The organism is Lysobacter arseniciresistens ZS79 (assembly GCF_000768335.1).
Classification (GTDB): domain Bacteria; phylum Pseudomonadota; class Gammaproteobacteria; order Xanthomonadales; family Xanthomonadaceae; genus Novilysobacter; species Novilysobacter arseniciresistens.
On the sequence record NZ_AVPT01000009.1, the window covers coordinates 55,471 to 104,355 of the forward strand.

The 48,885-nt window shown below is 70.9% G+C and carries 51 protein-coding genes (1 of these 51 only partly in view); 28 read left to right on the top strand and 23 right to left on the bottom strand.

Going from position 1 to position 48,885, the window contains the following annotated elements:
* The 3 genes from yidC to rpmH form a co-directional block, all read right to left on the bottom strand.
* Positions 1-374, bottom strand: partial view of a membrane protein insertase YidC gene (gene yidC / locus N799_RS06645; protein ID WP_036209730.1) — the 5' portion only. It extends 1,336 nt beyond the left edge of the window; only the first 374 of its 1,710 coding nucleotides appear in the window; the start codon lies at positions 372-374; the stop codon falls past the left edge of the window.
* A gap of 15 nt (positions 375-389) precedes the next feature.
* A complete protein-coding gene (rnpA, locus tag N799_RS06650) occupies positions 390-878 on the bottom strand; it encodes a ribonuclease P protein component (RefSeq protein WP_036209880.1) in 489 nt (162 codons plus the stop codon).
* 79 nt (positions 879-957) lie between these two features.
* The gene (gene rpmH / locus N799_RS06655; protein WP_031374044.1) at positions 958-1,098 is read right to left on the bottom strand and encodes a 50S ribosomal protein L34; all 141 of its coding nucleotides are present in this window, start codon (positions 1,096-1,098) and stop codon (positions 958-960) included.
* A 199-nt stretch (positions 1,099-1,297) separates the two neighbouring features.
* On the opposite strand from rpmH, the gene dnaA reads away from it, so the two are divergent.
* From dnaA to N799_RS06705, 10 genes are all read left to right on the top strand, one after another.
* Positions 1,298-2,635 carry a chromosomal replication initiator protein DnaA gene (gene dnaA, locus N799_RS06660; protein ID WP_036209733.1) on the top strand — a complete coding sequence of 446 codons (1,338 nt, stop codon included), beginning with the start codon at positions 1,298-1,300 and terminating at the stop codon, positions 2,633-2,635.
* 242 nt (positions 2,636-2,877) lie between these two features.
* Entirely contained in the window at positions 2,878-3,978 is a 1,101-nt protein-coding gene (gene dnaN, locus N799_RS06665) for a DNA polymerase III subunit beta (RefSeq protein WP_036209737.1), read from the top strand.
* Between the two features lie 94 nt (positions 3,979-4,072).
* Positions 4,073-5,188 carry a DNA replication/repair protein RecF gene (recF, locus tag N799_RS06670; RefSeq protein WP_036209739.1) on the top strand — a complete coding sequence of 372 codons (1,116 nt, stop codon included), beginning with the start codon at positions 4,073-4,075 and terminating at the stop codon, positions 5,186-5,188.
* Between the two features lie 135 nt (positions 5,189-5,323).
* A complete protein-coding gene (gene gyrB, locus N799_RS06675; protein ID WP_036209742.1) occupies positions 5,324-7,789 on the top strand; it encodes a DNA topoisomerase (ATP-hydrolyzing) subunit B in 2,466 nt (821 codons plus the stop codon).
* A 92-nt stretch (positions 7,790-7,881) separates the two neighbouring features.
* Entirely contained in the window at positions 7,882-8,691 is an 810-nt protein-coding gene (locus N799_RS06680; RefSeq protein WP_036209749.1) for a M48 family metallopeptidase, read from the top strand.
* A 118-nt stretch (positions 8,692-8,809) separates the two neighbouring features.
* A complete protein-coding gene (locus N799_RS06685; protein ID WP_036209752.1) occupies positions 8,810-10,027 on the top strand; it encodes a tetratricopeptide repeat protein in 1,218 nt (405 codons plus the stop codon).
* A 148-nt stretch (positions 10,028-10,175) separates the two neighbouring features.
* Complete coding sequence (locus N799_RS06690) at positions 10,176-10,844, top strand: energy transducer TonB (protein WP_036209755.1); 669 nt, start codon at positions 10,176-10,178, stop codon at positions 10,842-10,844.
* Between the two features lie 91 nt (positions 10,845-10,935).
* The gene (locus N799_RS06695; protein ID WP_036209758.1) at positions 10,936-11,688 is read left to right on the top strand and encodes a MotA/TolQ/ExbB proton channel family protein; all 753 of its coding nucleotides are present in this window, start codon (positions 10,936-10,938) and stop codon (positions 11,686-11,688) included.
* Between the two features lie 33 nt (positions 11,689-11,721).
* Complete coding sequence (locus N799_RS06700) at positions 11,722-12,147, top strand: ExbD/TolR family protein (RefSeq protein ID WP_036209761.1); 426 nt, start codon at positions 11,722-11,724, stop codon at positions 12,145-12,147.
* A 15-nt stretch (positions 12,148-12,162) separates the two neighbouring features.
* Positions 12,163-12,573 carry an ExbD/TolR family protein gene (locus N799_RS06705; RefSeq protein WP_036209764.1) on the top strand — a complete coding sequence of 137 codons (411 nt, stop codon included), beginning with the start codon at positions 12,163-12,165 and terminating at the stop codon, positions 12,571-12,573.
* A gap of 119 nt (positions 12,574-12,692) precedes the next feature.
* On the opposite strand, the gene N799_RS06710 is transcribed toward N799_RS06705, so the two are convergent.
* The 3 genes from N799_RS06710 to cls all read right to left on the bottom strand — a co-directional run bounded on the left by N799_RS06710 (position 12,693) and on the right by cls (position 15,342).
* Entirely contained in the window at positions 12,693-13,457 is a 765-nt protein-coding gene (locus N799_RS06710) for a pyridoxine 5'-phosphate synthase (protein WP_036209766.1), read from the bottom strand.
* A 78-nt stretch (positions 13,458-13,535) separates the two neighbouring features.
* Positions 13,536-13,811, bottom strand: a complete 276-nt coding sequence (locus tag N799_RS06715; RefSeq protein WP_036209768.1) for a hypothetical protein — start codon at positions 13,809-13,811, stop codon at positions 13,536-13,538.
* A 94-nt stretch (positions 13,812-13,905) separates the two neighbouring features.
* Positions 13,906-15,342, bottom strand: coding sequence for a cardiolipin synthase (cls, locus tag N799_RS06720; RefSeq protein WP_052101314.1), 1,437 nt, complete (start codon positions 15,340-15,342; stop codon positions 13,906-13,908).
* Between the two features lie 67 nt (positions 15,343-15,409).
* Between cls and N799_RS06725 the strand changes: the two genes are divergently transcribed.
* Positions 15,410-16,498 (top strand): PA0069 family radical SAM protein, encoded by a 1,089-nt coding sequence (locus tag N799_RS06725; RefSeq protein ID WP_036209770.1) that lies wholly within the window; start codon positions 15,410-15,412, stop codon positions 16,496-16,498.
* A gap of 3 nt (positions 16,499-16,501) precedes the next feature.
* Here N799_RS06725 and N799_RS06730 read toward each other — a convergent pair whose 3' ends face one another.
* Positions 16,502-18,334, bottom strand: a complete 1,833-nt coding sequence (locus N799_RS06730; RefSeq protein WP_036209782.1) for an SLC13 family permease — start codon at positions 18,332-18,334, stop codon at positions 16,502-16,504.
* Between the two features lie 97 nt (positions 18,335-18,431).
* Here N799_RS06730 and N799_RS14335 point away from each other — a divergent pair, with 97 nt between their 5' ends.
* Entirely contained in the window at positions 18,432-19,595 is a 1,164-nt protein-coding gene (locus N799_RS14335) for a sensor histidine kinase (RefSeq protein WP_160279957.1), read from the top strand.
* Positions 19,595-20,023, top strand: a complete 429-nt coding sequence (locus N799_RS06740) for a response regulator (RefSeq protein ID WP_036209785.1) — start codon at positions 19,595-19,597, stop codon at positions 20,021-20,023. Before N799_RS14335 ends, N799_RS06740 begins: the two co-directional genes overlap by 1 nt.
* A 15-nt stretch (positions 20,024-20,038) precedes the next feature.
* Here N799_RS06740 and N799_RS06745 read toward each other — a convergent pair whose 3' ends face one another.
* Entirely contained in the window at positions 20,039-20,764 is a 726-nt protein-coding gene (locus tag N799_RS06745) for a 2OG-Fe(II) oxygenase (RefSeq protein WP_052101316.1), read from the bottom strand.
* A gap of 340 nt (positions 20,765-21,104) precedes the next feature.
* On the opposite strand from N799_RS06745, the gene N799_RS14340 reads away from it, so the two are divergent.
* The 9 genes from N799_RS14340 to N799_RS06790 all read left to right on the top strand — a co-directional run bounded on the left by N799_RS14340 (position 21,105) and on the right by N799_RS06790 (position 28,701).
* Entirely contained in the window at positions 21,105-21,653 is a 549-nt protein-coding gene (locus N799_RS14340; RefSeq protein WP_052101317.1) for a hypothetical protein, read from the top strand.
* Positions 21,650-22,261, top strand: a complete 612-nt coding sequence (locus N799_RS15270) for a hypothetical protein (protein ID WP_036209786.1) — start codon at positions 21,650-21,652, stop codon at positions 22,259-22,261. The genes N799_RS14340 and N799_RS15270 overlap by 4 nt, the downstream gene beginning before the upstream one ends.
* Positions 22,262-22,299: 38 nt before the next feature.
* Positions 22,300-23,073 carry a hypothetical protein gene (locus tag N799_RS06760; RefSeq protein ID WP_036209788.1) on the top strand — a complete coding sequence of 258 codons (774 nt, stop codon included), beginning with the start codon at positions 22,300-22,302 and terminating at the stop codon, positions 23,071-23,073.
* 65 nt (positions 23,074-23,138) lie between these two features.
* Positions 23,139-23,909, top strand: a complete 771-nt coding sequence (locus N799_RS06765) for a hypothetical protein (RefSeq protein WP_036209790.1) — start codon at positions 23,139-23,141, stop codon at positions 23,907-23,909.
* Between the two features lie 66 nt (positions 23,910-23,975).
* Complete coding sequence (locus N799_RS06770; protein WP_036209794.1) at positions 23,976-24,746, top strand: hypothetical protein; 771 nt, start codon at positions 23,976-23,978, stop codon at positions 24,744-24,746.
* Positions 24,747-24,812: 66 nt separating this feature from the next.
* Positions 24,813-25,634, top strand: a complete 822-nt coding sequence (locus tag N799_RS06775; RefSeq protein WP_052101319.1) for a hypothetical protein — start codon at positions 24,813-24,815, stop codon at positions 25,632-25,634.
* A gap of 107 nt (positions 25,635-25,741) precedes the next feature.
* Positions 25,742-26,452, top strand: a complete 711-nt coding sequence (locus tag N799_RS06780) for a C39 family peptidase (RefSeq protein ID WP_036209796.1) — start codon at positions 25,742-25,744, stop codon at positions 26,450-26,452.
* A gap of 32 nt (positions 26,453-26,484) precedes the next feature.
* On the top strand, positions 26,485-27,240 hold the full coding sequence (locus N799_RS06785) for a hypothetical protein (RefSeq protein WP_152597847.1): 756 nt from the start codon (positions 26,485-26,487) through the stop codon (positions 27,238-27,240).
* Between the two features lie 57 nt (positions 27,241-27,297).
* Entirely contained in the window at positions 27,298-28,701 is a 1,404-nt protein-coding gene (locus tag N799_RS06790; protein ID WP_160279958.1) for a transporter, read from the top strand.
* 81 nt (positions 28,702-28,782) lie between these two features.
* On the opposite strand, the gene N799_RS06795 is transcribed toward N799_RS06790, so the two are convergent.
* The 5 genes from N799_RS06795 to N799_RS06815 form a co-directional block, all read right to left on the bottom strand.
* Positions 28,783-30,201: a sigma-54 dependent transcriptional regulator gene (locus N799_RS06795; RefSeq protein WP_203225036.1), complete on the bottom strand. Its 1,419-nt coding sequence runs from the start codon at positions 30,199-30,201 to the stop codon at positions 28,783-28,785.
* A 114-nt stretch (positions 30,202-30,315) separates the two neighbouring features.
* The gene (locus N799_RS06800; RefSeq protein WP_036209806.1) at positions 30,316-31,389 is read right to left on the bottom strand and encodes a class 1 fructose-bisphosphatase; all 1,074 of its coding nucleotides are present in this window, start codon (positions 31,387-31,389) and stop codon (positions 30,316-30,318) included.
* A 64-nt stretch (positions 31,390-31,453) separates the two neighbouring features.
* Positions 31,454-31,780, bottom strand: a complete 327-nt coding sequence (locus N799_RS06805) for a hypothetical protein (RefSeq protein ID WP_036209810.1) — start codon at positions 31,778-31,780, stop codon at positions 31,454-31,456.
* A 129-nt stretch (positions 31,781-31,909) separates the two neighbouring features.
* Positions 31,910-32,554 (bottom strand): response regulator transcription factor, encoded by a 645-nt coding sequence (locus N799_RS06810; protein WP_036209813.1) that lies wholly within the window; start codon positions 32,552-32,554, stop codon positions 31,910-31,912.
* Complete coding sequence (locus N799_RS06815) at positions 32,551-33,657, bottom strand: sensor histidine kinase (protein ID WP_036209900.1); 1,107 nt, start codon at positions 33,655-33,657, stop codon at positions 32,551-32,553. The genes N799_RS06810 and N799_RS06815 overlap by 4 nt, the downstream gene beginning before the upstream one ends.
* Positions 33,658-33,803: 146 nt before the next feature.
* Between N799_RS06815 and N799_RS14345 the strand changes: the two genes are divergently transcribed.
* Together N799_RS14345 and N799_RS06825 are read left to right on the top strand one after the other, a co-directional pair.
* On the top strand, positions 33,804-34,937 hold the full coding sequence (locus N799_RS14345) for a DUF2141 domain-containing protein (protein WP_052101320.1): 1,134 nt from the start codon (positions 33,804-33,806) through the stop codon (positions 34,935-34,937).
* Positions 34,937-35,491, top strand: coding sequence for a DUF3592 domain-containing protein (locus tag N799_RS06825; protein ID WP_036209816.1), 555 nt, complete (start codon positions 34,937-34,939; stop codon positions 35,489-35,491). Before N799_RS14345 ends, N799_RS06825 begins: the two co-directional genes overlap by 1 nt.
* On the opposite strand, the gene phhA is transcribed toward N799_RS06825, so the two are convergent.
* A complete protein-coding gene (gene phhA, locus N799_RS06830) occupies positions 35,472-36,359 on the bottom strand; it encodes a phenylalanine 4-monooxygenase (RefSeq protein WP_036209819.1) in 888 nt (295 codons plus the stop codon). The two genes, N799_RS06825 and phhA, sit on opposite strands and share 20 nt — an antisense overlap.
* A gap of 148 nt (positions 36,360-36,507) precedes the next feature.
* Here phhA and N799_RS06835 point away from each other — a divergent pair, with 148 nt between their 5' ends.
* A complete protein-coding gene (locus N799_RS06835; protein ID WP_036209821.1) occupies positions 36,508-36,993 on the top strand; it encodes an Lrp/AsnC family transcriptional regulator in 486 nt (161 codons plus the stop codon).
* A 78-nt stretch (positions 36,994-37,071) separates the two neighbouring features.
* Here N799_RS06835 and N799_RS06840 read toward each other — a convergent pair whose 3' ends face one another.
* Both N799_RS06840 and N799_RS06845 read right to left on the bottom strand, forming a co-directional pair.
* Complete coding sequence (locus N799_RS06840; RefSeq protein ID WP_036209823.1) at positions 37,072-38,097, bottom strand: TIGR00266 family protein; 1,026 nt, start codon at positions 38,095-38,097, stop codon at positions 37,072-37,074.
* 123 nt (positions 38,098-38,220) lie between these two features.
* Positions 38,221-38,997 (bottom strand): rhomboid family intramembrane serine protease, encoded by a 777-nt coding sequence (locus tag N799_RS06845; RefSeq protein ID WP_036209824.1) that lies wholly within the window; start codon positions 38,995-38,997, stop codon positions 38,221-38,223.
* A 123-nt stretch (positions 38,998-39,120) separates the two neighbouring features.
* On the opposite strand from N799_RS06845, the gene N799_RS06850 reads away from it, so the two are divergent.
* The gene (locus N799_RS06850) at positions 39,121-40,290 is read left to right on the top strand and encodes a class I SAM-dependent rRNA methyltransferase (protein WP_036209825.1); all 1,170 of its coding nucleotides are present in this window, start codon (positions 39,121-39,123) and stop codon (positions 40,288-40,290) included.
* Between the two features lie 107 nt (positions 40,291-40,397).
* Here the strand turns inward: N799_RS06850 and N799_RS06855 are convergent, their stop codons facing one another.
* Positions 40,398-40,643: a hypothetical protein gene (locus tag N799_RS06855; protein ID WP_425476976.1), complete on the bottom strand. Its 246-nt coding sequence runs from the start codon at positions 40,641-40,643 to the stop codon at positions 40,398-40,400.
* A 111-nt stretch (positions 40,644-40,754) separates the two neighbouring features.
* Between N799_RS06855 and N799_RS06860 the strand changes: the two genes are divergently transcribed.
* Complete coding sequence (locus tag N799_RS06860; RefSeq protein WP_425476977.1) at positions 40,755-42,101, top strand: DNA recombination protein RmuC; 1,347 nt, start codon at positions 40,755-40,757, stop codon at positions 42,099-42,101.
* A gap of 20 nt (positions 42,102-42,121) precedes the next feature.
* Here N799_RS06860 and N799_RS06865 read toward each other — a convergent pair whose 3' ends face one another.
* The 6 genes from N799_RS06865 to N799_RS06890 form a co-directional block, all read right to left on the bottom strand.
* Positions 42,122-43,297: an MlaA family lipoprotein gene (locus tag N799_RS06865; RefSeq protein WP_081974766.1), complete on the bottom strand. Its 1,176-nt coding sequence runs from the start codon at positions 43,295-43,297 to the stop codon at positions 42,122-42,124.
* A 62-nt stretch (positions 43,298-43,359) separates the two neighbouring features.
* Positions 43,360-43,644 (bottom strand): STAS domain-containing protein, encoded by a 285-nt coding sequence (locus tag N799_RS06870; protein ID WP_036209827.1) that lies wholly within the window; start codon positions 43,642-43,644, stop codon positions 43,360-43,362.
* Complete coding sequence (locus N799_RS06875) at positions 43,644-44,291, bottom strand: MlaC/ttg2D family ABC transporter substrate-binding protein (RefSeq protein ID WP_036209829.1); 648 nt, start codon at positions 44,289-44,291, stop codon at positions 43,644-43,646. The genes N799_RS06870 and N799_RS06875 overlap by 1 nt, the downstream gene beginning before the upstream one ends.
* A 5-nt stretch (positions 44,292-44,296) precedes the next feature.
* A complete protein-coding gene (gene mlaD, locus N799_RS06880) occupies positions 44,297-44,845 on the bottom strand; it encodes an outer membrane lipid asymmetry maintenance protein MlaD (RefSeq protein ID WP_036209831.1) in 549 nt (182 codons plus the stop codon).
* A gap of 6 nt (positions 44,846-44,851) precedes the next feature.
* Entirely contained in the window at positions 44,852-45,601 is a 750-nt protein-coding gene (locus N799_RS06885) for an MlaE family lipid ABC transporter permease subunit (RefSeq protein ID WP_036209832.1), read from the bottom strand.
* Positions 45,601-46,389, bottom strand: coding sequence for an ABC transporter ATP-binding protein (locus N799_RS06890; protein ID WP_036209836.1), 789 nt, complete (start codon positions 46,387-46,389; stop codon positions 45,601-45,603). Before N799_RS06890 ends, N799_RS06885 begins: the two co-directional genes overlap by 1 nt.
* A gap of 163 nt (positions 46,390-46,552) precedes the next feature.
* Here N799_RS06890 and recC point away from each other — a divergent pair.
* The coding region (gene recC, locus N799_RS06895; protein ID WP_036209910.1) for an exodeoxyribonuclease V subunit gamma at positions 46,553-48,885 on the top strand (2,333 nt) is incomplete at its 3' end.

Sequence of the window (48,885 nt, forward strand, 5' to 3'; positions counted from 1 at the left end):
GCCGCGTCCTGCGCGAACAGGCGCACCGGCGCGCTGCCCTCGTCGGCGGTGCTCGGGTAGGCGAGCAGGTCGGCCTGGCGGACCTCGCCGCCATCCAGCACGACCTCGAGCACGTCGGTGCGCACGGTGACCGCGGTCTCGGCCGGCGCGGCGGAACCGGGCGCGGCCGGGTCGGCCGGCTGTCCCGCCACCGGCACCACCGGCGCGGCGTCCATCGACGGCACGCTGCCGTCGCCCGGCACCGCCGGCGTGGCAGTGGTCGTGGTGGCCGGCGCGACGACCGGCGGGGTCGCCTGCTCCTTGTCCCATGCCATCCACAGCAGGGTCGCGACCATCAGCCAGGCGAAGATCAGGAATACACGGGTCTGGTTCATGGGCAACCGGCAGGCTCAGCCGCCGCCGTTCGGCGGCGCGGGAAATGGGGGGGAAGATGCGGCCGGCGCGGCCGGCGCCGGCATTGTGACGGCCGCCGCGGATGCCGGCAACGACGCGGCCGGCAGTGCACCGGCGCGACGCAGCAGGTTGAGGAAGGCCTCGCGCAGCTGCGGGCCGTCGCATTGCGCCGCCGCGGGACGCGCGACCACCACGTAGTCGCCGTCGGCCACCTGGCCGCGATACTGGCGGAAGCAGTCGCGCAGGACGCGCTTGATCCGGTTGCGGCCAACCGCGCGGCGGTCGACCTTGCGCGAGACCGCGAGCCCGAGGCGGGCGCCGCTGGCAGCGGTGCCACCGGCGTCGGCGGCTTCGCCTTCCGGCGCCGGCCGCAGCCAATGCAGCGCGAGCACGGGCAGCGCCACGCGCCGGCCGTGCTTGAAGATGCGGTCGAAGTCGGAACGCGCGCGAACCCGCGCGGTGCGCGGGAAGCGGGTCGAGGTCATCCGGGAGTCGACGGCGGCGATGTGCGGCCGTCGCATCACTACGCGCGGCCCGGGAACCCCGGGGCCGTCGGCGCGGTGATCAGGCGCAGAGACGCTTGCGGCCCTTGGCGCGGCGGCGCGCGAGGATCTTGCGGCCGTCGGCGGTCGCCATGCGGGCACGGAAGCCGTGGTCGCGCTTGCGCTTGAGGTTGCTGGGCTGGTAGGTGCGCTTGGTGGCCATGGAAACGGCTCTGGGGTTATGCGGAACCGGCAATTTTAGCGGCCGCCGCGAAGCGCGGTCAAGCCGGCTGCGCCCTTCCCTGTTCGACGCCGCCCCCCGGTGCTAGTCTGGCCGGCCCCCTTCCGGTCCGACGCCGCGGCCCCGCGGCCGCGCGATGGGTCCGTCCATGTCTGCAAGCACCACGATCACCAACATCCCTATGGACGCCTGGCCCCGCTGCCTGGAACGCCTCGAAGCCGAGTTCCCGGCCGAAGACGTCCACACCTGGCTCAAACCCCTGCAGGCCAGCCGCCGCGACGATACCACCGTGCTGTACGCGCCCAATGCGTTCGTGGTGGAACACGTGCGCGAGCGCTACCTCGACCGCATCCGCGAGCTGCTCGGCCACTTCGCCGGCAACGACGCGGTCAGCCTCGAGGTCGGCTCGCTGCCGCGCGTGCCGGCCGCCGCCGCGCCGGCCGTCGCACCCACCGCCCGGACGGCCGCGCCGGCCCCGGCCGAGCCGTTCGACGGCCACCTCGACAGCCACTACACCTTCGACAACTTCGTCGAGGGGCGGTCCAACCAGCTCGGCCGCGCCGCCGCCTGGCAGGCCGCGCTCAAGCCCGGCGACCGCGCCCACAACCCGCTGCTGCTGTACGGCGGCACCGGGCTGGGCAAGACCCACCTGATGTTCGCCGCCGGCAACGCGATGCGCGCCGCGGACCCGTCGATCCGGGTGCTGTACCTGCGCTCGGAGCAGTTCCTCGCCGCGCTGATGAAGGCGCTGCAGGACAAGGCAAACGGCATGGCCGCGTTCAAGAAGCAGTTCCAGCAGGTCGACGCGCTACTGATCGACGACATCCAGTTCTTCGCCGGCAAGGACCGCACCCAGGAGGAGTTCTTCCACACCTTCAATGCGCTGATCGACGGCAAGCAGCAGATCATCCTGACCTGCGACCGCTTCCCGCGCGAGGTCGAGGGGCTGGAGCCGCGGCTGAAGTCGCGGCTGGGCTGGGGCCTGTCGGTGGCGATCGACCCGCCCGACTTCGAGACCCGCGCCCAGATCGTGCTGTCCAAGGCCGCCGAGCGCGGCGCGGCGATCCCCGAGGAGGTCGCCTACCTGCTGGCCAAGAAGATGCGCTCCAACGTGCGCGACCTCGAGGGCGCGCTCAACACGCTGGCGGCGCGGGCCAATTTCACCGGCCGCGCGATCACCGTCGAGTTCGCCCAGGAGACCCTGCGCGACCTGCTGCGCTCGCAGCAGCAGTCGATCTCGATCCCCAACATCCAGAAGACCGTGGCAGACTACTACGGGTTGCAGATCAAGGACTTGTTGTCGAAACGGCGGACCCGCTCGCTCGCCCGTCCGCGCCAGATGGCGATGGCGCTGACCAAGGAGCTGACCGAGCACAGCCTGCCGGAGATCGGCGACGCGTTCGCGGGCCGCGACCACACCACCGTACTGCACGCCTGCCGCCAGATCCGCAGCCTGATGGAGACCGACGGCAAGATGCGCGAGGACTGGGACAAGCTGATCCGCAAGCTCAGCGAGTGATCCACGGAGGGTGTGGGGCGGCTGGGAGCAAGTTGTGGACAACTGGCCCGGTCGGCCGCCGCGGAAAACTTGTCCACAGCTTGTACCCGGATTCCGGGGCGGTTTGTACCGCGGTTGGCGAAGCCGGAATTACCCGTGTTTTCAACAGCTTGCATGGCTTTTCCCGGATTTTCGGGCGCTCCACCACTACCACGCTTTTGATTTATTCAACTCTCTTGTATTGGGCATAGGGGAAGGACCGCATGCGTTTCAGCCTGCAACGCGAAGTGTTTCTCAAGCCGTTGGCGCAGGTCGTCAACGTGGTCGAACGCCGGCAGACCCTGCCCGTGCTGGCCAACCTGCTGGTCCAGGTCAACGGCGGCGAGCTGTCGCTGACCGGCACCGACCTGGAGGTCGAGATGGTCTCGCGCATCGCGGTCGACGACGCCGAGGACGGCGAGACCACGATCCCGGCGCGCAAGCTGTTCGACATCGTCCGTGCCCTGCCCGACGGCAGCCGGGTGTCGATCAGCCAGAGCGCCGACAAGGTGACGGTGCAGGCCGGCCGCTCGCGCTTCACCCTGGCCAGCCTGCCGGCGAACGACTTCCCGTCGATCGACGAGGTCGAGGCGACCGAGCGCGTGCGCGTGGCCGAGGCGACCCTGAAGGAGCTGATCGAACGCACCGCGTTCGCGATGGCCCAGCAGGACGTGCGCTACTACCTCAACGGCCTGCTGTTCGACCTGCGCGAGGACAGCCTGCGCTGCGTCGCCACCGACGGCCATCGGCTGGCCCTGTGCGAGGCCGAGTACGAAGGCAGCGCCCAGACCAAGCGCCAGATCATCGTGCCGCGCAAGGGCGTGACCGAACTGCAGCGCCTGCTCGAGGGCGGCGACCGCGAGCTTGAGCTGGAGATGGGTCGCGGCCACATCCGGGTCAAGCGCGACGACGTCACCTTCACCAGCAAGCTGATCGACGGCCGCTTCCCCGACTACGAGGCGGTGATCCCGATCGGCGCCGACAAGGAAGTGAAGATCGACCGCGAGGTGCTGCGGGCCTCGCTGCAGCGCGCCGCGATCCTGTCCAACGAGAAGTACCGCGGCGTCCGCATCGAGGTCTCGCCGGGGCAGCTGAAGATCAGCGCGCACAACCCCGAGCAGGAGGAGGCGCAGGAGGAGGTCGAGGCCGAGACCCGGGTCGACGACCTGGCGGTGGGTTTCAACGTCAACTACCTGCTGGACGCGTTGACCGCGCTGAAGGACGAGCAGGTGACCCTGGCCCTGCGCGACGCCAACTCCTCCGCCCTGGTGCGCGAGGCGTCCAACGACCGTTGCCGCCACGTCGTGATGCCGCTGCGCTTGTGATGTTCCACGTGGAACCGGTTGATGTACGTAACGCGCCCGGCTTGTCCGGGCGTGTTGCCGTCTGGCCTGCTGATCCCTCCCCGGAGCATCCCCCGTGCGGGTGACCCGGCTCGACCTGCGCAACGTCCGCCGGTTCGACGAGGTGTCGATCCGCCCCGCGTCCGGCCTGAACGTGCTGACCGGTGGCAACGGCGCCGGCAAGAGCAGTGTGCTCGAAGCGCTGCACCTGATGGCGTACGGGCGAAGCTTCCGCGGGCGGGTGCGCGACGGGCTGGTCCGCAGCGGCGCGCCGGCGCTGGAGGTATTCGTCGAATGGCGCGAGCCGGTGACGGGTTCGGACGGATCGGTGGTCGGTGGAACGGAACGGACGCGCCGTGCCGGGCTGCGGCACTCGGGCCAGGACTGGGACGGCCGGCTCGACGGCCAGTCGATCGCCCAGCTCGGCGACCTGCTGTCGGCGTTGGCGGTTGTGACGTTCGAACCAGGCAGCCACGCGCTGGTCGCGGGCTCGGCCGATATCCGCCGACGCTACCTCGATTGGGGCCTGTTCCACGTGGAACAGGCCTTTACCCCGGTGTGGCGGCGTTACGCGCGGGCGCTCAGGCAGCGGAACGCCCTGCTGAAATCGCGTGCCGGTGACGCGCAGCTGGATGCCTGGGACCATGAGCTCGCGCAGGCCGGCGAACTGCTGTCGGGCTATCGCGAGACGTTCCTTGCCCGGCTGGAACCGGGGTTCCGCGCCTTGACCGGCGAGCTGGCCCCCGCCCTCGGCGGCACCGCGCTGGAGTACTCGCCCGGCTGGCGCAAACACGAACTCCCGCTCGCCGACGCCCTGCTGCTGGCCCGCGACCGCGACCGGCTGGCCGGATTCACCTCGGTCGGGCCGCACCGCGCCGACTGGCGGGTCGGGTTCGCCTCCCTGCCCGGCCGTGAGGCCCTGTCGCGGGGGCAGACCAAGCTGGTCGCACTGTCGGCCCTGCTCGCGCAGGCCGATCATCTGGCGGCGGTCCGCGGTTGCTGGCCGGTGGTGGCGCTCGACGATCTCGCCTCGGAGCTGGATCGCGACCACCAGGAGCGCGTGATCGACCGCCTGCTGGCCAGCGGTGCGCAGGTCTGGGTCACCGGCACCGAACTGCCGCCGGCACTGGCGGCCGGCGACCGCGGCTTCTCCTTGTTCCACGTGGAACACGGCCGGATCGAGCCCCGCTGACCCTCGCCGAGCGCCGTCCGGACAGCTGCGCGCCGGGTTCGCCGGGGCCGCGTCGGCTATACTCGGAGGCATCCATTCAAGTGATTCTCGACACTGGCTGCCGGTCCGGGGCCACGTCGCCGGAGCCCGTTGCGCATGACCCAGATCGAGCACGAACCCCAGTCGTCCCAGGACGCCGAAGCCGCCCCCTCGCAGGCCTACGACTCCAGCAAGATCACCGTGCTGCGTGGCCTCGAAGCGGTGCGCAAGCGCCCGGGCATGTACATCGGCGACGTGCACGACGGCACCGGCCTGCACCACATGGTGTTCGAGGTGGTCGACAACTCGGTCGACGAAGCCCTCGCCGGCCACGCCGACGACATCGTGGTGACCATCCACGAGGACGGCTCGGTGTCGGTGGCCGACAACGGCCGCGGCATGCCGGTCGACATCCACAAGGAGGAAGGCGTCTCCGCGGCCGAGGTGATCCTCACCGTGCTGCACGCCGGCGGCAAGTTCGACGACAACAGCTACAAGGTTTCCGGCGGCCTGCACGGCGTCGGCGTGTCGGTGGTCAATGCGCTGTCCGAGCACCTGTGGCTCGATGTCTGGCGCGACGGCCACCACCACCGCCAGGAGTACGCGCTCGGCGAGCCGCTGTACAAGCTCGAGCAACTCGAGGCGACCGAGCGGCGCGGCACCCTGCTGCGGTTCCGGCCGTCGCCGGAGATCTTCACCGACGTCGAGTTCCACTACGACATCCTCGCCAAGCGCCTGCGCGAGCTGTCGTTCCTGAACTCCGGCGTCAGGATCACCCTGGTCGACGAGCGCGGTGACGGCAAGCGCGACGTGTTCCAGTACGAGGGCGGCATCGCCTCGTTCGTCGAGCACCTCGCCCAGCTCAAGACCCCGCTGCACCCCAACGTGATCGCGGTCAGCGGCGAGGAGTCGGGGATCACCGTCGACGTCGCGATCCAGTGGACCGACTCCTACCAGGAGACGATGTTCTGCTTCACCAACAACATCCCGCAGAAGGACGGCGGCACCCACCTGCAGGGCTTCCGCGCCGCCCTCACCCGCACCCTGTCCAATTACATCGAGCAGAACGGCATCGCCAAGCAGGCCAAGGTCAACCTGTCCGGCGACGACATGCGCGAAGGCATGATCGCGGTGCTGTCGGTCAAGGTGCCGGACCCGAGCTTTTCCAGCCAGACCAAGGAAAAACTGGTCTCATCCGAGGTGAGACCGGTTGTTGAGCATACGTTCGGTGCGCGTTTGGAGGAGTTCCTGCAGGAACACCCGCAGGAAGCCCGCGCCATCTGCGAGAAGGTGGTCGACGCCGCCCGCGCCCGCGAGGCCGCGCGCAAGGCCCGCGACCTGACCCGCCGCAAGGGCGCGCTCGACATCGCCGGCCTGCCCGGCAAGCTCGCCGACTGCCAGGAGAAGGACCCGGCGCTGAGCGAGCTGTTCATCGTCGAGGGCGACTCGGCCGGCGGCTCCGCCAAGCAGGGCCGCAACCGCAAGAACCAGGCGGTGCTGCCCCTGCGCGGCAAGATCCTCAACGTCGAGCGCGCCCGCTTCGACCGCATGCTGTCGTCCGACCAGGTCGGCACGCTGATCACCGCGCTGGGCACCGGCATCGGCCGCGACGAGTACAACCCGGACAAGCTGCGCTACCACCGCATCATCATCATGACCGACGCCGACGTCGACGGCGCGCACATCCGCACCCTGCTGCTGACGTTCTTCTACCGCCAGATGCCGGAGCTGATCGAGCGCGGCCACGTCTACATCGGCCTGCCGCCGCTGTACAAGATCAAGCAGGGCAAGAACGAGATCTACCTCAAGGACGATGCCGCGCTGGACGCCTACCTCGCCGGCAACGCGGTCGAGAACGCCTCGCTGGTCCCGGCCGAGGGCGAGCCGCCGATCACCGGCGAGGCGCTGGAGAAGCTGCTGCTGGCCTACGCCGGCGCGCGCGACACCATCACCCGCAACGCCCACCGCTACGACCCGCGGGTGCTGGAAGCACTGATCGACTTCACCCCGCTCGACGGCGAGCACCTCAGCCGGAACATCGACGAGCGCCACGAGCTCGACGCGCTGGAGAAGCGCCTCAACCGCGCCGGCATGGGCAAGCCGCGCTACGCGCTGAGCCTGCAGGCCGCCACCGCTGCGCATCCGGCCGCCCTGCTGGTGCGCCGCACCCACATGGGCGAGGAACTGCTGCAGGTGCTGCCGCTGGCCGCGTTCGAAGGCGGCGAACTGCGTGCCCTGCGCGAGGCCGCGGCGCAGCTGCATGGCCTGGTCCGCGACGGCGCGCAGATCGTCCGCGGCAACCGCGCGCAGCCGGTCGACAGCTTCGCCGAAGCCCAGGCCTGGCTGATGGACGAGGCCAAGAAGGGCCGCCAGATCCAGCGCTTCAAGGGCCTGGGCGAGATGAACCCCGAGCAGCTGTGGGAAACCACGGTCAACCCCGAGACCCGCCGCCTGCTGCAGGTGCGGATCGAGGACGCGGTCGCCGCCGACCAGATCTTCAGCTGCCTGATGGGCGACGTGGTCGAGCCGCGCCGCGAGTTCATCGAGGACAACGCGCTGCGGGTCGCGAACCTCGACGTCTGAAGCACCGGGCCGGCGACCACCGCCGCCGGACCTTGACGGCCCATTCATCGAAGCGGGGCTACAAGAACCCTCCACGGAACAGGAACCCCGCCATGAAACCGTTGCTGCCCGGCCTGGCCGTCGCCATCACCCTCGCCGTCACCGCGTGCGCCACCACCACCTCGCCCACCGGGCGTACCCAGCAGGTCGGCGCGGTTCCGCAGCAGCAGCTCAACCAGATGGGCGCGCAGGCGTTCGCCGAGTACAAGGCGAAGCTGCCGCAGAGCAACGACGCCGGCCAGACCGCCTACATGCGCTGCGTGGTGTCGGCGGTGACCCGCCAGCTGCCGTCCAACATGCAGGCCAACTGGGAAAGCGCGCTGTTCGTCAACAAGGAACCCAACGCCTTCGCCCTGCCCGGCGGCAAGGTCGGCCTGTACACCGGCATCTTCACCGTGGCACGCAACCAGGACCAGCTGGCCGGCGTGGTCGCCCACGAGATCGGCCACGTGGTGTCGCGCCACCACGACGAGCGCGTCACCCGCCAGCTCGGCGCCCAGGCCGGACTCGGCATCCTCGGCGCGCTGGTCGGCTCGCAGTACGGCTCCGGTGCCGCGCAGGCCACCCAGCAACTGGGTGGCGCCGCGGTCCAGGCCGCGTTCCTGCTGCCCAACAACCGCCAGCAGGAGTCCGAAGCCGACATCGTCGGCCAGCGGCTGATGGCACAGGCCGGGTTCGACCCGCGCGAGGCGGTGGACCTGTGGCAGAACATGATCGCCGCCGGCGGCAACCGCGGCCCCGAGTGGCTGTCGACCCACCCCGACCCGCAGAACCGCATCGCCGAACTGCGCGCGCGCGCAGCCGACCTGATGCCGGTCTACCAGCAGGCGCGCGCGGCCGGCCGGACGCCGGACTGCGGTTAGCACGGTCTGTCGGTTCAGGCAAGGCGGTTACTTCCGGCAATGTGTTTCTGCTAGGTTGGCCTCCCCCTGACTGCCCGATCGCGTCCGCCCCCGGGAGGCCGCGCACCAAGGTGAACCGATGAACAAGCCGAGCTCCCGCAACCACCTGCTGGTCGCTGCCGTGGCCGCGCTCCTGATGGCGCAGGTTGGCGCCGCCGCCGCGCAGTCACCGCTGGAGCGCAAGCGCCAGGAGCGTGCCGAAGCCCGCCAGGAACGCGCCGCGAACGCCGGCGACGAGGCGGCGCAACGTTACCCGGAGGCGACCCGCGAATCGCCCCGGCTGAAGACCACCGGCCGCACCTCCAGCAAGCTGCAGGAGATGATCGACCTGCACGCCGAGGGCAAGGCGGCCGAAGCCACCGCGATCGCCGACGCCATCCTCGCCGACGCGGACACCAACAACTACGAAAAGGCGCTGGCCGCCCAGACCGCCGCGCAGATCGCCTACGAAGGCGGTGACATGCCGCGCGCGCTGTCGCTGTTCGAGCAGGTCGTCGCCCTCGACGCGCTCGACAACGACAACCACTACGCGATGATGCTCAACCTCGCCCAGCTGCAGCAGCAGCAGAAGCGCTACGACGACGCGCTGGCGACCTACGACCGCTTCTTCGCCGAGACCGGCAGCGCCGACCCCGAAGCGAAGATGATGAAGGGCCAGGTGTTGTTTCTGATGGACCGCCACCCGGAGGCCGCCGCCCTGATGCAGGAGGCGATCGACGCCAGTGAGGCGCCCAAGCCGGAGTGGAAGGCCCTGCTCATGCAGGTGCATGCCAACAGCGGCAATGCCGGCGAAGCGGTGCGCATGGCCGAGCAGGTCGCCGCGGCCAAGCCCGACGACCGCCGTGCCCAGCTCAACCTCGCCGCCGTGTACCAGCAGGCCGGCATGCAGGACAAGGCGCTGGCGGTGCTGGAGAAGCTGCGCAGCGGCGGCCGGCTGAGCGAGGCGATCGAGTACCAGCAGCTCTACACCAGCTACATCAACATGGAAGGTAAAGAAGCTGAGGCGATCGCCGTTATCAACGAGGGCATCGCCAAGGGCATCCTGTCGGAGGACTTCAACACCAGCGTCGCACTGGCGCAGGCGTACTACTTCTCCGGCCAGATCGAGCCGGCGGTCGCGGCCTACCGCAAGGCGGCCCCGCTGGACAAGGACGGCAGCACCTACCTCAACCTCGCCAAGGTCCTCCTCAACGAGGGACGTGACGCGGAGGCGGCCGCCGCGGCCCGGAGTTCCCTCGAAAAGGGCATCCCGGACCCGTCCGACGCCAACTCGATCATCAAGGCCGCCAGCGACTAACCGGCATCACGAAAACATCAAAATCTGCTTGGAACCACCCGCAGAGTTTGGTATATCCTAGGAGGTTCCCGTGGCGTGAAAGCCACAGGGAGCCCGACCTCCCGCGGCGCCTGCCAGCGCCCGGCTTTCCTCCCCGAGCTGACGGCGCATGACGCAAGACTTGGAAACCCCCGCTAACCAACTGGACGACCGTGAAGGGTTGAACTGGGCGCGTGTCGCCGGTATCACCATGGCGATCGCCGTGCATTGTGCGGCCCTGCTGCTGCTGCTCGCGCCGATGGCGCCGCCTCCGCAGGACAAGGCCGAGGAAGAGGTGACCTTGGTGAACATCATCAAGCCGCCGCCGCCGCCGCCGCCGCCGCCGCCGCCGCCGCCGGAACCGCCCAAGCCGATCACTCCGCCCAAGGAGCTGTCGCCGCCCAAGCCGACCCCGCTGCCGCCGCCGCCCGAGCCGCCGCCGATCGTGGTGGACGACCCGAGCCCGGTCGATGTGCCGGCCCCGCCGCCGGCCCCGCCGGCGCCGCCGGCGCCCCAGAACACCCTGGGTTCGGTCGACCCGTCGTCGAAGTCGCGCAACCCGCCGAACTACCCGCCGAGCGCGCTGCGGTCGGGCATCGAGGGTACGGTGATCCTGGTCATCAGCATCGACGCCCAGGGCAACGTGCTCGACATCGAGGTCGAGAAGTCCAGCCGCAACCGCGACCTGGACCGCGCGGCGGTCGACGCGGCCCGCAAGTGGCGCTTCAACCCGCAGATCGAAAACGGTGTCGCGGTCGCGAGCCGGGTTCGCGTCCCGGTCGATTTCACCCTCAACTGATCCGGGTGGCCCGCCCGGGCCGCCCCCTCCGGTCGAGTCCAGTTGCTGTAACTCGTAGTCCCTTCTTCCACGACATCTAAAGGTAAGCGTCATGCTTCAGGAAACCACCACCGCTGCTGCTGCCGGAGGCAACAACGCCGAAGCGTTCCAGCAGATGAGCTTCTCCCACATGGTCCAGAACTTCGACACCGTCGCCTGGATCGTGTTCCTCACCCTGCTGATCTTCTCGGTCCTGTCGGTCTACTGGATCGTGGTCAACCTGATCAAGAACATGCGCCTGCGCGGCAGTTCCGACCGCGTCATCAGCACCTTCTGGGAAACCACCAACGCGCAGGACTCGATCCGCTACATGGAAGAGCAGAAGCGCAGCGAGCCGTTCTCCAAGATCGCGCTTGACGCCGCCCAGGCCGCCGCCCACCACCAGCGCCACGAGGGCTCGCGCCTGGTCGAGTCGCTGAACCGCTCCGAGTTCGTCGACCGCGCCCTGCGCCAGGCCGTCACCCGCGAGTCGATGAAGCTCGAGTCGGGCCTGACCCTGCTCGCCACCGTCGGCGCGACCGCGCCGTTCGTCGGCCTGCTCGGTACCGTGTGGGGCATCTACCACGCCCTGATCCGCATCGGCATCAGCGGCAACGCGTCGATCGACGCGGTCGCCGGCCCGGTCGGCGAGGCGCTGATCATGACCGCGATCGGCCTGTTCGTCGCGATCCCGGCGGTGCTGGCGTACAACTTCTTCACCCGCATGAACCGGGTGACCAACAGCAAGTTCGACACCTTCGCCCACGACCTGCACGACTTCTTCGCCACCGGTTCGCGCGTCGGCGAACTGTCCGCCAAGCGCTGAGCACGGTCGCAACCAGGTTAGTTGGAGTTCGATATGGCCTTCAGTTCAGGCAACGATAGCGGCGGCCCGATGGCCGAAATCAACGTCACGCCGCTGGTCGACGTGATGCTGGTGCTGCTGATCATCTTCATGATCACCGCGCCGTTGATGTCGCACAAAGTGCAGGTCGAGTTGCCGGAGGCCGACGTCGCCAACATCGAACAACTCGCCCCCGAGGTGCCGCCGATCACGCTGGCGGTCACCCAGGACGGCAAGCTGTTCTGGAACGACGAGCCGGTCACCGAGGCGCTGCTGGAAAGCCGCCTCTCGGTCGAGGCGCAGAAGACCCCGCAGCCGCAGATCAACGTCCGCGGCGACAAGACCACCAAGTACCGCATCATCAAGGACGTGGTCGAGGTTGCCCAGCAGCAGGGCATGCGCAAGGTCGGCTTCGTCGCGATCAAGGATCGCTCCAACTAACCCCGGAGACAGAACATGGCTTTCAGTTCCAACTCCAGCGGCGGCGCGATGGCCGACATCAACGTGACCCCGCTGGTCGACGTGATGCTGGTGCTGCTGATCATCTTCATGGTGACCGCGCCGATCGCGTCGTACCCGATCGAGGTCAACCTGCCGCAGCGTTCGACCCAGCCGCCGCCGCCGACCGATCCGCCGCCGCCGGTGAAGCTGCGGATCGACGCGTCGGGCCAGGTGTTCTGGAACAACTCGCCGTACCCGCTGTCCGCGATCGCGGGCATGATGCGCGAGACCGTCCAGCGCGACCCGACCAACCAGCCGCAGCTGGAGATCGACGTCAACCCGGATGCCGATTACGGCATCCTCGCCAAGGTCCTCGCACACGCGAAGACCGCCGACATGAAGAAGATCGGCTTCGTCCAGAACTGAGGCGACACGCAACACCGTTACACAGTCGCTTACTGTCGTATTGGAAACGCCGCCTCCGGGCGGCGTTTTTTTGTGCGCGGAGCCGGCGGGAGGCCGGGGAGGTGCCGGGGACGCCGGCGTCAGTGCCGCTGCAGGATCGACAGGTAGCCGCGCACGGTGCGGTCGAGGCCGTCGTACAACGCCTCGGCGATCAGCGCGTGGCCGATCGAAACTTCCAGCACGCCCGGCACCGCCGCCAGGAACGCGGCCAGGTTGGCCTGGCTGAGGTCGTGGCCGGCATTGACGCCCAGACCCGCGGCCTGCGCGCGCCGCGCGACCTCGGCGAAGCGCGCGAGCATCGGCCCGGCCGTGCCCGCCGCCATCGCCTCGGCGAACGGCCCGGTGTACAGCTCGACCCGGTCGGCGCCGGTGTTGCCTGCGTGGCCGATCTGCGCCGCGGCGTCCTCGTCGTGGGCATCGGTGAACAGGCTCACGCGGCAGCCGAGCCGCTGCAGCTGCTCGACCAGCGGTCGCAGGCGGGCGCCGTCACGGGCGAAGTCGAAGCCGTGGTCGGACGTCAGCTGGCCATCGCCGTCGGGGACCAGCGTGGCCTGCGCCGGCCGTGCCTGTTCGCACAGCGCGAGGAAGCCGGGATAGCCGGGGCGGGGCGGGGCGAACGGGTTGCCTTCGAGATTGAACTCGACGCCGCGCGCGCGGGTCAGCCCGGCCAGCGCCAGCACGTCGGCGGCCTTGATGTGGCGGGCATCCGGACGCGGATGGACGGTGATCCCGTGGGCGCCGGCATCGAGGCAGGCGGTGGCGGCACGGACCACGTCGGGTTCGGCGCCGCCGCGCGAGTTGCGCAGCACGGCGATCTTGTTGACGTTGACGCTGAGGACGGTCATCGGCAAAGCCTAGCGCGCCCGCGGCCGACCGCAAGGCCGTGACGCGTCGCCGCGGCGACGCGCGAAACCGGAAGAGCCTCAGTGGCCGGTATCGACCCCGGCTTCACCGCCGGCACGCGCTGCTGCGAGCCGGCGAGCCTCGGCCTGCTCGCGCATGCGCTGCAGTTCCTGCGGATCGACCATCATCGCCATGTTGCCGCTGGCGCCGTCGATCCGGCGGGCGAGCAGTTGCATGACCGCGGCCAGCGACAGCACCAGCGCGGCGAGCAGGCACACCACCAGCAGCGCCACCGAGGTGGTGGTGAAGGCGCCGGCGAGGGCGCCGAGGGCGAGGGCGAACAGCAACCAGGGCATCGCGCGGGCTTCCGTTGGAGGCACCGCGAGTGTAGCGAGGGCGGGGGCCGCCGCCGCTGCCGGCCGCACCGGTGAAGCGGCCGCCGGTCGGCGCCTACAGCAGCGGCGACACCAGCCGCGCCAGCGCCTCGGGCACCCGGCTGCGCCACAGCGGCCGGTCGCGGTCGTCGCGCACCCGCACGCAGCGGCCGCACTCGGCCTCGATCAGCGCGGCGAGGCGGTCGTGCAGGCCGCCATCTCGGAACAGCACCGACACCTCGAAGTTGAGCCGGAAACTGCGATGGTCGAAGTTGGCGCTGCCGACGATCGCCAGGTCGTCGTCGCACAGCAGCGCCTTGGTGTGCAGCAGGCGCGGCCCGTACTCGTAGATGCGCACGCCGGCCGACAGCAGCTCGTCGAAGTACGAGCGCGCCGCGTAGGTGACCAGCCGGCTGTCGCTCATCTTCGGCACCAGCAGGCGCACGTCGAGGCCGCCCAGCGCGGCCGAGGTCAGCGACATCATCGCCGCCTCGCCGGGGACGAAGTAGGGCGTCACCAGCCAGACCCGCTCGCGCGCGGCGTGGATCGCGCCGACGTGCAGCCGGTGGATCGTCTCCAGCGGCGAGTCCGGACCGGACACCAGCACCTGCGCCACCACCGGCCCGGGCCGCGGCGGCGGCACCGGCAGCCGCAGCGGCGGGCGGCCGGTCGCGTAGGCCCAGTCCTCGATGAAGACCAGCTGCAGCGAGCGCACCACGTCGCCTTCCAGGCACAGGTGCAGGTCGCGGTAGGCGTCTTCGCTCAGCCGCTCGTCCTGTTCGTCGGTGATGTTGATGCCGCCGGTGAAGCAGGTCTGGCCGTCGATCACCACGATCTTGCGGTGGGTGCGCAGGTTGAGCCACGGCCGCTTCCAGAACCAGCGCAGCTTCAGCGGATGGAACCAGGCGACTTCGCCACCGGCGTCGACCAGCGGTTGCAAAAAGCGTCGCGACACCCGCTTGGAGCCGACCGCGTCGAGCAGCAGCCGCACCGCGACGCCGGCCCGGGCCCGCTCGACCAGCGCGTCGCGCAGTGCGGTGCCGGTGCGGTCGGGCTCGTAGATGTAGTACTCGAGATGGACGTGCTCGCGCGCCTCGGCGATCGCGGCCAGCAGGGCGTCGTACTTGGCGGCGCCGTCGACCAGCAGGGTTGCGCGGACGGCGGTGGTCGGCGGCAGCCCGGTGCAGCCCTGGGCGAGGCGGGCGAGTTCAAGCGCCTCCGGTGTCGGGTCGCTGCCGGGCGGCGCGGGCGGCAGGTCGGCGCGGGAACGGATGCGGCGCAGGCGCTGGCGGTGGATCCGCTGCGGGCCGAACACGTAGTAGACCAGGAACCCGACATAGGGCAGCGCGGCGAGGCTGATCAGCCAGCTCAGCGTCGCCGCCGGCTCGCGCTTCTGCAGCACGATCCACAGCCCGAGCCAGACCACGTAGACCGCCCAGCCGGCGACGAGCACCCAGGCCAGGCCGTCGTACGTCACCAGCTCGCGCCACAGCTGCTGCAACCCTTCCGTCATCCAGCACCCCTGAACGATTAAGCCGGTGTCGCTTGCGATGCGACCGCGCCCGCCTAGGCTAAGCGGCATGGAAGACGCCCGCAAAGCCCGCGCGCCGTTGAAGGGCCGCGGCGCCGCCTCGCATGTCACCGGCCGCTTCGCGGTCACCCGCGCCGAGGGCGCGGATGACGGCTGGGGCTCGGTGTACGAGGACCTCGCCGGGGCGCCGCGGCTGAAGACCGAGGTCACCGAGGAACGCGCGCGCAGCGTGGTGACCCGCAACGACTCGCCCGACGTCGGTTTCAGCCAGTCGGTCAACCCGTACCGCGGCTGCGAACACGGCTGCGTGTACTGCTTCGCGCGGCCGTCGCACGCCTACCTCGACCTCTCGCCGGGGCTGGATTTCGAGACCCGGCTGTACGCCAAGACCAACGCCGCCGAGCGCCTGCGCCACGAGCTCGCCAGGCCCGGCTACGTGCCGGCGCCGATCGCGCTGGGCATCAACACCGATGCCTACCAGCCGATCGAGCGGCGCTACCGCGTCACCCGCGAGGTGCTTGAGGTGCTGGCCGAGTGCCGGCACCCGGTCAGCTTCGTCACCAAGGGCGCGATGATCGAGCGCGACCTCGACCTGCTGGCGGCGATGGCGCGCGAGCGGCTGGTGACGGTGTACTTCTCGATCACCACGCTCGACAACCGGCTGGCGTCGCGGATGGAACCGCGCGCGTCGGCGCCGCACGCCAAGCTGCGCGCGATGCGGGCGCTGGCCGACGCCGGGGTGCCGGTCGGGGTGATGGTCGCGCCGGTGGTGCCGATGATCACCGACCACGAGATCGAGCACATCCTCCAGGCTGCCCACGAACACGGCGCCCGCGCCGCCGGCTACGTGTTGCTGCGGCTGCCGCACGAGCTCAAGCAGGTCTGGCGCGAATGGCTGGAGTTGCACTACCCCGAGCGCGCCGCGCACGTGATGAGCCTGGTCCGGCAGATGCGTGGCGCCAAGGACTACGACAGCGGCTTCGGCACCCGGATGCGCGGCGAGGGGCCGTTCGCGCAGCTGATCAACCAGCGCTTCGCGAAGGCGCACCGGCGGCTGGGTTACGGCCGGCTGCCGCCGCTGGACGGCTCGAAGTTCGTCGCGCCGCGCAAGCCCTCGCCGCAGGGCGAGCTGTTCTAGCGGTCAGCCGGCGAAGGACGGCCACAGCGGGCCGTCCAGCCACAGCCAGCGCGTCATCCACGCGCAGACGAAGGCGATCACCACCGTCAGCGGCACGCCGACCCGGACGAAGTCGCCGAAGCGGTACTGCCCCGGCCCGAGGATCAGCAGGTTGCCGTGGTGGCCGATCGGGGTCAGGAACGCCACCACCGCGCCCAGCGCCGTGCACACCACGAACGGCGTCGGCGCCACCCCGAGCGACTGTGCCAGCTCGATCGCGATCGGCCCCAGCAGCACCGTGGTGGCCGAGTCGGACAGGATCTGGGTCAGCAATGCGGCCATCGTGAACAGCACCAGCAGCACCGCCAGCACCGGCCAGTCGGCGACCACGTGGCGCAGCCCGGAGGCGAGCAGCTGGGCGGTGCCGGTCTGCTCCATCGCGATGCCCAGCGGGATCACCCCGGCGATCATCACGAACACCCGCACGTCGATCTCGCGGTAGGCCTGGCCGATGTCGACGCAGCGGGTGGCGACGATCGCGACCGCGCCGAGCAGGAACGCCAGCGGCACCGGCAGCCACTCGGTCACCGCCGCGAGCACGGTCACGCCGAGGATCGCCAGCGCCAGCGGCGCGCGCTGGCGGCGCTTGGCCTCGCCGGCGAACGGCACCAGCATCAGGAAGCCGTGGTGGGTCGCCAGCTCGGCGAAGCGCGACGGCCGGCCCCACAGCACCAGCAGGTCGCCCTCGCGCAGGCGCGCGTCGGCCAGCCGCGGCGCCATGTCGGCACCGCGCCGCCACAACCCCGCGATCACCGCCTTGAACTGGTGCGAGAAATCCAGCTCGCGGATGCTGCGGCCGATGAACTCCGAGCCCGGTGCGACCACCGCCTGCACCAGCTCGCAGTCGCCGTCCTCGCCGGGCTCGCCGTCGCGGGTGGTCGCGTTGAAGCGGGTGATCGGGTACAGGTCGAGCCCGGTGTCGTCGTGCAGCGACGCCAACGCGTCGGCCGAGGCCTCCACCAGCAGCACGTCGCCGCTGATCAGCGGGCTGGTCGGGCCGAGGTCGCGGCGCAGCCGGCCGTCGCGCAGCCAGCCGATCATGCGGAACTTGTCGCCCAGCGACTTCTGCAGTTCGGCCAGCGGCCGGGTGCTCCAGCGCGAGCCCTCGGTGACCAGCAGCTCGGTGCGGTAGCGGTCCAGCCGCAGGTATTCGTCGTCGCCCGACTTGCCGGTGCGCTTGGGCAGCACCCACCGCGCCAGCAGCATGTAGACCACGCCGATCACCACCAGCGCGATGCCGATCGGGGTGATCGAGAAGATCCCGAGCCCCTCGGCGCCGGTGCGCTCGAGCATGTTGTCGGCCAGCAGGAACGCCGGCGCCGAGACCAGCGTCAGGCAGGTGCCGAGCGAGGCGGCCAGCGACATCGGCATCAGCAGGCGCGACACCGACAGCCCGCGCGCCTTGGCGAAGCGGGTCAGGATCGGCAGCATCATCGCCGTCACCATCACGTGGTGGGTGAACGACGCCATCGCCGCCACCGCCGGCATCGTCACCGCGATCGCGCGCGACTCGCTGCGGCCCGACGCACGCCCGATCCACTGGCCGATGTGCTCGGTGATGCCGGTCGCGGCGAGGCCGCCGGAGATGATGAACACCGCGGCGACGATGATCGCCGGCTCGCTGGCGAAGCCCGACAGCGCCTGGCCCTCGTCGAGGATACCGGTCACCACCAGCGCCAGCAGGATCAGCATCGCGCTGACGTCGATCCGCAGGCGCTCGCTGATGAACAGGTACAGTCCGCCCGCCAGGATCAGCAGGAACATCACCTGTTGGAGTGTGAACGGGCCCAGGTCCATGGCCGGCATTGTGCGGTACATCGCGAAATGACGCATGAGGGTCCACCGGCCCGTCACGACCCGCCCCGCTACACTGGATAAAACCCCGCCGCACGCCATGCCCGTTTCCCAGAACCACCCCACCTTCCCAGCCGGCACCGGCGACGACTGCTTTCGCCTGGCGATGGCGGCTTCGGGGATCGGCATGGCGCTGGTCGACCTCGACGGCCGCTGGCGCGAGGTGAACCCGGCGATCGAGCGCATGCTCGGCCGCGACGCCGCGGCACTGGTCGGCCAGCCGGTGCTGGACTGCATCCACCCGGAAGACCGCGCGCTGACGCAGGACGGCATCGACGGCCTCGCCAGTGGCCGGCTGCCGGTGGTCGACAACCGCAAGCGCTACCTGCGCGCCGGTGGCGAGCCGCTGTGGGTGCACACCAACGCGGCGCTGATGCGCGGCGACGACGGCGCGCCGATGTTCCTGGTCGTGCAGCTGCGCGACGTCACCGCCGAGCACCAGGCGCAGGCGGTGCTGCAGGCCGCCGCGCACGACCGCGCGGCGGCGCTGGACGCGTCGACCCGGCAATTGCAGCTGTTCGCCGACGCGGTCGCGCACGACCTGCGCGCGCCGCTGCGCTCGATCGAGAACTTCTCGCGGCTGCTGGCAACGCGTGCCGGAGACAGCCTCGACGCGACCGGACGCGACCACCTCGACCGCATCCGCGGTGCCGCCGCGCGGATGAGCAGCCTGCTGTCGGCGCTGGCCGAGCTGTCGCACGTCACCGGTGCGGAGCTCAAGCCCGGACGGGTCGACATCAGCCTGCTGGCCGAATGGGTGCTGGCCGAGCTGCAGGACGCCGACCCCGCGCGCGCGGTCGAACTGGAAGTGCAGCCGGGCCTGTACGCACACGGTGACGAGCGCCTGCTGAAGCTGCTGCTGGGGCAGCTGCTGGACAACGCGTGGAAGTTCTCGCGCGACGCCGACACGGTGCGTATTTCGGTCACCGGCCGTACCGCCGGCGACGTGCTGGAGCTCACGCTGCGCGATGCCGGGAGCGGCTTCGACATGCGATATGCTCACAAGCTGTTCGAACCTTTCCAGCGCCTGCACGGGCCGGACGAGGGCGGCGGCCACGGGCTCGGGCTGGCGATCGCCGCCCGCGTCGCCGAACGCCACGGCGGCCGCCTGCACGCCGAGTCCGAACCCGGCAAGGGCGCCACCTTCCACCTTGAACTGCCCGCCGCCCCGCCCGACGCGCCGGCCGCCGAAGAGCACAGGTGATGCACAAGGACATCCTGCTGGTCGAAGACAACCCCGACGACGTCGAGCTGACCCGGCTCGCGTTCGACGAGGCCAAGATCGCCAACCGCCTGATCGTGGTCGGCGACGGCGCCGAGGCGCTGGACTACCTGTTCGCGCGCGGCAGGCACGCCGGCCGCGACGTCGAGGACCTGCCCTCGATCGTGCTGCTAGACCTCAACCTGCCCAAGCTCGACGGCCGCGAAGTGCTGCAGGCGATCCGCGCCAACGAGGCCACCCGCACGCTGCCGGTGGTGGTGCTGACCACCAGCACCGAGCCGTTCGACGTCGAGGCCAGCTACGCGCTGGGGGTCAACAGCTACATCCAGAAGCCGGTCGACTTCGAGCAGTTCGTCTGGGCGGTCAAGCAGGTCGGGCTGTACTGGCTGGTGCTCAACCACCCGCGCTGAGTCGCGACGCCAGGCTCAACCGCCGAACAGCGTCTCCGCGCGCTGGAACAGCACCCAGCTGGTGGCGATGTACTTGTCGCTGCCCTGCGGCCGGTTGCCGCGGTGGGTGTGGGTGAACCCCGCCGGCGCGATCAGCAGCGAACCGGCGCGCGGCGCGACCTTGCGGCGCTGGTACAGGAACTCGGTCTCGCCCTGGTCGAAGCCGTCGTTGAGGTAGACCGTCCACAACAGGTGGCGGTGCAGGGTTTCCGCGCGCGGGTCGCGCGGGTACAGCTCGCAATGCCAGTACGGGTAGCCGCCGCGGCCGGCGGTGTAACGCTGCAGGTTGATCGCGCCGGGCCGCAGCACCGTCTGCACCACCGGCGCCAGCGCGGCATCGTCCATCGCCCGCAGCCGCTCCGGGGTGAGCCGGTGGCGGCCGCCGTCCGCGCCCGGGACTTCCAGCATCAGCGGCGCGATCAGCGCGTGCGGCCAGCGCCGCAGGTAGCGCAGCACACCGCGGAACACCGCCTGGTTGAGCGCCGCCTCGACGTCGCGCCACTCCGGCCGTCCGCCGAGGGTGAGGTCGAGGCTGTCCTTGAGTTCGACATGCACGCCACCGCCGACCCGCCCCGGCCCGGTGTCGCGGCTGGCGGCGAAGCGCTCGATCCAGGCGCGGCACTGCGCCGGGTCGATGGCGTCGTGGATGACCTCGATGAAATCGTCGGGATTCGCGTCGTCGTCGTGGGCTGGCAGGGTCATCGCGCGCGTACGCAACGGGAGCGGAAAGCGGACATCCTCGCACGCCGGCTGCGGGTTGCATAAAGGCAACAGTGGCCGGCGGAACGTGATTGCGCGCGCGGAGGCGGGCAGGGCGCGGGTGAGCGCCGCGTCAAGGGCGTTCCCGGAAAACCGGCCATCGTCTGCCGTGCTAGTCGCGTTGCATCGGTGCAACGTGTGGTGGCCGCCGGACATGGTCGCAATCGGGCGATAAACGAAAAAATCCCGATAATTCATTGACTTGCGAGGTTGGCACGAAACTCGCGCTGGACCCCTTGCCGCCGTGGCGCACCCCGCGCCGCGGCCCAGCCCAGGGGGTTCCATGCACGACACCGCAGCCACCGCTTCCCGCCTGTTCCGCATGTCCGCGGTGCTGGCCGGGCTGGTGCTCGCCCCCGCGGCCTGGGCCCAGCAGGCACCGACCACCGGGCAGGGCAACGAGCCCGACCCGGTGCTGGTGGTCACCCGCACGGTGCAGCCGCGGATCGCCTATCGCGGTCTGCCGCGCAGCGAAAACCCGGTCCACACCCAGGCGACCGTGTTCCCGGCCAAGGTCTTCCACCGCACCCTCGACGGCGTGCTCGGCGAGCTGGTCGGCGACGACGCGCTGAGCCAGACGGCGTCGGCCGGAGTCGCCGGGTTCACCACCGGCCCCGCCATCGCCGACGCGACCGCACCGATCGGCACCAGCGCCGTGCTCGGCAACTCGACGACCGGCATCCAGGGTGGCGTGGCCGGTGCGGTCGGTGGCATCGGCGGGGCGGGCGGCGCGATCGGTCGAGCCACCGGCGGCCTTGCCGGCACGATCACCGGCGCGCTGCTGCCGACCCTTGGCGCTGCCACCGCGGGCGACGGGACGGGCGGGCCGTGAGCATGCGCATCACTTCGCTGCTGCTGCTCGCCGCGCTCGCCATCGCCGCCGCGCCGGCGAGCGCCACCGAGCCGCCGGCCGGGCACGACCGCGCGGTCGTGAGTGACCAGGCCGCCGCCGGTGCCAGCGGCCGCATCGCGGTCAACCAGGCGGCCGGCACCGGCAACGCCCAGGCCAACCTCGCCGCGATCGCGGTCACCGCCGACGGCGGCACCGGGCTGGTCGGCCTGCGGTCGCTGCAGCGGCCGTCGGCGGGTTCGCCAGACCGCGCCGCCAGCGCGCAAGTGCGCGACGGCGCGTTCTCCGGCAGCCGCGGCCTGCTGTCGGTCAACCAGGTGGCCGGCAGCGGCAACGCGCAGACCAACCTGTTCGCGATCGGCCAGCTCGCCGTACCCGCGTTCACCGGCGTCGACGACGCCGCACTCGCCGCGATCGCCGGCGACACCAGTTCTGAGGGGGCTGTCGCCCCGTCCCGGCCGAGGGAAGCGCGGATCGCCGACAACGCGTTCCGCGGAAGCCAGGGCGTGGTCCAGGTCAACCAGACCGCGGGGGTCGGAAACGCATCGACCAACGCCATCGTGCTCCAGCTGCCTGGCGGCACGCCTTAACCGCTGCATCCGCACCACCACGACAGGAGAGAGAGATCATGAAACTTCGCCACACGCTTATCGCAGCCAGCCTGCTGGCCTTCGCCGCCCCGGCCTTCGCCGCCGGCGACGACGCCGACATCTACAGCAACTGGGACATGTACAACAGCATCTACGTCATGGGCGACGTGTTCGTCTCCGGCGAGATCGACGTGTCCAGCGAGTCGGCCGCGCTGGTCGACCAGGACCAGGCCACGGTGGCCAACTGGTCGGTCGGTGACGGCGACAACTTCGCCTCCGCCAGCGGCGACGCCCTGAGCGGCGCGCTGGGCAACATCGGCGCCAACATCGCCGCCGGCGTGGGCAACGCCCAGGCCAACGACGCCGCGCTGGCGTCGGTCGACGGCGAGGCCGTGTTCGCCTCGGCGATGCTGTTCAACAACCAGACCACCGGCGCCAACCTCGGTACCGACGCCTTCGGCGCCGACGCGGGCCTGTTCTACGACGCCAGCGTCTCCGACAACGTGCTGGCCAGCGCCGCCGGCAACATCGGCCTGAACGTCGCCGCCGGCGTCGGCAATGCGCAGACCAACGCACTGGCCGCCTCGGTCAACAGCTCGGGCAACCTCGCCAGCGCTTCGGCCGACAGCGACCAGCTGACCCTGCTCAACGGCGTCCTCGCCGGCTTCGACCTCGACAACGACGCCTCGCTGAGCGGCATGGCGCTGTCGTCGGCGGTCGGCAACATCGGCGTCAACATCGCCGCCGGCGTCGGCAACGCGCAGCACAACGGCCTGTCGATCGCGGTCGCCTCCTGCGGCACCTGCGACTGACCGTCCCCCACGGGGGCGGCCACCCGCCCCCGCTTCCCCTGCATCCACACACAAGGAAAACCGCAATGAAGATCCAGACCACCGTCCTCGCCACTGCCCTGCTGGCCTTCGCCGCCCCGGCCTTCGCGACCGGCGACGACGCCGACATCTACAGCGACTGGGACATGTACAACAGCATCTACGTCATCGGCGACGTGTTCGCGTCCGGCAGCATCGACGTGTCGAGCGAGTCGGCCGCGCTGGTCGACCAGGACCAGTCCACCGACGCGAACTGGTCGCTGGGTGACGGCGACAACGACGCCTCCGCCAGCGGCGACGCCCTGAGCGGTGCGCTGGGCAACATCGGCGCCAACATCGCCGCCGGCGTGGGCAACGCCCAGGCCAACGACGCCGCGCTGGCGTCGGTCGACGGCGAGGCCGTGTTCGCCTCGGCGATGCTCTTCAACAGCCAGAGGACCGTCGGCAACTTCAGCGGCGAGCTGATCCCGGACGACGGCATCGCCTACGACGCATCGGTCAGCGACAACGTGCTGGCCGGCGCCGCCGGCAACATCGGCCTGAACGTCGCCGCCGGCGTCGGCAATGCCCAGAGCAACGCGCTGGCCGCCTCGGTCAACGGCTCGGGCAACCTCGCCAGCGCTTCGGCCGACAGCGAGCAGGTGACCGGCATCAACACCGTCGCCGCCCTGTTCGACATCGACAACGACGCCTCGCTCAGCGGCATGGCGCTGTCGTCGGCGGTCGGCAACATCGGCGTCAACATCGCCGCCGGCGTCGGCAACGCACAGCACAACGGGCTGTCGATTGCCGTCGCGTCCTGCGGCACCTGCGACTGATGCAAGACCCGGTGGGGACGGCACCCGTCGTCCCCGCCACTCCATACCCTAAGAGGGGGTACCGACATGAAAACCAAACTGACCATCCTCGCGCTCGCCCTTCTCGGCTTCGCGGCCCCGGCACTGGCTACCGGTGACGATGCCGACATCTACACCGACTGGGACATGTACAACAGCATCTACGTCATCGGCGACGTGTTCGCCTCTGGCAGCATCGACGTGTCCAGCGAGTCGGCCGCGCTGGTCGACCAGGACCAGGCGACGCTCGCCAACGCCTCGCTCGGCGACGGCGACAACGAAGCCTCGGTCACCGGCGACGCCCTCAGCAGCGCGCTGGGCAACATCGGCGCCAACATCGCCGCCGGCGTGGGCAACGCCCAGGCCAACGACGCCGCGCTGGCGTCGGTCGACGGCGAGGCCGTGTTCGCCTCGGCGATGCTCTTCAACAGCCAGAGGACCGTCGGCAACTTCAGCGGCGAGCTGATCCCGGACGACGGCATCGCCTACGACGCATCGGTCAGCGACAACGTGCTGGCCGGCGCCGCCGGCAACATCGGCCTGAACGTCGCCGCCGGCGTCGGCAATGCCCAGAGCAACGCGCTGGCCGCCTCGGTCAACGGCTCGGGCAACCTCGCCAGCGCTTCGGCCGACAGCGAGCAGGTGACCGGCATCAACACCGTCGCCGCCCTGTTCGACATCGACAACGACGCCTCGCTCAGCGGCATGGCGCTGTCGTCGGCGGTCGGCAACATCGGCGTCAACATCGCCGCCGGCGTCGGCAACGCACAGCACAACGGGCTGTCGATTGCCGTCGCGTCCTGCGGCACCTGCGACTGATGCAAGACCCGGTGGGGACGGCACCCGTCGTCCCCGCCACTCCATACCCTAAGAGGGGGTACCGACATGAAAACCAAACTGACCATCCTCGCGCTCGCCCTTCTCGGCTTCGCGGCCCCGGCACTGGCTACCGGTGACGATGCCGACATCTACACCGACTGGGACATGTACAACAGCATCTACGTCATCGGCGACGTGTTCGCCTCTGGCAGCATCGACGTGTCCAGCGAGTCGGCCGCGCTGGTCGACCAGGACCAGGCGACGCTCGCCAACGCCTCGCTCGGCGACGGCGACAACGAAGCCTCGGTCACCGGCGACGCCCTCAGCAGCGCGCTGGGCAACATCGGCGCCAACATCGCCTCCGGCGTCGGCAACGCACAGGCCAACGATGCCGCGCTGGCGTCGGTCGACGGCGACGCCGTGTTCGCCTCGGCGATGCTGTTCAACAGCCAGACCACCGCGCTCAACATGGCCGACGACGAGGACCAGAACCCGGAGCAGGGTTTCTACACCGCGTTCGTGACCGACAACGCGCTGGCCGGCGCGGCCGGCAACATCGGCCTGAACGTCGCCGCCGGCGTCGGCAACGCGCAGTCCAACGCGCTTGCCGCCTCGGTCAACAGCTCCGGCAGCCTGGCCAAGGCCAGCGCCGACAGCGAGCAGCTGACCTTCTGGAACGACCTGGCCGCCGAGTGCGACCTCGACAACACCGCCTTCCTCAGCGGCAGCGCGTTGAGCAGCGCGGTCGGCAACATCGGCGTCAACATCGCCGCTGGCGTCGGCAACGCACAGCACAACGGCCTGTCGATCGCGGTCGCGTCGTGCGGCACCTGTGCGCCGCCGGTCGATCCGGACCCGTGCCCCGGTTGTGGTGGCGACGGCCCGTAATGGGATCGGCCGAGCCGCGCGAGCGTGATGTCACGTCCCGCTTGAGCAGTGGAAGCCGGGCCGGCGCGAAGCCGCCGACCCGGCACCAAGGGAACAACGGTGAAGCAATGAAGGCATCGACCCACATCCTGACCGTCGCGGGCCTGCTGGCCGGCCTGGCGCTGCTGCCGGGCACCGGCAACGCGCAGACCGCGTTCAACACCGGCCACCTCGGCACGGTGCCGGTCAGCAAGCAGGTCAGGACCTTCCGCGACCTGCGCTTCCGCGAACTGATGCAGCAGCAGTACGACTTCAGTTGCGGCTCGGCGGCGCTGGGCAGCCTGCTGCAGTACGGCTACGGCATCGAGACCGACGAGCAGGAAATGATCCGCAAGATGATGGTCGGGGTCGATCCGCAGCAGGTCGTGCAGAACGGCTTTTCGATGCTCGACATGAAGCGCTACGTCGAGACCCTCGGCCTGCGCGCGCACGGTTTCAAGATCGAGCCCGACGCGCTCTACCGGTTGCAGATGCCGGTGATCGCGCTGCTCGACCTCAAGGGCTACAAGCATTTCGTGGTGGTGAAGGGCGCCGAGGCAGGGCGTGTCTTCGTCGCCGATCCCGCGCTCGGTCATCGGGTGATGAACGAGGGCGATTTCATCGAGGGCTGGAACGGGATCGTGCTCGCCGTGGTTGGCGACCGCCCGATGGATCCGGACTCGTACCTGGTCAACAGCCGCAGCTCGCCTGCGCTTGAACGCCGGGTGGACGCACTGGACCGGGCCACCACGCCGCCGCGCGTGGTCGAGTTCGGGCTTGTCCACGCCGACCTGTTCTGAGCGCGCCCGCGGCTTCCTTAAACGAGGTCCCCATGAACCGACATACACTCCCCCGTGCCCTGTTCTGGATCCTCGTGGCAGGCGCCGGCCCGGCGTTCGCCGGGTCGGCCCTGCCTCCTCTCCACGCCGAACTGGTCGACGACGCCACGTTGTCGCAGGTCAGCGGCAAGTTCTTCGGCGCCAACATGCTGGTCGGCCTGCGGATCGACCTGGTGTCGACGATGCACAGCGCGCAGGGCGGCACCGCCTACGCAAGCGGCTCGATGCAGGTCGTCCCCGACGGCAACGGCGGCTACCTCGTGCAGGTGCACACCGACAGCGGCGCGGGCGCCGGCAACGGCGCGGCGCTGGCCGATGGCCGGGTGGCCAGCGGCGGCGAGCAGCTGCAGGTCAACGGCATCGGACAGGTGGCGCAGATCGCCGGCGACGGCAACCGCCTCGGCAACCTCACCGCGATCAGCTTCACCGACGCGACCAGTGCCGGCGGCAGCTTCAACGGCCAGGCCAGCAGTGCCAGCGCGGCCGGCGCGATGAGCGCGAGCATCAGTTTCGACCCGGCGGTCGGCGCCAGCCTCAGCATCACCGGGCCGGGCTCGCTGCTCGCCCAGCAGATCGGTTCCGATGCCGCCGGCGGCTCGATCCGCCAGCTCGGGCAGATCGCCGCCGACAACGTCACCGCGCAGAACCAGCTGCGTCTGCAGCTGTTCACCGCGGCGATGCCGGACAGCTGGCAGCAGCACCTCGGGATCAAGCAGGCACTGGCCGGAATGGATGGCGTCGGCCGTTGATTCCAGTGCCGCGTGGTACGCGCGGAGAGTCACTCCAGGGATGCCCAAGCAATGCGCGTGAACGCTCCACCGACCGCCGCCCGGCCGCCTGCCGTCCAGCAACTCGTCCTCGCCATCGTGCTGGCGCTGGGCACGGGTGCGGCCAACGCCGCCGAACCGCCGACCGAGGCGGAAACCGCCGAACTGCTCAGGCGCATGAGCGAGCAGCTCGGCCGCCAGCAGGCCGAGATCGACACCCTGCGCGGGCAGGTCGAAGCCCTGCTGATGCAGCAGCGCGGGCGCGGACTGTCCGGCGTCCCCGCCAGCCAGGCGGCAGACCAGGACCCCGCCGCGCAGGAGACCGCGCGCGCCGCGGGCCAGCTCGCCACCGACGAGCGTGCGCAGCAGGACGGCGACACCGCGACCGCCAACCAGCCGGCAACGCAACCTGCCGTCGCCGCGCAGGACCCGGCCGCCGCACAGCCGCTGCAGGTCGGCGAAGCCCGCCGCGAGGAGGACGCCGAGCGCCGCGAGCAGGAGAAGGCACTGGTCGTGCGCGAGCACGCGCCACTGTTCGAGCGCAAGTTCACCTTCGAGACCGGCCTCAGCTACAGCTACTACGACCGCCGCCAGCTGGCACTCAGCGGCTTCCTCGCGCTGGACGCGATCTTCCTGGGCACGCTCAACCTCGACCAGACCAAGGCCAGCGTGATGACGCTGGACGTGTCCGGCCGCTATGGCCTGACCGACCGCTTCAGCATCGAAGGCAGCATCCCCTGGGTGCAGCGCGACACCCGCTTCGTCAGTGGCGGTGCCGGTGGCGCCTCGACCGAGATCAGCGAGGTGCAGCTCAGCTCCAGCGGCATCGGCGACGTCAGCGTCGCGGCCTACTACCAGTGGGTGAAGGAGTCATCGCGCTGGCCCGACATCGTCACCAGCCTGCGCGTGCGCGCGCCGACCGGGCGCCACCCGTTCGGCCTCAAGCTGATCATGGCCGACGAGGACAACAACAACCTCAACATCCCCGAGGACCTGCCGACCGGCACCGGCCTGTGGAGCGCGACCGCCAACATCTCGGCGCTGCGCACCTACGACCCGGTGATCCTGTTCGGAAACCTCGGCTACACCGTGTACCGGCCGGAGAAGTTCGACGACATCTCGCCGGTGCTCGACCAGGTGTCGCCGGCCGAGGTGTCGCTGGGCAACACCATCCAGCTCAGCGCCGGCATGGCGATCGCGCTCAACGACCGCTCGGCGATCAGTTTCAGCGTCGCCAGCGCGTTCTCCGCCGCCACCCACACCACCGCGCCTGGCAAGGAGGAGATGCGCGTGCCGGGCAGCTCCAGCAACAGCTCCACCTTCAACGTCGGCGGCACCTACGCGCTGCCGTCCGGCTGGACGCTGAGCAGCCAGGCCACCATCGGGCTGACCCCGGACGCGCCGAACTTCGTGCTCGGACTGCGCGCCTCGCACACGTTCTGACCAACCGCTACCGGGACGAAAACGTCCGATACGGAAACGCCGCACCCGGTCGCTGGTGCGGCGTTTATCCCTGTTCGCGGGTCAGACGATGCTGACCGGATGCCCCGAGCCGTCACCATCGCCGTCGCGCAGGCCGTGGCGGCCCATCAGCCGGTACAGCGTCACCCGCGAGATCGCCAGCTCGCGTGCGGTGTCGATCAGGCGGCCGCGGTTGCGCTGCAGCGCCTGCTCGATCGCGGCGCGGGTGGCGGCGTCGCGGATGTCCTCCAGCGTCGGCGGCGGGCGCGACGCGGGGCCGTCGATGTGCAGGTCGGCGGCGGTGATCAGGCGGCCCTCGGCCATCACCACCGCCTGCCGCACGCGGTTGATCAGCTCGCGCACGTTGCCCGGCCACGGATGGCTGTGCAGGGCGTGGCGGGCGCACGGGGCGAAGCCCTTGAGCGTGTGCTGGCCCTCGCCGGAGTAGCGCTGCAGGGCGTGGTCGGCGAGCTTGTCGATATCGCTGCCGCGCTCGCGCAGTGGCGGCTGCTGCAGCCGCAGCACGCACAGCCGGTGGTACAGGTCGGCGCGGAAACGGCCCTCGGCGACGGCGTCCTCGAGGTCGTGGTGGGTCGCGGAGATGATCCGTACGTCAACCCGGATCTGCTCGTGCCCGCCGAGCCGTTCGAAGCTGCCCTGCTGCAGGAAGCGCAGCAGCGAGGCCTGGCTCTCCAGTGGCAGGTCGCCGATCTCGTCGAGGAACAGGGTGCCGCCGTTGGCCATCTCGAACCGGCCCAGTTTCCTGGTCTGCGCGCCGGTGAAGGCGCCGCGCTCGTAGCCGAACAGCTCGGACTGGACCAGGTCATGCGGGATCGCGCCGCAGTTGATCGCCACGAACGGGTGCGCGTGCCGGCGCGAGTGGCGGTGCACCGCCATCGCCGCCAGTTCCTTGCCGGTGCCGGTCTCGCCGGCGATGAACACCGGCGCCTCGGTCAACGCGGCCTTGCGCAGCGCGCGGTTGAGCGCCTGCATCGCCGGGCTGTCGCCGATCATGTCGTCGCTGCCCTTGCCGCTGACCGGCGCGGCGCGCCCGGAGCCGAGCCGCGCCATGCCATGGGCGTGGCCGATCACGGTGTTGAGCACGCCCTCGGGGCAGGGCAGGGTGACGTAGTCGTAGCAGTAGTCGCGGATCAACCGGCGCACCGGCTCGTCGTCGAGCTGGCGCGCATCGACCCCGGCGACCCAGCCGATGTTGCCGGCCGACAGCGCATCGCCGAACTCGGCCAGGTCGTGCTCGGAGAATCCCTCGCGCAGGTCCAGCAGGGCCGCGAACGGGTGCCCGGGCTGGTTCTGCAGCAGCTTCAGCACGCTGCGCGCGTCGGGCGCGCGGCGCAGCGCCCAGCCCATCCGCTGCAGGCCGCCGAGCGCCAGCACGCGGCCGGCGCCACCGCGCGTCACGTAGATCAGGTCGCGCGCATCCATGCCGCGCGCGGCGCCACCTTGCGCATTGTCGTTCGCCACTCCTTCGCTCCTTGCCCCCGTCGCGCAGGCGCGCCGACTCTCCCGGGCAAGTCGATCCAACGCAGCCGGCCGCCGCAAACGGTCAGCCGGTGCGTCGAGTGGTGTTCAGCGGTTTCAGCCGGCGACCGGCTCCGCGGTGGCGCGGTCATGCGCGTGGTGGTAGCCGACCGCCGCCTCGACCTCGCCCTTCGAGCCGAGGAACACCGGCACGCGCTGGTGCAGGCCGGTCGGCTGCACCTCCATCATCCGGCCGCGCCCGGTGCTGGCGGCGCCGCCGGCCTGCTCGACCAGGAACGCCATCGGGTTGGCTTCGTACATCAGCCGCAGCTTGCCGCCCTTGGCCTCGCACTTGGCGTCCAGCGGATAGCTGAAGATGCCGCCGCGGGTCATGATCCGGTGCACGTCGGCGACCATGCTGGCGATCCAGCGCATGTTGAAGTCCTTGCCGCGCGGGCCGGTCTTTCCGGCCAGCAGGTCGTTGATGTAGGCCTGCATCGGCGGCTGCCAGTGGCGCTGGTTGGACATGTTGACCGCGAACTCGGCGGTCTGCTCCGGGATGCGGATGTTGCGCGTGGTCAGGATGAAGCTGCCGATCTCGCGGTCCAGGGTGAAGGCGTGGGTGCCGTGGCCGACGGTCAGCACCAGCGTGGTCTGCGGGCCGTACACGCAGTAGCCGGCGACCAGCTGCTCGGTGCCCGGCTGCAGGTAGTGCTCGTCGGCCGGCACGGCGACGCCCTCGGGGCAGCGCAGCACCGAGAAGATGGTGCCGACCGAGACGTTGACGTCGATGTTGGAGCTGCCGTCGAGCGGGTCGAACAGCAGCAGGTAGTCGCCGCGCGGCAGGCCGTCGACGCCGAAGTCGGTGATCGGCTGGCTGTGGTCCATCTCCTCCGACGCAAGGCCGGCGAGGTGGCCGCCCCAGGCATTGGCTTCCATCAGCACGTCGTTGGCGATGACGTCGAGCTTCTTCTGCGCCTCGCCCTGCACGTTGACGCTGGCGGCGCCGGGGCTGCCGGCCTCGCCGAGCACGCCGCCGAGGGCGCCCTTGCCGACCGCGATCGAGATCGACTTGCACGCGCGCGCGACCACTTCCACCAGCAGCCGCAGGTCCGGGCCGAGGTGGCCGGCGCGCTGCTCCTCGATCAGGAAACGGGTCAGCGAACAGGGGGTGGACGGGCGTGCGGTCATGGCGGCTCTGCGGGTGGCGGCGGACCGCCGATTGTAAGCCGCGCCCGCCGGCAGTGCCGGGGTTTCAGGCCGCGTCGCGGTCCCTGCGGCGGCGCCGGACGACGGTGGCGAGGTTGGCCTCGGCCAGGTCCAGCATCAGCAGCGGCGCGGCCGGGTCGGCGGCGTCCATGACGCGCTTGGCGGCGTCGATCGCGTCGTCGACCAGCAGTGCGCCGTCGGCGTCGAGCATCGCCCGCAGGCTGCGGCCGTGCGCGTCCAGCTGGCGCTCGATCGCCGCCTCGGGGCCGGCGCCGGCACGGCGGCGGGCCAGCGCGATGGTGGCGCCGGTGCGGTCCAGTTCCAGTTGCAGTTCGTCGGCGGAGAAGTTCATCGGGCGCAGCTTGATCAGCATCGGTCGCAGGGAGTGAGATCGGGGAGGGTGTCGCAATGCAGCCCGCCCATCATCGGCGCGCGGCCGTGACCGCCCGGTGCAGGATCGATGAACACCCCGTTCAGCCGCGCGGCGACCGTAGCGCGCGGCTCAGATCACCCGCAGCGTGATCGCCTTGAGTACCGCGCGGGTGCGGTCGCGGCTGTCGAGCTTTTCGAGGATCACCGAGACGTAGTTCTTGACCGTGCCCTCGGCGAGGAACATCGCGCGGGCGATCTCCTTGTTGGAGTAGCCACCGGCAAGCAGGCGCAGGATCGCGACCTCGCGTTCGCTGAAGCGCTCCTTCGGCGCGTCGTCGGCGTGGTAGCGGTAGCGCGAGCGGATCGGGTCGGTGCTGACCGGCTGCAACAGGCTGGCGCCGCCGGCCACCGCCTCGATGGCCGCGCGCAGGTCCTCCGGCGCGGCATCCTTCAGCAGGAAACCCTGGGCGCCGGCCTCGGCCGCCTGCAGCAGCAGGTCGGGTTCGTCGAAGGTGGTCAGCAGCAGCACCGGGGTCGCGTCGCCGCGTGCGCGCAGCCGCCGCAGCGCCTCGATGCCGTCGACGCCGGGCATGCGCACGTCGCTCAGGACGACGTCGACCGGGTGGTCCGGCAACTGCGCCAGCAGCGACCCGCCGTCGTCGGCCTCGACCGCGATGACGATGCCCTGCTGCTGCAGCAGGGCGCGCAGGCCGGCGCGCACCAGCGCCTGGTCATCGGCCAGCGCCACCTGCAGGGAGTCAGCCGGCGGGTTCACGCCGGGATCTCCGCATCGATCCGCAGTGCGCCGGCGTCACCGGTCGACAGCGCCAGCCGGCCGCCAAGCGTGGCCAGCCGCTCGCGCATGCCGGCCAGGCCGTTGCCCTCGCGCAGCGGCCCGTGCAGGCGACCGTCGTCGTCGATCCGCAGGTGCAGGGTGTTGCCCTCACGGTCCAGCGCGACCGTCAGCCGCTCGGCGCCGGCGTGGCGGGCGGCGTTGGTCAGCGCCTCCTGCACGGTGCGCACGATCGCCTCGGCCACGGCCGGATCGGTCACCCTGGCGGTCGGGTCGATCCGCAGGTGCAGCGATGGTTTCGGCAGCGGCGCGGCGAGGGCATGCAGGGCGGTGGCGAGGTCGAGGCCGTCGTCGTGGCGCATCGCCGCGACCAGGTTGCGCAGGTCGCCGAGGAGCTCGCCGGCCAGCGTGCGGCAGGTGCGCAGCTCGTCGCGCATGCGCAGCGCCGGGTCGGCCTCCAGCAGTCGCAGGTTGAGGCCGAGCGCGGTCAGCTTGTGGCCGGCGACATCGTGCAGTTCGCGTGCGACCCGCAGCCGCTCGTTGCTGCGCGCGCTGTCGGCCAGCAGCGCACGGGTCGCCAGCAGGTCGGCATTGACCGCTGCCAGCGCGTCGCGCGAGGCCTCGGCGGTGCGGGCATAGTGCGCGGTCAGCGCGGCGAAGGCCTGGAACCCGACATACAGCGTGGTGACCAGCAGTGGCTGCGTGTAGCCGGCCTCGCGCAGCAGCAGGTACAGCGCGACGTTGAGCACCACCACCGCCGGCACCGTCACCCGCGGCGGCAGCGCCATCGCCAGTTGCGCCACCAGCACCACCAGCAGCACCGGCGCAGTGCCGCCGCGCGGGGCCAGCCACACCAGCGCCAGCGCGCAGGCCGCCTGCAGCGCCAGCAACGGCATCCGCAGGCGCTGCTGCCAGCGCCCCGGCAGCACGTCGATCGCGACGAACCCGACCAGGTAGGCCAGCGCCAGCGACCACATCAGCGCCGGCCGGCCCGACTGCTCCATCGGCAGCCCGAGCGCGACCGCGGCCCAGGTGACCAGTCCGGCCAGCACCAGTGGCTGGGTGAGTGCGCGCAACAGTTCCATGCGGCGGATGCTGGCCGCGCGCGCGCAGCGGCGCAATGCATCGGCACCAGAAAATGACTTCCGGCAGGTCGAACCGGTGACCGTCGGGACTGCGGCTGGAGTGACCCCCGCGCGACGCTGGCGGCACCTTCAACGGAGCCGCCGCCATGGAAGCCCTGTCCGCCTTCGCCCTGCCGCATGCCGTCGCCGGAACCGCGGCGCTGCTTGCGTTCTGGACTGCCGCCGCGCTGCGCAAGGGCAGCCACCACCACCGCCGGGCCGGGCAGGTCTACCTGCTGGCGATGGTCGCGGTGATCGTGACCGGCGTGCCGCTTACGCTTGCGCGCGCGCTCGGCGGCCAGCCGGTCGGCGCGGCCTTCCTCGCCTACCTGCTGCTGCTGGTATCGACTTCGGTGTGGCTGTCGTGGCGCGCGATCCGCGACCGGGCCTCGGCGGCAACCTACTTCGGTCGCCTCCACGCGTTGCTGGCGGTCGCCAACCCGCTGGCGGGGCTTGCCGTGCTGGTGCTCGGGCTGTCGGTCGGGAGCACACTGCTGACCGCGTTCTCGCTGGTCGGCGTGTTCACCGGCGTCGACATGTGGCGCCGCCGCCGGGTGATGCCGGCGCGGCCGAACTGGTGGCTGCAGGAGCACTACGGGGCGATGGTCGCCAATGGTGCGGCCACCCACGTCGCGTTCCTTGCGCTGGGACTGCCGCGGCTGCTGCCGGAGGTGGTCGGCAGCGCGGCCTACCTGGCCGGCTGGTTCGTGCCGGTGCTGCTGGCCGTCGCCACCAACATCTGGCTCGACCGCCGCCACGCGCGGCCGGCGCGGACCGCCTCCGCGGCGGCGCCACCGGCCGGGAAGCGCCTGCGCGTGCCCGGCACCACCGCCGTGGCGGTGCTGCTGTCACTCGGGCTGGCCGCGTCGCCCTCACGCGCGGCCGAGCTCGTCATCGACATCGAGGACGTCGGATCACAGAAGGGGCGGCTGACCGCGTTCGTCTACGACAGCGCCGAGGGCTGGGACGGCGGCCGGCCGGTGGTGCCGCTGCAGCGCGTGTACCCCGACGGCGGCACCCGCTTGCAGGCGCGCTTCACCGGCCTTGCGCCGGGTCGCTACGCGGTGGTGGTGCTGCACGACACCAACGCCAACGGCAGGTTCGATGTCAGCGCGCTGGGCATCCCCAAGGACGACTACGGTTTTTCCAACAACCCGGTGCTGTTCGGCCGGCCCGGCTTCGACCGCATCGCGTTCGAGCTGCCGGCCGACGGGGCGCGCATCAGCGTGCGGATGAAGTGATGGCGGGCAGCCGCGGCCTGCGGGCGATGGCGTGGGGCTGGCTGCTGATCGGCGCGCTGGCGTCGGCGCTGGGGGCGCTGCTACTGGCCGCGGCCGGGTTGTTCGTGTCCAGCAGCACGGCGGCGATCGGCGAAGTGGTCGACCACCACGGCGCGATCAACGGCAACGGTCCGCGCAAGCGGGGCCGCTTCGATCCAAAACTCGTCGCGGTGGTCGAGTACCGGGACCGGGAGGGTGGGCTGCACCGGTTCGCCGGCAACATCGCGCAGAGCGAATCCGACCTGCCGGCGGTCGGCGAGCGGATCCCGGTGCGCTACCAGCGGCTGGCCGACGGCACGGTGGCGCAGCGGATCGATGACGCGGGGGAGATCTGGGGTCTGCCGGCCGGGTTTGCCCTGTTCGGCCTCGGCTTCCTCGGCGCTGGCGCGCTCGGCCATCGTGCCGCGGCCCGGGGGGCAGGGATGCCGCACGCTGCGGTCATCCCGCGCGGCCTGCATCGCGACCCCGCGGCTGCGGCGCGGGTGCTGGCGAAGCTCAGACGTCGCCGTCGTTGAGCCAGCCCTCGCCGGTGCCGCGGTTGTAGACGCTGTCGGTATCGAGCACGTCGCCGGCGGGGATCGAGTCCAGCTGCGCCAGCGTTTCATAGATCGGCGCGAAGTCCGGCCGGGTCGCGTCCATCAGCTGCTCGAAGCTGTCGATCACGAAGTAGGTCTTCTGGTAGGTGTCGATGCGGTAGCGGGTGCGCATGATCCGCTCCAGGTCGAAACCGATCCGGTTGGGCGCGTCGCTCTCCAGGCAGTGGATCGATTCGCCCTTGCTCGACACGATGCCGCTGCCGTAGATCCGCAGGCCGTCCTTCTGCCGGATCAGGCCGAACTCGACCGTGTACCAGTACAGCCGGGTCAGGTTGACCAGCGCGTCCTCGCCGATGCCGTGCGCCTTCACCCCGCCGCGGCCGTAGGCGGCCATGTAGTCGGCGAACACCGGGTTCATCAGCAGCGGCACGTGGCCGAACAGGTCGTGGAACAGGTCCGGCTCGGACAGGTAGTCCAGCTGCTCGGGCTTGCGGATCCACCAGGTCACCGGGAAGCGGCGGTTGGCGAGGTGGTCGAAGAAGGTGAGTTCGGGCAGCAGGCCCTCCACGCCGACCAGTTCCCAGCCGGTGGCGGCGCGCAGGATCGGGTTGAGGTCGTCGAACTTCGGGATCCGGTCCGGGGTCATTTCCATCGCGGCGAGGGCGGCAAGGAACTCGTCGCTGGCGCGGCCGGGCAGGATCGCCTTCTGGCGCTCGAACAGCTGCGCCCAGACCCGGTGGTCGGTGTCGCTGTAGTCGTCCCACGGCTGCTCGACCACGGCGGTGGTGTAGACCGGGACGTAGCCCTTGTCGGTGAGTTGCGATTCGACGCGCTTGGGCGATTCCATGGCGTGGGTCTCCTGCGGACGTGTGGGCGCCGGGGCGCGGTCAGTCCTCCAATCTAACGGGGTTGGGACGCAACGCGGTTGCTTTGTTGCGCGATATGTGCCGGTGGATGCAACATCGTTGCGTATCGATCCGGAAGCACCGCATTCCATGCCAACCATCAGCCTCGACCGCACCGACGTCCTCCTCCTCGACCAGCTGCAGCGGGCCGGGCGCCAGACCAACGCCGAGCTGGCCGAGCGGGTCAACCTGTCACCGTCTGCCTGCCTGCGCCGAGTGCAGCGGCTGGAGCGCGACGGGGTGATCGCCGGTTACCGCGCCGAGGTCGATCCCGAGCGGCTCGGCCTCGGCCTGCAGGCCTTCGTCCGCGTCCAGCTGAACCACCACGACAGCGCCGCGATCGCCGCCTTCGGCGAGTTCGTCAACACCTGGGACGAGGTGGTCGCCTGCCACGCGCTGACCGGCGACATGGACTACCTGCTGCACGTGGTGGTGCGCGACCTGGAGCACTTCTCGCGCTTCCTGCTGGACCGGCTGCTCAACCAGGCCGGGGTCGACGACGTCAATTCCAGCTTCGTGCTGCGCACGGTGAAGGCGTTCCGCGGGCTGCCGCTGCCGGCGCGGTCGTCAGGCTGACCGGCCCACCGGCGCTGCGGCCGGCGTTGACGGGGCGCCGGCGGGGGATGCGTCCCACCGGCACCCGCCTTGTGCGACTCAGAAGCCGTCGCCGTCCAGCATCCGGCCGAGCCCGCCGAGCACCGAGCCTTCGCCACGGTCCTTGCCGCCACCGCCCGGCGCCGCCGCCAGCATCCGCCCGGCCATGCGCGAGAACGGCAGCGACTGCAGCCAGACCTTGCCCGGCCCGGTCAGGGTGGCGAGGAACACGCCCTCGCCGCCGAACAGCATGCTCTTGATGCCACCGACGGGGCGTACGTCCATGTCGACGCCGGCGTGGAACGCCATCACGCAGCCGGTGTCGACGTCGAGCCGCTCGCCGGGCTTGAGGTCGTACTCCACGACCGTGCCGCCGGCGTGCACGAACACCCAGCCGTCGCCCTCGAGCTTCTGCATGATGAAGCCCTCGCCGCCGAACAGGCCGGTCAGGATCTTGCGCTGGAAGTGGATGCCGACCTGCACGCCGCGGGCGCCGGCGAGGAAGCTGTCCTTCTGGCAGATCAGGCGGCCGCCGTGGTCGGCCAGCTTCATCGCCATCACGGTGCCGGGGTAGGGCGCGGCGAACGCGACCTTGCCCTTGCCGGAGCCGGAATGGGTGAAGACGGTGGTGAACAGGCTTTCTCCGGTGATGACGCGCTTGCCGGCGGACATCAGCTTGTCCATGAAGCCGCCGCCCTGGCCGGAGCTTCGGCCGTCGCCGAACACCGTGTCCATCTGCACCGCGGCGTCCTTGTACATCAGCGAGCCGGCCTCGGCGATGGCGCTTTCGCCGGGGTCGAGCTCGACTTCGACGAACTGCATGTCGGCGCCGACGATGCGGAAGTCGATCTCGTCGTCGCGGCCGCGGCCGGTGCCGGTGGACGGCATCGGCGGCATCCCGGGCGGGCCGCCGGCGCCGCGAGGGACTTCTAGTTCAGCGACGTTGCCGACCGGCTGCCAGTCGGCGAAGCCCTCGCGCCAGCAGTAGTCCTCGGGGTGCTGCTGCGCGTGGGCGCGGGCGGCGTTGTCGTCGAGTGGGCCGACCCGCGGGCTGTTGCTGCCGGCGCTGAAGTACCAACGTTCCATGCGAATTCCCTGTCGTTGTCCGGATGAGTGAACGAGTCTAGGGCCCGCCGCCGGCCGGCGCGTATGCCGGAAGGGGCGGGGGCGGCACGAGCCACAATCCGCGAGGCGCCCGCCGGCGGCGCCTCACTCGCGCCGCCGGAACGGCAGCACCGTCCCCGTCTCCTGCTCCGGCGGTCGCGTCCACAGCACCGGCACCTCGTGCGGCGACGGGGGTTCCAGCGGGTCGTTGCCGCGTCGGGCGGTGGCCTCGGCCGCCTGCTCCTCCTCGATCTCCCAGCTGTAGCGGCGCCGCGGCGCCTGCGGATCGGCGCGCCGCCACAGCAGCGCGGCCAGCGCGCCGCCGACGGCGCCGCCGAGGTGGGCCTGCCAGGACACGCCGGGCTCCTGCGGCAGCACGGTCAGCAGCATGCCGCCGTAGAGGAAGAACGCGATCATCGCGCCGGCGATCGCCGGGCGGTCGCGGCGCAGCAGGCCGAGGCCGAACACGAGGAACCCCAGCCCGTGGGTCAGCCCGCTGGCGCCGAGGTGGTGGCTGCCAGGGTCGCCCAGCAGCCAGGCACCGAGGCCGGAGCCGAGCCAGGCCAGCGGCAGTGCGCGCAGCGTCGCGCGCGGGTACAGACCCGTCGCGAGGGTGCCGAGCATCAGCAGGGCGATCGCGTTGGCGGCGAGGTGGTCGAACGAGCCGTGCAGCAGCGGCGCGCCGAGCAGCCCCTGCAGGCCGGCGGTCGACCACGGCTGCACGGTCCAGCCGCGCAGATCGACCGCCCCCTGGACGCTGAACACCACCAGCAGCACCAGCACGAAGCCGAGGCTGAGGTTGAACGCGCGCAGCCAGCGGCGGCGGTCGGCCGCACGCTGGGCCTTGGGGTCGGTCGGGTGGGCGTCGTCGGGAAGGTGCATGGAGCCGACATGGTGCCGGCCGCCGCGCTTGCCAATGGCGCGCCGGCGGGACGGCGCGTCCCGGCGGTGGGCCGGTGCCACCCGGGCGACGGCCGCGCCGGTGGCGCCGCGTAGAATGGCGCGATGAACAGCGAGCTCCCCACCGTCCGTCTCAAGAACGCCTGGAAATCGACCCACCCGTGGATCTTCCAGCGCCTGGTCGACAAGCCCGCGCAGCGGCCCAGGCCCGGCAGCATCGTCGACGTGGTCGGGGTGGACGGCGCGTGGATCGGCCGCGGCTTCTACAACGGCCATTCGCGCATCGCCCTGCGGATGCTCGACAGCGACCCGGACGCGGTGATCGATGCGGAATGGTTCCACCGCAAAATCGCCGCCGCGGTCGAGCTGCGGCGCGAGGTGCTGAAGCTCGACGAGGTCTCCGACGCCTGGCGCGTGTTCCACAGCGAGGGCGACGGCATCAGCGGGCTGGTGGTCGACCGCTACGCCGACCTGCTGGTGCTGGAGTACTTCAGCGCCGGCGCGTTCCGCCACCGCGAATGGATCATGGACGCGCTGCGCGCGCAGTTCCCCGGCTGCCGCTTCCACGCCTTCGCCGACGAGCACGTGCAGAAGCAGGAGTCGTTCGATTTCCGCGGCAGCGAGCCGGCCCGGCCCGCGGTGATCACCGAATACGGGGTGAAGTTCCGCGCCGACCCGGCCGGTGCGCACAAGACCGGCTTCTTCGCCGACCAGCGCGAGAACCGCCAGTGGCTGAGCCGGCACGTCGCCGGCAAGCGCGTGCTCGACCTGTGCTGCAACACCGGCGGGTTCGCGGTGTACGCGGCGGTGCGCGGGGCGGAGGAGGTGGTGGGCGTCGACATCGACGCCGACGTGATCGACATCGCCAAGGGCAACGCGAAGCTAAACAACGTGCGCCCGCGGTTCGTGCAGGCCGACATCTTCCCGTGGCTGCGCGACGCGGCCAACGCCGGCGAGCGCTACGACGTGGTGATCCTCGATCCGGCCAAGATGACCCGCGACCGCGAGCAGGTGATCCCGGCGCTGAAGAAGTACCTCGACATGAACAGGCTGGCGATGTCGGTGGTCAAGCCCGGCGGCCTGTTCGCGACGTTCTCGTGCACCGGGCTGGTCAGCGAGGAGCAGTTCCTCGACATGCTGCGGCGCGCGGCGTTCTACTCCAACCGGACGGTGCAGGTGCTGAAGGTCGCCGGCGCCGGCGCCGACCACCCGTTCCTGGCGCAGGCGCAGGAATCGCGCTACCTGAAGGCGGTGTTCTGCCAGCTGCTGGACTGAACGCGCGGTCCGTGCCCGTGTAGGAGCGACGTGAGTCGCGACCTGTACATCAACCGGAAGGCCGGCGGGTCGCGACTCGCGTCGCTCCCGCAAAAACCGGATGCGGCTCACTCCAGCCGCGCCCGGTAGCCGACCACTTCCCGACTGATATAGCCGCTCAACCCGCGCCCCGCCCGTGCCAGCGCGCGCATCCGCCGCACCTGGGCGGCGCCGGGCCGCACGTCGTCGTAGAGATAAAGCGCCCCGCCGTCGAACTCGACCACGATCGCATCGCCCACCAGCGCGTAGGCGACCACCCCGGAGTCGCCGCTGCGGTTGGCGTACGGCGTCATCGTTGGCAGCGCGCGGTCCATCGCGACACGTTCCACGCCGCCGCATGAAGACGCCGCGAGCCGGTCGCAGCCACCGAGATGGACCGGACTTACACTGGCCGCATGAACACCCCGATCCTGCTTGTCCTGGTGATGGCGGCGCTGCTGGTCGCCATCGTGCTGCTGGTTGCGTTGCTGCTGCGCAAGCCCGACGCATTGCTCGAGACACACCGCAATCGTCTGGAACAGGCGTTGCGGGAAGAGCAACGGCAAGGGCGCGCCGAGCTTCGGCAGCAACTAGACAGTCTGTCGGGACAGCAGGAGAGTCGCATCGACGGCTTCGGCCGCAACCTTGCCGAGCTGACTTTGCGTACTGATCAACGGCTCGACCTGTTGCGCGAAGCGCTGATCGACGACGCGCGCAAGGCGCGCGCGGAAGGTGCCGACTTGCAACAGCGCTCCAGCGACGCACTTGGGAATAAGCTGGCTGAGCTGACACAGCGCAACGAACTGCGCATTGGTGAGATGCGTGCCACGCTTGAACAACAACTGCAGAAATTGCAGGCCGACAACGCCGCAAAGCTCGAACAGATGCGCGCAACCGTCGACGAGAAGCTGCAAAGCACCCTGGAGACGCGGCTGGGGGAATCCTTCAGGCTGGTGTCGGAGCGGCTCGAACAGGTGCAACGTGGCCTCGGTGAAATGCAGCAGCTGGCAACGGGGGTCGGTGACCTCAAGCGTGTTCTGACCAACGTCAAGAACCGAGGCGGCTGGGGAGAGGTGCAGCTGGAGTCCATCCTCGAGCAAACCCTTGTCGCCGAGCAATATGGCCGCAGCGTACGGGTCAAACCCGACAGTGGCGAAGCGGTCGACTTCGCCATACGCCTGCCCGGTCGCCGTGACGACGAAGCACCGCTGTGGCTGCCGATCGACGCCAAGTTTCCGCGCGAGGATTACGAGCGCCTGATCGACGCGCAAGAGCGTGGGGAGGCGGAAGCGGCACGCAGCCACGCAGCTCAACTGGAGCGCGCGATCCGGTCTCAGGCGAAGTCGATCTGCGAAAAGTACGTGGCCCCGCCGCACACGACCGATTTCGCGGTGATGTTCCTGCCCACGGAAGGGTTGTACGCCGAGACCATTCGTCGTCCGGGCCTGGTGGACACGCTCCAGCGTGAATACCGGGTTGTACTGGCCGGACCGACCACGCTAACTGCATTGCTCAACAGCTTGCAGATGGGCTTTCGCACACTGGCGATCGAGAAGCGTTCCAGTGAGGTGTGGCAGGTGCTGGGTGCGGTCAAGACGGAGTTTGGCAAGTTCGCCACGGTGCTTGAGAAGGCGGCATCGCAGCTCACCACTGTGCAGAACAGCATCAAGCAGACCGGGGTACGTACCCGCGCGATCGAACGCAAGCTGCGGGGGGTGGAGCAGCTTTCCGGCGGTGAGAGTTTGGAGCTGCTCGAGTTGGACGAGGCCGGCGTCGGCGACGAAGACGCCTGAGCCTTCGCTCCCCGTCCGCCTCAACCGTCGGTCGGCATCACCGGCACCGCGCCGGCGGGGACCAGCGGCAGGCTGTCGTCCTGCAGGTAGTCGGGCAGCGCGGTTTCGTCGCCGGCCTCGACGCGGTCGCCGAAGATCTGGTACTGGCGGCGCTGCATCCAGGCGTCGCGCACCAGCGCGTAGTCGTCGGCCGCGCCTTCGCGCAGGCTGTCGGTGGCCAGCAGCTGGGTGCGCACGTCGACCAGCTGCAGGCCCTGCAGCGGGATCCGGGTGGCGTCGTCGCTGATCTGGCGCAGCGGGCTCAGCGGCGCGTCGCCGACCATGCCGAACACGTCGCGCACGGTGCGCGGGCCGAACAGCGGCAGCTCGACGTAGCGCGAGTTCTCCCAGCCCCAGGTGCCGAGGGTCTGGCCGAAGTCCTCGCTGCGGCGCGACAGCCTGGCGTCGCTGGCCGGGTCGAAGATGCCGCCGATGCCGAGCGTGCTGTTGAGCAGGAACCGGCCGATCGCGTGCGCGGCCTGCCTGGGCTTGCCCTGCAGCAGCGCGTTGACCGCCGACACCGGCTGGCCGAGGTTGCTGAAGAAGTTGCTGACCCCCAGCCGGACCGGTCGCGGCACCACCGCGACGTAGGCGCGCGCGAGCGGCCGGGCGACGGTGCGGTCGACCGCGTTGTTGAAGCGGTGCATGCGCCGGTTGTAGCGCTCCCAGGGGTCGTAGGCGTGGGTGACGGTGGCCGGCGGCGGCAGGGTCGGGTCGGCGACCGGGTTGTAGACGGGCTCGCCGTAGAGCGCGGCGTAGTCGAGTTCGGCCTGGGTCGGCGCGGGGGCGGTTGCGTCGAGGGTGGCGCCGGCGGTCGCGGCGGTGGGATCGGGTTCGATGGTTCCAGTGCTCGCAGGATCGAGCGGATCGGACGCCGCGCTGCCATCAACGGTGGCGGCACCCGGCTCGGTATCGCCAGCGACGGATGCGGTGTCGGTGGCGACCGTCGCGGTGGGCGTGTCACCAGCCAGCGGCGCGGCTGCCGGGTCGGCGGCGTCGAAGCCTGCGGATGGCGCCGCCGGAACCGCGGGACCGGTCGAGGCGCAGCCGGCAACGGTCGCCAGCGCGAGCAGGGCGGTCAGCAGCGCGGCGCGCACGGCCGGCGCAGCATCGTGTCCGGCCACCGGGACCGGGGTGTTGGGGGCGTGGGGGCGCATGGGTGAAGTCTAGTGGGCACAGCCGCCCCCGGCCACGCCGGCGGCAGGGATGCTGCGTTCCGTCAGCCGGCGAAGCCCAGCGCGGGGTCGAGCCGGTAGGCCGCGCGCAGCTCGGCGAGGCCGGCCGGGCTGCCGTCGATGCGTGCGTCCGGCAGCTGCGCGGCCAGCTCGGCCAGCAGCGCCAGGCCAGCGCTGTCGAGCGACGGGACCGCGTTCAGGTCGAGCCGGCGGGCGCCGGCCAGCAACGGTCGCGCCGCGGTCCACGCGGCGGCCACCGCGGCGCGGTCGAGCACGCCGCCGAACACCAGCGCGTCGCCCTCGCGGGTGACCGTCGCGGCGCCGGCCATCAGTCGGTACCGGCCTTGAGCTTGCCGGTTTCCAGCTGCGCGGCGACCTCGGCGATCGACTGCCGCGACAGCGGGCCGTCGAACTGGTTGCGGAAGGTCTGCACGAAGCTGACCCCCTCGACCATCACGTCGAACACCTTCCAGTCGTTGCCGTTCCGGCGCAGCAGGTAGTCGACCGGAACCGGCTCGCCGCCCTCGCGCAGGAACTCGCTGGACACCTTGACCATCGCGCCGCCGCGCAGCGGGGTCTCGGACTTCACCCGCACCTTCAGCTGGCTGTTGAAGTCCAGCAGCGACGAGCCATAGCGCGCCATCAGGCTGTTGGCCAGGGCGTCGGCGAACTTGCCGACCTCGGCGTCGGAGGCGCCGCGGCCGTGGCGGCCGAGCACCAGCCGGGCGGCGTAGGTGCGGTCGAACATGTTGTCGAACTCGCTGGCGATGAACGTGCGCAGCGCGCCGCGGTCGGCGCGGAACTCGTCACGGCGCTCTTCCAGCGTGGTCAGGATGCGGGTCGAGTTGTCGAGCACGAGCTTGCTCGGCGACACGGTGCTGGCGGCCGAAGCGGCCTGCGGCTGGGCGAGCACCGTCGCGGGCGCGGCGGCCAGCAGCGCGGCGGAGACGAACAGGGCGATGAGGTTGCGCTTCATGGGCTTCATTCCGTGGGAAGGTCGGTACCGCTTTCCTGCAGGTAGGCGGGCACGGCGTCGTCGGCCGCCTCGCCGGCAGGATCGGACGTATTGTCCGCGCCGCCGCTGAACATGTACTTGCCGACCATCTGGATCAGGTCGACCGAGGACTGGGTCAGGAAGATCGAGTCGCCGGGCCTGAGCGGTTCCGGGTCGCCGCCGGGCTGCAGGCCGACGTAGCTTTCACCCAACAGGCCGGAGGTCAGGATCGCCGCGCTGGTGTCGGCCGGCAGGTCGGAATAGCGCTCGTCGATCGCCAGGGTGACCACCGAGTCGAGCTTGACCGGGTCCAGCGTGATGCCGGACACGTGGCCGATCGCGACGCCGCCGACCTTGACCGGCGCGTTGGTGCGCAGCGGCCCGAGGTTGGTGAAGCGCGCGGTGATCTCGTAGTGGTTGCCGCCAAGGCCGAACTTGCCGTTGGTGGAGGCGATCGCCAGCACCAGCAGCGAGGCCAGCGCCAGCAGCAGGAAGGCGCCGACGGCGAATTCGATACGGGGTGCGCGGGAGGACATAGGTAGTTACCTGAAAAGCAACGCGGACATGACGAAGTTGAACATCAGCACCAGCAGCGAGGCGTTGACCACCGCCTTGGTGGTCGCCACCGAGGTGCCCTCGATGGTCGGCTCGGCGTGGAAGCCGACATAGGCCGCGACCAGCGCCGCGACCGCGCCGAACACCGCCGACTTGACCAGCGCCATGCCGAAGTCGTCGACGAAATCGACGCTGTCGCGCAGCACCTGCCAGAACACGCCGGCGTCGATGCCGATCACGTGGACCGCCTCGAAGTAGCTGGCCGACAGCGCCAGGCTGCAGAAGAACCCGGTCAGCAGCGGCACGCACAGCACCGCGGCCCAGAACCGCGGCGCCACCGCCTTGCCGACCGGGTCGATCGCCATCAGGCCGAGCGCGGTGATCTGGTCGGTCGCGCGCATCAGGCCCAGTTCGGCGGCGATCGAGCTGCCGGCGCGGCCGATGAACAGCAGCGCGGTCAGCACCGGCGCCAGCTCGCGGTACAGGCCGAGGCCGACCAGCGCGCTGATCTGGCTGGAGGCGCCGTAGGTGTCGAGCGCGCGGTAGCCCAGCAGCGTGATCGACAGGCCGACGAAGGCGCCGCCGACGGCGATGATCGGCAGCGAGCGCGCGCCGATCTTGTAGATCTCGCGGACGAACTCGCGGAACAGGTCCGCGCCCGGGCGCGAGGCGCGGATCACCGACAGGGTGAACAGGCCGGCGCGTCCGACCGAGCGGGTGGCGGCGACAAACGGCATCAGGCGGCCTCTGCGTTGCGGGGGGCGGCGTCGAACGGAATCGGCCCGTCCGGCTGGCCGTCGAGGAACTGCCGCACCAGCGGATCGGTGCTGGCCTGCAGTGCGTCCGGCGTGCCGGAGAACACGATCCCGCCATTGGCAATCACGATCGCGTGGTCGGCCACCGGCAGGGTTTCGTGGACGTGGTGGGTGACCACGATGCTGGTCAGGCCGAGGCTGTCGTTGAGCTTGCGCACCAGCTCCATCACCACGCCGCTGGCGATCGGGTCGAGTCCGGTCAGCGGTTCGTCGTAGATCATCAGCGGCGGATCCAGCGCCAGCGCGCGGGCCAGCGCGACGCGGCGCGCCATGCCGCCCGACAGCTCGCGCGGGAAGGCGTCGGCGGCGGCGCGCAGGCCGACCGCGTGCAGCTTCATCCGCACCAGCCGGTCGATGACGGGTTTCGGCAATTTCGTGTGCGTGCGCAGCGGCAGGGCGACGTTCTCGGCGGCGGTCAGGTCGGTCAGCAGGCCGTTGCCCTGCAGCAGCACGCCGATGCCCTTGCGCAACTCCAGCAATGCGCGGGTGTTGCGCGGCACCGGCCGGCCGAGCACCTCGACCGTGCCGGCGGCGGGCTCCAGCTCGCCGGTCAGCGCCGCCAGCAGGGTCGACTTGCCGCTGCCCGACGGCCCCAGCACCGCCACCACGTGCCCGCGCGGGACGGCCAGGTCGATGTCGCGCAGCACCGTGCGACCGCCGCGGTCGAGGCGGAGGCCGGCAATGCGGACGATGGGGCTGGGGTCGGACATCGTGACTCCTGTGGACCGGCTGGCGTGGACCGGCCGGCGCCGGACGCCGGGAATCGCGCAGGATCGCGCCGGCTGGCTGAATCGCGACAGTATCGCAGCACCGGCGCGCGACCGCCCGCCGCGATCTCGCCGGCTGCGACGGCGCTGCGGCAAGATGGCCGCGATGCCCAGCCCGCCCGACTTCCGCCTGTACCACTCCAACTCGCTGGACGTCCTCGCCGGGCTGCTGGCGCAGGAGCTGCGCGCGGCGGCGCCGGGGCAGCCGCTGCTGGCGCCGGACATCGTGCTGATCCCGCAGGTGGCGATGCGGCGCTGGCTGCAGGCGACGCTGGCGCAGGCGCACGGGGTTGCCGCCAACCTCGAGTTCCTGACCCCGGGCGAGCTTGTCCGGCGCGCGCTGGACGCCAACGTCGACGGCGCCGGCGAGGACCTCGACGCCGACGCGCTGCGCTGGCGCCTGCTGGCCGCGCTCGGCGACCCCGCGCTGATGCGGGCGCCGGCGATGGCCGGGTTGCGCCGCTACCTGGCGGCCGATGCCGGCGCCGGCGTCGATCCGCTCAAGGCCTGGGGCCTGGCCGGCGAGCTGGCGGCGGTGTTCGAGAAGTACCAGGCCTGGCGCCGCGACTGGCTGCTGGACTGGGAGGCCGGCGCCGACCCGCGCGAGCCGCAGGCGCTGCTGTGGCGCCACGTCGCCCGCGGCCGCCGCCACCGCGCCCGGCGCATCGACGACTACCTGCGGCGCTTCGCCGGCGACGACGCGCCGCTGCCGGCCGGGCTGCCGCCGCGGCTGTTCGCGTTCGCCACCCTCAACATCTCGCCCGACGTGCTGCGCGTGGTCGCGACCCAGGCGCGGGTCGGTACGCTGCACTTCTACCTGCCGTCGCCGACGCGCGAGTACTGGGGCGACCTGCAGACCCTCGGCGAGCGCCTGCGCGGCGGCGAGGACGTCTTCGGCGACCTGCGCGACGGGTCCGCCGACAACCCGCTGCTGCAGGCCTGGGGCGCGGCCGGGCGCGACTTCATGGCGGTGCTCGGCAGCTACGAGGTGGTGCATCCGGCCGGCGATGTCCCGGCCTACGCCGAGCCGCTGCCGCGCGCCGGCGACCCGCTCGCCGACGGCCTGCTCAAGCGCCTGCAACGCGACCTGTTCCATCGCCGCGGCACCCCCGGCGCGCCGTTGCGCGAGAGGGTCGACCGCAACGACCCGACCCTGCAGGTGCACGCCTGCCACACCCGCCTGCGTGAGGTGCAGGTACTGCACGACCAGCTGCGCGGCCTGCTCGAGGACACGCGCTTCGACCCGCCGCTGCAGCCGCGCGAGATCGCCGTGCTGGCGCCCGACATCGACCCCTACGTGCCGTACATCGAGGCGGTGTTCGGCGGCCGCGCGGGCCGGCCCGACTTCATCCCGTATGCACTGGCCGACGCCAGCCCGCTGGCCGGCGAGCCGCTGGCCGAGGTGTTCCTGCGGCTGCTGGCGCTGCCGGTGTCGCGCTTCGGCCTGCACGAGGTGCTCGACCTCGTCGCCAGCCCGCCGCTGGCCGCCGCCGCCGGCCTCGACGCCGCCGCGCTGGAGCGCCTGCACGAATGGCTGCAGGCCGCCGATGTGCGCTGGGGGCTGGATGCCGGCCACCGCCAGCGTCACGGCGCCCCGGCCGACGACGGCTGGACCTGGCGCTTCGCGATCGACCGGCTGCTGCTCGGGCACGCCACCGGCGACGACGCCCCGCTGGCGACCGGCGCCGGCGAGGTGCTGGCGCCGTGGCCCCAACTCGAGGGCGGCGCGCTCGACGCGCTCGACGCCCTGTTGCGGCTGCTGCGCACGCTCGAACGCCACGAGCGCACGCTGGCCGAGGCGATGCCGCCTTTGCAGTGGCGCGAACGACTGCTCGGCCTGCTCGATGCGCTGCTGCCGGCGCCGCCGGCCAACCCGGCCACCCAGCGCGCACTCGACCGCCTGCGCCAGCTGGTCGGCGCGTTCGCCGACAGCGCCGCGGCCGCCGGCTACGACTCGCCGCTGGCGCCGGAGGTGGTGCGCGCGCACTTCGCCGCGGTGCTGGCCGAGGCCGACACCCGCGCGCCGCTGCTGACCGGCGGCATCAGCTTTGCCCGCATGGTGCCGCTGCGGCTGCTGCCGTTCCGCGCGATCTGCGTGCTCGGCCTCGACGACGGCGCCTACCCGCGGCGCGACCCGGCCGCCGGCCTCAACCGGCTGACCGCCGAGCTCGGCAGCCCGCGCCGGCGCCATGGCGACCGCTCGCTGCGCGAGGACGACCGCTTCCTGTTCCTGCAGCTGCTGGCCTCGGCCGGCGACGTGTTCTACCTGAGCTACCTCGGCGCCGATGCGCGCGACGGCAGCGAGCGCGAGCCGTCGGTGCTGGTCGCCGAACTGCTCGACGCCGCCGCCGCCCAGCACGCCGACCCGGCCACCGCGCGCGAGGCGCTGGTGGTGCGCCAGCCGCTGCAGCCGTTCGCGCCGGCCGCGTTCGGCGCCGG

Coding starts and splice junctions, on each gene's coding strand:
- N799_RS06890 (WP_036209836.1), bottom strand. CDS start 46,389: ATGTCCGACCCCAGCCCCATCGTCCGCATTGCCGGCCTCCGCCTCGAC.
- N799_RS06840 (WP_036209823.1), bottom strand. CDS start 38,097: ATGGAACGTTGGTACTTCAGCGCCGGCAGCAACAGCCCGCGGGTCGGC.
- N799_RS06870 (WP_036209827.1), bottom strand. CDS start 43,644: ATGGCCGGCGCCGCGACGGTCACCCGCGAGGGCGACGCGCTGGTGTTC.
- N799_RS06850 (WP_036209825.1), top strand. CDS start 39,121: ATGAACAGCGAGCTCCCCACCGTCCGTCTCAAGAACGCCTGGAAATCG.
- rpmH (WP_031374044.1), bottom strand. CDS start 1,098: ATGGCCACCAAGCGCACCTACCAGCCCAGCAACCTCAAGCGCAAGCGC.
- N799_RS06740 (WP_036209785.1), top strand. CDS start 19,595: ATGCACAAGGACATCCTGCTGGTCGAAGACAACCCCGACGACGTCGAG.
- N799_RS06780 (WP_036209796.1), top strand. CDS start 25,742: ATGAAGGCATCGACCCACATCCTGACCGTCGCGGGCCTGCTGGCCGGC.
- N799_RS06715 (WP_036209768.1), bottom strand. CDS start 13,811: ATGCCCTGGTTGCTGTTCGCCCTCGCCCTCGGCGCCCTCGCCGGCGCC.
- N799_RS06745 (WP_052101316.1), bottom strand. CDS start 20,764: ATGACCCTGCCAGCCCACGACGACGACGCGAATCCCGACGATTTCATC.
- N799_RS06680 (WP_036209749.1), top strand. CDS start 7,882: ATGAAACCGTTGCTGCCCGGCCTGGCCGTCGCCATCACCCTCGCCGTC.
- N799_RS06800 (WP_036209806.1), bottom strand. CDS start 31,389: ATGACCGCACGCCCGTCCACCCCCTGTTCGCTGACCCGTTTCCTGATC.
- N799_RS06690 (WP_036209755.1), top strand. CDS start 10,176: ATGACGCAAGACTTGGAAACCCCCGCTAACCAACTGGACGACCGTGAA.
- N799_RS06765 (WP_036209790.1), top strand. CDS start 23,139: ATGAAGATCCAGACCACCGTCCTCGCCACTGCCCTGCTGGCCTTCGCC.
- N799_RS06835 (WP_036209821.1), top strand. CDS start 36,508: ATGCCAACCATCAGCCTCGACCGCACCGACGTCCTCCTCCTCGACCAG.
- gyrB (WP_036209742.1), top strand. CDS start 5,324: ATGACCCAGATCGAGCACGAACCCCAGTCGTCCCAGGACGCCGAAGCC.
- N799_RS06855 (WP_425476976.1), bottom strand. CDS start 40,643: ATGGACCGCGCGCTGCCAACGATGACGCCGTACGCCAACCGCAGCGGC.
- N799_RS06700 (WP_036209761.1), top strand. CDS start 11,722: ATGGCCTTCAGTTCAGGCAACGATAGCGGCGGCCCGATGGCCGAAATC.
- N799_RS06865 (WP_081974766.1), bottom strand. CDS start 43,297: ATGCGCCCCCACGCCCCCAACACCCCGGTCCCGGTGGCCGGACACGAT.
- N799_RS06825 (WP_036209816.1), top strand. CDS start 34,937: ATGGCGGGCAGCCGCGGCCTGCGGGCGATGGCGTGGGGCTGGCTGCTG.
- N799_RS06705 (WP_036209764.1), top strand. CDS start 12,163: ATGGCTTTCAGTTCCAACTCCAGCGGCGGCGCGATGGCCGACATCAAC.
- rnpA (WP_036209880.1), bottom strand. CDS start 878: ATGACCTCGACCCGCTTCCCGCGCACCGCGCGGGTTCGCGCGCGTTCC.
- N799_RS06805 (WP_036209810.1), bottom strand. CDS start 31,780: ATGCTGATCAAGCTGCGCCCGATGAACTTCTCCGCCGACGAACTGCAA.
- N799_RS06885 (WP_036209832.1), bottom strand. CDS start 45,601: ATGCCGTTTGTCGCCGCCACCCGCTCGGTCGGACGCGCCGGCCTGTTC.
- dnaA (WP_036209733.1), top strand. CDS start 1,298: ATGGACGCCTGGCCCCGCTGCCTGGAACGCCTCGAAGCCGAGTTCCCG.
- N799_RS06845 (WP_036209824.1), bottom strand. CDS start 38,997: ATGCACCTTCCCGACGACGCCCACCCGACCGACCCCAAGGCCCAGCGT.
- cls (WP_052101314.1), bottom strand. CDS start 15,342: ATGACGGAAGGGTTGCAGCAGCTGTGGCGCGAGCTGGTGACGTACGAC.
- N799_RS06770 (WP_036209794.1), top strand. CDS start 23,976: ATGAAAACCAAACTGACCATCCTCGCGCTCGCCCTTCTCGGCTTCGCG.
- N799_RS14335 (WP_160279957.1), top strand. CDS start 18,432: ATGCCCGTTTCCCAGAACCACCCCACCTTCCCAGCCGGCACCGGCGAC.
- N799_RS06875 (WP_036209829.1), bottom strand. CDS start 44,291: ATGAAGCGCAACCTCATCGCCCTGTTCGTCTCCGCCGCGCTGCTGGCC.
- N799_RS06695 (WP_036209758.1), top strand. CDS start 10,936: ATGCTTCAGGAAACCACCACCGCTGCTGCTGCCGGAGGCAACAACGCC.
- dnaN (WP_036209737.1), top strand. CDS start 2,878: ATGCGTTTCAGCCTGCAACGCGAAGTGTTTCTCAAGCCGTTGGCGCAG.
- N799_RS06725 (WP_036209770.1), top strand. CDS start 15,410: ATGGAAGACGCCCGCAAAGCCCGCGCGCCGTTGAAGGGCCGCGGCGCC.
- N799_RS06760 (WP_036209788.1), top strand. CDS start 22,300: ATGAAACTTCGCCACACGCTTATCGCAGCCAGCCTGCTGGCCTTCGCC.
- N799_RS06730 (WP_036209782.1), bottom strand. CDS start 18,334: ATGGACCTGGGCCCGTTCACACTCCAACAGGTGATGTTCCTGCTGATC.
- N799_RS06785 (WP_152597847.1), top strand. CDS start 26,485: ATGAACCGACATACACTCCCCCGTGCCCTGTTCTGGATCCTCGTGGCA.
- N799_RS06815 (WP_036209900.1), bottom strand. CDS start 33,657: ATGGAACTGTTGCGCGCACTCACCCAGCCACTGGTGCTGGCCGGACTG.
- N799_RS06685 (WP_036209752.1), top strand. CDS start 8,810: ATGAACAAGCCGAGCTCCCGCAACCACCTGCTGGTCGCTGCCGTGGCC.
- N799_RS06710 (WP_036209766.1), bottom strand. CDS start 13,457: ATGACCGTCCTCAGCGTCAACGTCAACAAGATCGCCGTGCTGCGCAAC.
- N799_RS06775 (WP_052101319.1), top strand. CDS start 24,813: ATGAAAACCAAACTGACCATCCTCGCGCTCGCCCTTCTCGGCTTCGCG.
- N799_RS14340 (WP_052101317.1), top strand. CDS start 21,105: ATGCACGACACCGCAGCCACCGCTTCCCGCCTGTTCCGCATGTCCGCG.
- N799_RS06860 (WP_425476977.1), top strand. CDS start 40,755: ATGGCGGCGCTGCTGGTCGCCATCGTGCTGCTGGTTGCGTTGCTGCTG.
- phhA (WP_036209819.1), bottom strand. CDS start 36,359: ATGGAATCGCCCAAGCGCGTCGAATCGCAACTCACCGACAAGGGCTAC.
- mlaD (WP_036209831.1), bottom strand. CDS start 44,845: ATGTCCTCCCGCGCACCCCGTATCGAATTCGCCGTCGGCGCCTTCCTG.
- N799_RS14345 (WP_052101320.1), top strand. CDS start 33,804: ATGGAAGCCCTGTCCGCCTTCGCCCTGCCGCATGCCGTCGCCGGAACC.